At 69.2% G+C, this 57,671-nt stretch carries 46 protein-coding genes and 3 rRNA genes (2 of these 49 running past the window's edge); 15 read left to right on the top strand and 34 right to left on the bottom strand.

The window, feature by feature from the left end; all coding sequences use genetic code 11:
- From ACSMXX_RS26900 to ACSMXX_RS26880, 5 genes are all read right to left on the bottom strand, one after another.
- Positions 1–1,082, bottom strand: the 5' portion of a protein-coding gene (locus ACSMXX_RS26900; RefSeq protein WP_473181257.1) for a ParA family protein. The gene continues 112 nt to the left of window position 1, outside the view; only the first 1,082 of its 1,194 coding nucleotides appear in the window; the start codon lies at positions 1,080–1,082; its stop codon lies off the left edge, out of view.
- A gap of 397 nt (positions 1,083–1,479) precedes the next feature.
- Positions 1,480–2,595 (bottom strand): alanine dehydrogenase, encoded by a 1,116-nt coding sequence (gene ald, locus ACSMXX_RS26895; protein ID WP_473184993.1) that lies wholly within the window; start codon positions 2,593–2,595, stop codon positions 1,480–1,482.
- 226 nt (positions 2,596–2,821) lie between these two features.
- Positions 2,822–4,891, bottom strand: a complete 2,070-nt coding sequence (locus tag ACSMXX_RS26890; protein WP_473184992.1) for an AAA family ATPase — start codon at positions 4,889–4,891, stop codon at positions 2,822–2,824.
- Between the two features lie 338 nt (positions 4,892–5,229).
- Complete coding sequence (locus tag ACSMXX_RS26885) at positions 5,230–5,904, bottom strand: NUDIX domain-containing protein (protein ID WP_473181256.1); 675 nt, start codon at positions 5,902–5,904, stop codon at positions 5,230–5,232.
- Positions 5,905–5,907: 3 nt separating this feature from the next.
- Positions 5,908–7,545, bottom strand: coding sequence for a CTP synthase (locus ACSMXX_RS26880; protein WP_107374257.1), 1,638 nt, complete (start codon positions 7,543–7,545; stop codon positions 5,908–5,910).
- A gap of 487 nt (positions 7,546–8,032) precedes the next feature.
- On the opposite strand from ACSMXX_RS26880, the gene ACSMXX_RS26875 reads away from it, so the two are divergent.
- Positions 8,033–9,847 (top strand): glycoside hydrolase family 15 protein, encoded by a 1,815-nt coding sequence (locus ACSMXX_RS26875; protein ID WP_473184991.1) that lies wholly within the window; start codon positions 8,033–8,035, stop codon positions 9,845–9,847.
- A 228-nt stretch (positions 9,848–10,075) separates the two neighbouring features.
- Here the strand turns inward: ACSMXX_RS26875 and ACSMXX_RS26870 are convergent, their stop codons facing one another.
- A complete protein-coding gene (locus tag ACSMXX_RS26870) occupies positions 10,076–11,248 on the bottom strand; it encodes a beta-1,3-glucanase family protein (protein ID WP_473181255.1) in 1,173 nt (390 codons plus the stop codon).
- Complete coding sequence (locus ACSMXX_RS26865) at positions 11,245–12,204, bottom strand: glycoside hydrolase family 16 protein (protein WP_473181254.1); 960 nt, start codon at positions 12,202–12,204, stop codon at positions 11,245–11,247. The genes ACSMXX_RS26870 and ACSMXX_RS26865 overlap by 4 nt, the downstream gene beginning before the upstream one ends.
- Before the next feature lie 109 nt (positions 12,205–12,313).
- On the opposite strand from ACSMXX_RS26865, the gene ACSMXX_RS26860 reads away from it, so the two are divergent.
- On the top strand, positions 12,314–13,366 hold the full coding sequence (locus tag ACSMXX_RS26860; protein ID WP_473181253.1) for a LacI family DNA-binding transcriptional regulator: 1,053 nt from the start codon (positions 12,314–12,316) through the stop codon (positions 13,364–13,366).
- A gap of 125 nt (positions 13,367–13,491) precedes the next feature.
- Here ACSMXX_RS26860 and ACSMXX_RS26855 read toward each other — a convergent pair whose 3' ends face one another.
- The 8 genes from ACSMXX_RS26855 to ACSMXX_RS26820 form a co-directional block, all read right to left on the bottom strand.
- The gene (locus tag ACSMXX_RS26855) at positions 13,492–14,661 is read right to left on the bottom strand and encodes a glycosyltransferase family 4 protein (protein ID WP_473181252.1); all 1,170 of its coding nucleotides are present in this window, start codon (positions 14,659–14,661) and stop codon (positions 13,492–13,494) included.
- Positions 14,662–15,069: 408 nt separating this feature from the next.
- The gene (gene recN, locus ACSMXX_RS26850) at positions 15,070–16,830 is read right to left on the bottom strand and encodes a DNA repair protein RecN (RefSeq protein WP_473181251.1); all 1,761 of its coding nucleotides are present in this window, start codon (positions 16,828–16,830) and stop codon (positions 15,070–15,072) included.
- A 189-nt stretch (positions 16,831–17,019) separates the two neighbouring features.
- Complete coding sequence (locus ACSMXX_RS26845; RefSeq protein WP_473181250.1) at positions 17,020–17,925, bottom strand: NAD kinase; 906 nt, start codon at positions 17,923–17,925, stop codon at positions 17,020–17,022.
- Entirely contained in the window at positions 17,922–18,728 is an 807-nt protein-coding gene (locus ACSMXX_RS26840; protein ID WP_473181249.1) for a TlyA family RNA methyltransferase, read from the bottom strand. Before ACSMXX_RS26840 ends, ACSMXX_RS26845 begins: the two co-directional genes overlap by 4 nt.
- Before the next feature lie 3 nt (positions 18,729–18,731).
- Entirely contained in the window at positions 18,732–19,331 is a 600-nt protein-coding gene (locus tag ACSMXX_RS26835; RefSeq protein ID WP_473181248.1) for a hypothetical protein, read from the bottom strand.
- Between the two features lie 55 nt (positions 19,332–19,386).
- Entirely contained in the window at positions 19,387–20,334 is a 948-nt protein-coding gene (locus ACSMXX_RS26830) for an ABC transporter ATP-binding protein (protein ID WP_473181247.1), read from the bottom strand.
- Positions 20,335–20,408: 74 nt separating this feature from the next.
- On the bottom strand, positions 20,409–21,440 hold the full coding sequence (locus ACSMXX_RS26825) for a FecCD family ABC transporter permease (RefSeq protein WP_473181246.1): 1,032 nt from the start codon (positions 21,438–21,440) through the stop codon (positions 20,409–20,411).
- Positions 21,437–22,417, bottom strand: a complete 981-nt coding sequence (locus ACSMXX_RS26820; protein WP_473184990.1) for a FecCD family ABC transporter permease — start codon at positions 22,415–22,417, stop codon at positions 21,437–21,439. The genes ACSMXX_RS26825 and ACSMXX_RS26820 overlap by 4 nt, the downstream gene beginning before the upstream one ends.
- Positions 22,418–22,720: 303 nt before the next feature.
- On the opposite strand from ACSMXX_RS26820, the gene ACSMXX_RS26815 reads away from it, so the two are divergent.
- Complete coding sequence (locus ACSMXX_RS26815; protein WP_473181245.1) at positions 22,721–23,752, top strand: ABC transporter substrate-binding protein; 1,032 nt, start codon at positions 22,721–22,723, stop codon at positions 23,750–23,752.
- Positions 23,753–23,996: 244 nt separating this feature from the next.
- A complete protein-coding gene (locus ACSMXX_RS26810) occupies positions 23,997–24,926 on the top strand; it encodes a siderophore-interacting protein (RefSeq protein ID WP_473181244.1) in 930 nt (309 codons plus the stop codon).
- Positions 24,927–25,123: 197 nt separating this feature from the next.
- Here ACSMXX_RS26810 and ACSMXX_RS26805 read toward each other — a convergent pair whose 3' ends face one another.
- Positions 25,124–26,170 carry an HAD hydrolase-like protein gene (locus ACSMXX_RS26805; protein WP_473181243.1) on the bottom strand — a complete coding sequence of 349 codons (1,047 nt, stop codon included), beginning with the start codon at positions 26,168–26,170 and terminating at the stop codon, positions 25,124–25,126.
- A 125-nt stretch (positions 26,171–26,295) separates the two neighbouring features.
- Here ACSMXX_RS26805 and ACSMXX_RS26800 point away from each other — a divergent pair, with 125 nt between their 5' ends.
- The 5 genes from ACSMXX_RS26800 to ACSMXX_RS26780 all read left to right on the top strand — a co-directional run bounded on the left by ACSMXX_RS26800 (position 26,296) and on the right by ACSMXX_RS26780 (position 33,162).
- The gene (locus ACSMXX_RS26800; protein WP_473181242.1) at positions 26,296–27,582 is read left to right on the top strand and encodes a DUF1015 family protein; all 1,287 of its coding nucleotides are present in this window, start codon (positions 26,296–26,298) and stop codon (positions 27,580–27,582) included.
- Between the two features lie 171 nt (positions 27,583–27,753).
- A complete protein-coding gene (locus tag ACSMXX_RS26795) occupies positions 27,754–29,280 on the top strand; it encodes a pyridoxal phosphate-dependent decarboxylase family protein (RefSeq protein WP_473181241.1) in 1,527 nt (508 codons plus the stop codon).
- Positions 29,277–30,689, top strand: a complete 1,413-nt coding sequence (locus ACSMXX_RS26790) for a lysine N(6)-hydroxylase/L-ornithine N(5)-oxygenase family protein (protein ID WP_473184989.1) — start codon at positions 29,277–29,279, stop codon at positions 30,687–30,689. The genes ACSMXX_RS26795 and ACSMXX_RS26790 overlap by 4 nt, the downstream gene beginning before the upstream one ends.
- Entirely contained in the window at positions 30,686–31,348 is a 663-nt protein-coding gene (locus tag ACSMXX_RS26785) for a GNAT family N-acetyltransferase (RefSeq protein WP_473181240.1), read from the top strand. Before ACSMXX_RS26790 ends, ACSMXX_RS26785 begins: the two co-directional genes overlap by 4 nt.
- The gene (locus ACSMXX_RS26780; protein WP_473181239.1) at positions 31,345–33,162 is read left to right on the top strand and encodes an IucA/IucC family protein; all 1,818 of its coding nucleotides are present in this window, start codon (positions 31,345–31,347) and stop codon (positions 33,160–33,162) included. Before ACSMXX_RS26785 ends, ACSMXX_RS26780 begins: the two co-directional genes overlap by 4 nt.
- Positions 33,163–33,237: 75 nt before the next feature.
- Here ACSMXX_RS26780 and ACSMXX_RS26775 read toward each other — a convergent pair whose 3' ends face one another.
- The 6 genes from ACSMXX_RS26775 to ACSMXX_RS26750 form a co-directional block, all read right to left on the bottom strand.
- Positions 33,238–33,972 carry a tetratricopeptide repeat protein gene (locus tag ACSMXX_RS26775; RefSeq protein WP_473184988.1) on the bottom strand — a complete coding sequence of 245 codons (735 nt, stop codon included), beginning with the start codon at positions 33,970–33,972 and terminating at the stop codon, positions 33,238–33,240.
- Entirely contained in the window at positions 33,951–34,460 is a 510-nt protein-coding gene (locus ACSMXX_RS26770; RefSeq protein ID WP_473185054.1) for a hypothetical protein, read from the bottom strand. The genes ACSMXX_RS26775 and ACSMXX_RS26770 overlap by 22 nt, the downstream gene beginning before the upstream one ends.
- Positions 34,461–34,652: 192 nt before the next feature.
- A 5S ribosomal RNA gene (rrf, locus tag ACSMXX_RS26765) occupies positions 34,653–34,769 on the bottom strand.
- A 144-nt stretch (positions 34,770–34,913) separates the two neighbouring features.
- Positions 34,914–38,038: ribosomal RNA gene (locus ACSMXX_RS26760) — 23S ribosomal RNA — on the bottom strand.
- A gap of 341 nt (positions 38,039–38,379) precedes the next feature.
- A 16S ribosomal RNA gene (locus ACSMXX_RS26755) occupies positions 38,380–39,907 on the bottom strand.
- Together the 16S, 23S and 5S rRNA genes form the textbook arrangement of a ribosomal RNA operon.
- 405 nt (positions 39,908–40,312) lie before the next feature.
- Positions 40,313–41,008, bottom strand: coding sequence for a DNA-3-methyladenine glycosylase (locus ACSMXX_RS26750; RefSeq protein ID WP_473181238.1), 696 nt, complete (start codon positions 41,006–41,008; stop codon positions 40,313–40,315).
- A gap of 173 nt (positions 41,009–41,181) precedes the next feature.
- Here ACSMXX_RS26750 and ACSMXX_RS26745 point away from each other — a divergent pair, with 173 nt between their 5' ends.
- Positions 41,182–41,964 carry a sporulation protein gene (locus tag ACSMXX_RS26745; protein WP_070012277.1) on the top strand — a complete coding sequence of 261 codons (783 nt, stop codon included), beginning with the start codon at positions 41,182–41,184 and terminating at the stop codon, positions 41,962–41,964.
- Positions 41,965–42,026: 62 nt separating this feature from the next.
- Here ACSMXX_RS26745 and ACSMXX_RS26740 read toward each other — a convergent pair whose 3' ends face one another.
- The gene (locus ACSMXX_RS26740; protein ID WP_070012276.1) at positions 42,027–42,467 is read right to left on the bottom strand and encodes a barstar family protein; all 441 of its coding nucleotides are present in this window, start codon (positions 42,465–42,467) and stop codon (positions 42,027–42,029) included.
- Between the two features lie 112 nt (positions 42,468–42,579).
- On the opposite strand from ACSMXX_RS26740, the gene ACSMXX_RS26735 reads away from it, so the two are divergent.
- Positions 42,580–43,119 (top strand): YbhB/YbcL family Raf kinase inhibitor-like protein, encoded by a 540-nt coding sequence (locus tag ACSMXX_RS26735; protein ID WP_473181237.1) that lies wholly within the window; start codon positions 42,580–42,582, stop codon positions 43,117–43,119.
- A 407-nt stretch (positions 43,120–43,526) separates the two neighbouring features.
- Positions 43,527–44,066, top strand: coding sequence for an HNH endonuclease (locus ACSMXX_RS26730; RefSeq protein WP_473181236.1), 540 nt, complete (start codon positions 43,527–43,529; stop codon positions 44,064–44,066).
- Between the two features lie 39 nt (positions 44,067–44,105).
- Here ACSMXX_RS26730 and ACSMXX_RS26725 read toward each other — a convergent pair whose 3' ends face one another.
- The 4 genes from ACSMXX_RS26725 to ACSMXX_RS26710 form a co-directional block, all read right to left on the bottom strand.
- Entirely contained in the window at positions 44,106–44,873 is a 768-nt protein-coding gene (locus ACSMXX_RS26725; RefSeq protein ID WP_473181235.1) for a sulfite exporter TauE/SafE family protein, read from the bottom strand.
- A 74-nt stretch (positions 44,874–44,947) separates the two neighbouring features.
- A complete protein-coding gene (locus tag ACSMXX_RS26720; protein WP_473181234.1) occupies positions 44,948–45,901 on the bottom strand; it encodes an SPFH domain-containing protein in 954 nt (317 codons plus the stop codon).
- A gap of 112 nt (positions 45,902–46,013) precedes the next feature.
- Complete coding sequence (locus tag ACSMXX_RS26715; protein WP_473181233.1) at positions 46,014–46,439, bottom strand: NfeD family protein; 426 nt, start codon at positions 46,437–46,439, stop codon at positions 46,014–46,016.
- 21 nt (positions 46,440–46,460) lie between these two features.
- Positions 46,461–47,252 (bottom strand): ABC transporter ATP-binding protein, encoded by a 792-nt coding sequence (locus ACSMXX_RS26710; RefSeq protein ID WP_473181232.1) that lies wholly within the window; start codon positions 47,250–47,252, stop codon positions 46,461–46,463.
- A 106-nt stretch (positions 47,253–47,358) separates the two neighbouring features.
- On the opposite strand from ACSMXX_RS26710, the gene ACSMXX_RS26705 reads away from it, so the two are divergent.
- Positions 47,359–48,240 (top strand): hypothetical protein, encoded by an 882-nt coding sequence (locus ACSMXX_RS26705; RefSeq protein ID WP_473181231.1) that lies wholly within the window; start codon positions 47,359–47,361, stop codon positions 48,238–48,240.
- A gap of 114 nt (positions 48,241–48,354) precedes the next feature.
- Here ACSMXX_RS26705 and ACSMXX_RS26700 read toward each other — a convergent pair whose 3' ends face one another.
- Positions 48,355–48,999, bottom strand: a complete 645-nt coding sequence (locus ACSMXX_RS26700; protein WP_473181230.1) for a response regulator — start codon at positions 48,997–48,999, stop codon at positions 48,355–48,357.
- A complete protein-coding gene (locus tag ACSMXX_RS26695; protein WP_473181229.1) occupies positions 48,992–50,200 on the bottom strand; it encodes a GAF domain-containing sensor histidine kinase in 1,209 nt (402 codons plus the stop codon). Before ACSMXX_RS26695 ends, ACSMXX_RS26700 begins: the two co-directional genes overlap by 8 nt.
- A 372-nt stretch (positions 50,201–50,572) precedes the next feature.
- On the opposite strand from ACSMXX_RS26695, the gene ACSMXX_RS26690 reads away from it, so the two are divergent.
- Positions 50,573–51,259: an aggregation-promoting factor C-terminal-like domain-containing protein gene (locus ACSMXX_RS26690; protein WP_473181228.1), complete on the top strand. Its 687-nt coding sequence runs from the start codon at positions 50,573–50,575 to the stop codon at positions 51,257–51,259.
- 119 nt (positions 51,260–51,378) lie between these two features.
- Here ACSMXX_RS26690 and ACSMXX_RS26685 read toward each other — a convergent pair whose 3' ends face one another.
- On the bottom strand, positions 51,379–54,045 hold the full coding sequence (locus tag ACSMXX_RS26685) for an ABC transporter ATP-binding protein/permease (RefSeq protein WP_473184987.1): 2,667 nt from the start codon (positions 54,043–54,045) through the stop codon (positions 51,379–51,381).
- Positions 54,046–54,325: 280 nt separating this feature from the next.
- On the opposite strand from ACSMXX_RS26685, the gene serB reads away from it, so the two are divergent.
- Entirely contained in the window at positions 54,326–55,594 is a 1,269-nt protein-coding gene (serB, locus tag ACSMXX_RS26680; RefSeq protein ID WP_473181227.1) for a phosphoserine phosphatase SerB, read from the top strand.
- Positions 55,595–55,763: 169 nt separating this feature from the next.
- Here the strand turns inward: serB and ACSMXX_RS26675 are convergent, their stop codons facing one another.
- From ACSMXX_RS26675 to ACSMXX_RS26660, 4 genes are all read right to left on the bottom strand, one after another.
- Positions 55,764–56,291 carry a SixA phosphatase family protein gene (locus tag ACSMXX_RS26675; protein ID WP_473181226.1) on the bottom strand — a complete coding sequence of 176 codons (528 nt, stop codon included), beginning with the start codon at positions 56,289–56,291 and terminating at the stop codon, positions 55,764–55,766.
- An 87-nt stretch (positions 56,292–56,378) separates the two neighbouring features.
- Positions 56,379–56,630 (bottom strand): hypothetical protein, encoded by a 252-nt coding sequence (locus ACSMXX_RS26670; RefSeq protein ID WP_473181225.1) that lies wholly within the window; start codon positions 56,628–56,630, stop codon positions 56,379–56,381.
- A gap of 255 nt (positions 56,631–56,885) precedes the next feature.
- Positions 56,886–57,002, bottom strand: coding sequence for an SGM_5486 family transporter-associated protein (locus ACSMXX_RS26665; RefSeq protein WP_473181224.1), 117 nt, complete (start codon positions 57,000–57,002; stop codon positions 56,886–56,888).
- Between the two features lie 16 nt (positions 57,003–57,018).
- Positions 57,019–57,671, bottom strand: partial view of a CynX/NimT family MFS transporter gene (locus ACSMXX_RS26660; protein ID WP_473181223.1) — the 3' end only. Its footprint extends 697 nt past the window's final position; only the last 653 of its 1,350 coding nucleotides appear in the window; the start codon falls outside the window, past its right edge; the stop codon is at positions 57,019–57,021.

The following is a 57,671-nucleotide window of genomic DNA, read 5'->3' as shown; positions in this document are numbered from 1 at the left end:
GGGAAGCGGACGGTGCGGCCGATGACCGTGTGGTAGACGTTGTCGTCGAACGCCTCGACGACACGTGCCAGAACCTCGCGGCTGTGCACCGTGCGCGAGTCGTACATCGTCGCCAGGATGCCGTCGAGCTCCAGTTCCGGGTTGAGCCGCTCCTGGACCTTCTCGATCGTCTCGGTGAGCAGGGCGACGCCGCGCAGCGCGAAGAACTCGCATTCCAGCGGCACGATCACCTTGTGCGCGGCTGTGAGCGCATTCACGGTGAGCAGCCCGAGCGAGGGCTGGCAGTCGATGACGATGAAGTCGTAGTCACTCATGAGGGGTTGGAGCGCGCGCTGCAGCGTCGACTCGCGCGCGACCTCGCTCACCAGCTGGACTTCGGCCGCCGACAGGTCGATGTTGCTCGGCAGCAGGTCCATTCCCGCCACAGCGGTCTTCAGGAGCACCTCGTCCGGCGCGAGGCCGCGCTCCATCAGGAGGTTGTAGACCGTGAGTTCGAGCTCCATCGGATTCACACCCAGGCCCACCGACAGCGCGCCCTGCGGGTCGAAGTCGACGAGCAGCACGCGCCGTCCGTACTCCGCGAGCGCCGCGCCCAGGTTGATGGCGGAGGTCGTCTTGCCGACGCCGCCCTTCTGGTTGCACATCGCGATGATCTTCGCCGGGCCCGGTTCGCTGACCGGTCCGGGAATCGGGAAGTACGGGAGCGGACGCCCGGTCGGGCCGATCCGCTCGCGGCGCTGCCGTGCGGCGTCGGGCGCGAGGGTGGCCGCGTACTCGGGGTCGGGTTCGTAATCCGCATCCGGGTCGTAGAAGTGCCCTTCGGGCAGCTCGCCGTAGGGGACGCGGTGCTGGTCACTGTAGTCGGCGAGCTCGGCGGACTCGTCGCCCGCGGAGTTGCCGGCCATGGCGTTCACTTGGCGGCCGTCCATGCTCTGTTGGGCTGTCGTGGTCGGTGATGCGTTCTGGCGGGTGGCGAAGGTGCGGACAGCGACGGAGCCGACATCCTCGGACCCCGAGGATTCCTGGCCCCGCACAGGTGCTCCTGGTTGACCACCCCCGGGAGAAAATGTCGACTCATTCACAAGTCGTCCTACCTCCTTGGTGACCAGGAAACTTCTAGACAGGTCAGCGTGACACCATGCCGACGATTGGCGACTCTATGGCGTGTCGGCCGTCCTCAGCAACACAATCCACCGGAGACGGCACGATGTGTCGAGGCGCGAACACTCCGCTGTCAAGGGGCAATGTGGGTCACGGCACCCCTGCGGGCAGCACCGCGAGGCGGCCGGGAGACGCGTGAACACGGCGCTGTGGCCCCGTGGTTGAGCCTCTGTGACCACCCGGAAAGCGTCCTGGAACCGTCCCCTGAACCGCGTCACCGGCCCCGCGCCGCGGCGGCGGACGCAGGGCCGGTGACATCCCGTGACATGCCTTCAGCGGCAGTTCAGCGGCATTGACTTGCGCGGTTGACGTGCCGAATCAGCCCAGCAGCGTGCCGAGTTCGCGGCTGCCGAGGCCGTGCGCCGCGGCGACGGGTCCGTAGAAGACCTCTCCGTCGTGGACGTTGAGCCCCTTCGCGAGGGTCGCGTCCCGCCGAAGGGCGTTCCGCCAGCCGCAGTCGGCCAGTTCCACGATGTAGGGAAGCGTGGCGTTGGTCAGGGCGTACGTCGACGTGCTCGGCACGGCGCCGGGCATGTTGGCGACGCAGTAGAAGACCGACTCGTGGACCTGGAAGGTCGGTTCGGCGTGCGTCGTGGGGCGTGCGTCCTCGAAGCAGCCGCCCTGGTCGATGGCGATGTCGACAAGAACACTTCCCGGCTTCATGCGGGAGACCAGCTCGTTGCTCACCAGCTTCGGCGCCTTCGCACCGGGGATCAGCACGGCGCCGACGACCAGGTCCGCCTCCAGTACCGCACGCTCCAGCTCGTATGCGTTGGAGGCGACTGTGCGCACCTTGGTGCCGAAGATCTTGTCCGCCTCGCGGAGCTTGTTGACGTCCTTGTCGAGCAGCGTGACGTGGAAGCCGAGACCGATGGCGATCTGCGTGGCGTTCCAGCCGGAGACGCCACCGCCGATGACGACGGCGCGCCCCGCCTGCACACCCGGCACACCGCCCGGCAGCACACCGCGCCCGCCGGCGGAGCGCATCAGGTGGTACGCACCGACCTGGGGAGCGATCCGGCCGGCGACCTCGGACATCGGGGCGAGCAACGGCAGGCTGCGGCTGCCGGTCTCGACCGTCTCGTAGGCGATGGCCGTCGTGCCCGACTCCAGGAGCGCGTCGGTGCACTCCTTGGACGCGGCGAGATGGAGATAGGTGAAGAGGGTCTGGTCCTTGCGCAGCCGCCCGTACTCCTCGGCGACCGGCTCCTTCACCTTCAGCAGCATGTCGGCTGTGCCCCAGACCTCGTCGGCGGAGCCGAGGATGGTGGCTCCGGCTGCGACGTACTCCTCGTCCGGGATGGAGGAGCCGACTCCGGCTCCGCGCTCCAGGATGACCTGGTGCCCGTTGCGTACGAGTTCGTGCGCCCCGGCCGGGGTGATGGCCACGCGGAACTCGTTGTTCTTGACCTCGCGGGGGATGCCGACCTTCACGTCGATCACGGTCCTTGACTTCGGGTTGTTTCGGAAGCGCCCGCACCTGTGGGCGCGGGAGGCATCCGTGGCGCACATCCCGATACGGCAGCCCATGAGGTACATGGGAGATATATGCCGGTTGTCGCCTGGACGGCCACGGCTCAGCCAGTCTAATGAAGGATCGCGCGCTGTCCAGCCTTACAAACAAGCAATTTTTTCTGCCTTGGCTGATGATTTCTTAGGCCTACTCCACATGGTCCGTCAGGTTGTGCGAGTTCAGCAGCTCCTCGGCGGCCTGCCGGTGCCTTCTGCCTGCCCGTACGTCGCCCGTCCGGTCGCAGGCGTCGGCCAGCCTGAGCAGCAGCGCAGCCCGCAGCCGCTCGTCCTCCGCCGCCTGCGCGGCCTGGAGGGCCTGCCCGCACACGCGCACCGCCTCCTGGGGACGCCCGGACCGCTCGTGCACCCTCGCGATCTCGGCCAGCGCACGGGCATGCGCCCCCGAGTCGCCCAGCCTGCGGAAGTTCGCCGCCGCCGCGCGCCACTCGCGCAGCGCGTCGCCGAAGCACCCAGCGCCGGTGTGCACGGCGCCCAGCCGACCGTGCAGCCGGGCCGCCGCCGCACGGTCGTCCCGGGTCTGGTGGTGGGCGAGGGCACGGCCGTACCAGTCGGCGGCGCGTTCCAGGTCGCCCATGTCCTCGTACGTGGATCCGATGGATTCCAGGGCCCGGGCGGCGGCCGGGTGGTCCTGCGTGACGCGTGCGTCCCGGCCGGTGCCCCCGTCGCTCCCCCTGCTTCCCTCCCGGGCGGCGCTCCCCTCGCGGGCGGTGCGCTCCCGCGCGCTCCCCTCCCCCTCACGGGCGGCGTCCAGGGCGGCCCGGTAGCGCGTGAGAGCCCGCGCGTGCCTGCCCGTACGAGCGTCCAGGTCGCCGAGGTTGAGCAGCGCCGCGGCGCGCTCCCGCTGCAGGGCGGCGCGTTCGGCGACGTCCAGAACGAGTTCGTGCAGCCGGTACAGCTCCGGGGCGGCCTCCTCGGGCGAGCGGTGCGCGTCGAAGGCGCGGGCCAGCGCGGAGATCAGGCGCCGCGCGAGACCGTCGAGCCTGCCGCCGCCCTCTGCGACGGCGAGCCGGGCGGCGGCGAGTATCGCGGGACGCCGGGCCTCCAGCCACTCGCGGGCCTCTCGGCGCGTGCCGAAGCGGACCGTACGCGGCAGGAACGCCAGCCGCTTGCGGGCCTCGGAGCCCTCCGGCTCGGTGACCGCGTGGCACGCCCTCAGCTGCCGTACGGTCCGCTCCAGCATCCGCGCACGCGCGAGCACCGTCTCCTCTGGTCCCTCGTGCTCGGCGAGTTCGGCGCGCAGCAGCGGGTCCAGGCAGCGCGGCACGGCGTAACAGCCGGGGGTGTGGCTGCTGGTGCGCAGCAGCCCGAGCCGGAGGAACTCCTCCAGGATCTGCCGGGCGGCGGCCACCGAACAGCCGGCCAGCGACGAGGCGGTGTGTGCGTCGACGAGGCCTTCCGGGGCGAGGGCGAGCATCCGCAGCACGCGGGCGGGCGGCTTCGTCAGGGAACGGGCGACCAGATGGAAGGCGCGCTCCAGCGGGTCGGTCTCCGGCAGTTCGCCGAGCCGCTTGGCGGCGTCGGCCACGGAGAGCTTCGGGCGCGCGGCGAGCCATCCGCCAGCCAGCACCAGGGCGGCGGGCAGATATCCGCAGGCGTCGGCGACGAGTTCGGCACTGCGCGGGTCGACGGTCGTACGGTGCGGGGCGCCGGCACGCGCGGCGAGCAGCGACACGGCGGCGTCGCGCCCGAGTCCTCCGACGGTGCAGGGCCGAACGTCCGGCACTCCGGTCAGCGGCCCGGCGGAGACGGCGACGACGAGGCAGTCCCGGGTATCCGGCAGCAGGTCGAGCACCTGCTCGGGCAGGGTCACGTCGTCCAGGAGCAGCAGCACCCGGCGCCGTCCCAGCTCGGCACGGAGGGTCTCGGTGAGTTCGTCCTCGTCGGCGCCGGCGGGGACCGGGTCGGGGCCGAGGGCCGCGAGCAGATCGCGCGCGGTGCGCTCGGTGGGTACGGGTGTGCCGCCGGGCTCAGTGAGCCGTGCCCGCAGGAGGCCGTCGCCGTACCGGTCGGCCGCCTGGTGTGCGAACGCCTCGGCCAGCGCCGTGCGTCCGGACCCGGGCCTGCCGGCGACGAGGAGCACCCGGCTGTGCGGCGAGGGACGTCCGGAGAGCGTGTGCAGACCGGCCTTCTCCATGTCGGCCCGCATCTCGGCGAGTTCCCTCTCGCGGCCGGTGAAGTGACCGCCGGGCGCGGGGATCCGGGCGGTGCCGGACGAACGGGAGGTGCCGGATGTGCCGGTGCCGTCGGTGCCGCCGCTGCTCCCGGACTCCCCTGTGTGCCCCGCGCTCCCGGTGCTCCCTGCGTTTCCGGCTCTCCCCGCGGGCTGCACCGCTTGATCCGTCACGGGCCACGCTCCCGTCCACCTGCGTCTGCGCGTACGAGCCCCGCCGCAGCCGCGACCGGGAACGCACAGAGCGTAGTTCACCCCAGGCAGCCGGACGCGGTGCGCGCGCCGCACGCACAGGGCTGCGGACAACTCATCGGTTCAGCGCCCGCCCGGGCCCCGGCAGGCCGTCAACCCGCCCCCGCCGGAAGCTAATTCTCGAACGGACGGGCAGGCCACGGGGCGTCGGCCGGGCGCAGCGACTCCAGACCCTGCCCAGAACGGGCGGCCACGAGGGTCAGAACGCCCACCACTAGGCAGTTGTTGTGCAGCTCCCCCGCCAGTACGCCCCGCACCAGATCCGGCACGGGCACGCGCGCCAGCTCCATCTCGGCCTCTTCCTCGGAGACTTCGTAGCGTTCGCCGTCGGCGGCGCCGATCTCGCGCGCGAGGAAGATCCGTACGGCCTCGTCGGAGCCGCCGGGGGTGGTGTAGACGTCGGCGAGCACGCGCCAGTCCTCGGCCTTGACGTGGGCCTCCTCGTACAGCTCTCGCTGTGCCGCGTGCAGCGGGTTCTCACCGGGGACGTCGAGGAGCCCGGCCGGGATCTCCCAGAGCTTCTCCCGCACGGGATGCCTGTACTGGCTCAGCACCAGCACCCGGTCCTCCTCGTCGAGGGCGAGCACGGCGACCGAGCCGGGGTGCACCTGGTAGTCGCGGCGGACCACCGAGCCGTCCGGCATGACGACGTCGTCGGTGCGCACACCGGTCTTGTTGCCCTGGAAGGGCGTTTCGGTCGCCGTGACCTCCCACGCCTCGGGGGCGTCGGCGATGTGCTTTCCGGGACGCCCCGGCAGCCCGGTTTCGGCCATGTCCGTCTCCGCCATGCCTCAGCCCTCGCCCTGCTGCCGTGCGACCGCGGCGGCGACCAGCCCGGCGAAGAGGGGGTGCGGGCGCGTGGGGCGCGAGCGCAGCTCGGGGTGGGCCTGGGTGGCGACCAGGTACGGGTGCACCTCGCGCGGGTATTCCAGGTACTCCACCAGCTTGTTGTCGGGCGAGGTGCCGGAGAAGAGCAGGCCGGCCTTCTTCTCCAGCTCGCCGCGGTAGGCGTTGTTGACCTCGTAGCGGTGCCGGTGGCGTTCCTCCACGTACGGCTCGCCGCCGTACACCTCTCGCACGATGGATCCCTCGGCGAGCTTCGCGGGATAGAGGCCGAGCCGCATGGTGCCGCCCATGTCGCCGTCGCCCGCGACGATGTCGAGCTGCTCGGCCATGGTGGAGACGACCGGGTGTGCCGTCCCCTGCTCGAACTCGGTGGAGTTGGCGTCCTCGATGCCGGCCAGGTTCCGCGCGGCCTCGACGACGATGCACTGCAGACCGAGACAGAGACCGAGGAGCGGGATCTTGTTCTCGCGGGCGTAGGTGATGGAGGAGAGCTTGCCCTCGACGCCGCGCTCGCCGAAGCCGCCGGGGATGCAGATCGCGTCGCAGTCGCCCAGCTGCCTGCGGGCGCCCTCCGGGGTACGGCAGTCGTCAGAGGTGACCCATTTGACCTTCACGCGGGCGTTGTTGGCGAAGCCGCCGGCGCGCAGCGCCTCCGTGACGGACAGGTAGGCGTCGGGCAGGTCGATGTACTTGCCGACGAGCGCGACCGTCACCTCGTGGTCGGGGTCGTGCACTCGCCGCAGCAGGTCGTCCCACTGCGTCCAGTCCACATCGCGGAAGGGCAGGTCCAGCTTGCGTACGACGTAGGCGTCCAGGCCTTCCGCGTGCACGACCTTCGGGATGTCGTAGATCGACGGGGCGTCCTTGCACGCGATGACGGCGGAGTCGTCCACGTCGCACATCAGCGAGATCTTGCGCTTGATCGAACGCGGTACGTCCCGGTCGGCGCGGAGCACGATTCCGTCCGGCTGGATGCCGATGCTGCGCAACGCGGCCACCGAGTGCTGGGTCGGCTTCGTCTTCAGCTCACCGGAGGGGCCGATGTAGGGCAGCAGCGAGATGTGCACCACGAACACGTTGTCCCTGCCGACCTCGTGGCGGACCTGGCGTACGGCCTCCAGGAAGGGCAGGGACTCGATGTCGCCGACGGTGCCGCCGACCTCGGTGATGACGACGTCCACGTCGTCGGTGGCCATGCGCCGGATGCGGTTCTTGATCTCGTTGGTGATGTGCGGGATGACCTGCACGGTGTCGCCCAGGTAGTCCCCACGCCGCTCCTTGGCGATCACGGAGGAGTAGATCTGCCCGGTGGTGACGTTCGCCGAGCCGTCGAGGTCGACGTCGAGGAAGCGCTCGTAGTGCCCGATGTCGAGATCGGTCTCGGCTCCGTCGTTGGTGACGAACACCTCGCCGTGCTGGAAGGGGTTCATGGTGCCCGGATCGACGTTCAGATACGGGTCCAGCTTCTGCATGGTGACGCGCAGGCCCCTCGCCTTGAGCAGCGCGCCCAGGCTGGAGGCGGTGAGCCCCTTGCCGAGCGAGGAGGCCACACCCCCGGTGACGAAGAGGTGCTTGGTCGTCATGGACGTGGGCGGCAAAGCCAAGAGGTGCTCCCGTGGTAGCGAGGTGGGTGCGCACCGGCACCCCGACCTCGATACGCAGAGGTGCGCAGCGGATGTTCAGGGGTACCGTCGCTGCGGCTCGGGGGGCATTCCGTGCCGGGAGATTCGAGGACGAATCCGGGAACTCTCGCCCACCGGTCCACGGGCCACCAGGGTATCAGCGACCCTCCGGGGGCGTGTCCCGCCGTGTGCGCGACTGCGTTCGGCATCACAGCCGGACGGCTTCGCCGGGGGCCGCGGCCTCCCCTACCGTGAGGGAATGGTCGCACCTGGTGAGCGGCTCCACGCAAGCTCACCGCGTCGGCTCATCCGTACTGGCTAGAGCGCGGGCGGGACGCCTTCGCTCCGTCGTATCCTGCTCGGACGCTCGATCGGACACCTGATTGAGATGGACGGAAATCCGCAGGTCATCGCACGTCCCACGGGGCGAGCCACAGTTCGACTGGAGATATACGTGGCTGGGCGCATCGAAGATTACGCACTTATCGGGGACATGCAGACCGCAGCCCTGATCGGCCGGGACGGCTCGGTGGACTGGCTGTGCCTGCCCCGCTTCGACTCCCATGCTGTCTTCGCGAGTCTCCTGGGTACGGGAGAGCACGGCTGCTGGCGGGTGGGGCCCGCCACCACGGGCGGTGCTGAACCGCCGAGGGCGGACCGCCGGCGTTACCGCGGCGACTCGCTCGTCCTGGAATCGGAGTGGGACACCCCGCGCGGCACCGTCCGCGTCATCGACTTCATGCCTCCCCGCGAGCAGCACGCGCCCCAGCTGGTGCGGATCGTCGAGGGCGTCAGCGGACGGGTGCCGATGCGTTCGGCGCTGCGCATGCGCTTCTCCTACGGCTGGGTCGTGCCGTGGGTGCAGCAGATCGACGGCCGTACGGTCGCGGTCGCGGGCCCCGACTCGGTGTGGCTCGACACCGAGGCCGAGACCTACGGCGAGGACCTGACCACCTACTCGGACTTCACCGTCGCTCCTGGCGAACGGATCGCGTTCACCATCAGCTGGCAGGCGTCGCACAAGAGCCCACCGGCCGAGCCGGACCCGGAGGCGGCGCTGGAGGCGACGCAGGACTTCTGGAACGAGTGGGTCGACCACTGCACCTACCACGGCCCGTACCGCGAAGCGGTCGTACGGTCGCTGATCACGCTGAAGGCGCTGACGTACGGGCCTACTGGCGGGATCGTCGCCGCGCCCACCACCTCGCTGCCGGAGTGCATCGGCGGCATGCGCAACTGGGACTACCGCTACACCTGGCTGCGCGACGCCGCGATCACGCTGTCGTCGCTGCTGCGCACCGGCTACCACCAGGAGGCGCTGGCCTGGCGGGAGTGGCTGCTGCGCGCGGTCGCCGGCGACCCGGAGAACCTGCAGATCATGTACGGCATCGCCGGTGAGCGGGAGTTGAGCGAGGCGGAGCTGAACTGGCTGCCGGGATACGAGAATTCGACCCCGGTACGGATCGGGAACGGAGCCGCGGGCCAGCTCCAGCTCGACGTGTACGGCGAGGTCACCGAGGCCCTGCACCTGGCGCACATGACGGGCCTGTCGCGCAACGACTACGCCTCGCTGCTCCAGCTGAAGCTCATCGGCTACCTGGAGGACCACTGGGACGAGCCGGACGAGGGCATCTGGGAAGTGCGCGGCCCGCGGCGGCACTTCGTGCACTCCAAGGTCATGGCGTGGGTCGCGGTCGACCGTACGGTCAAGCTGATCGAGTCCGGTGATGTGGACGGCCCGCTGGACCGGTGGCGCGATCTGCGTGACGAGATCCACCGCGACGTGTGCGAGAAGGGTTACGACAAGGAGCGCAACACCTTCACGCAGTCCTACGGCTCGAAGGAGCTGGACGCGTCGCTGCTGCTGATCCCGCAGATGGGCTTCCTGCCGCCGGACGACAAGCGCGTCATCGGGACCATCGAGGCGATCCAGCGGGAGCTGTCCACCGAGGACGGCTTCGTGATGCGCTACCCGACCTCCCAGGTCGAGGCCGAAAACGTCGACGGACTCCACGGCGAGGAGGGGGCGTTCCTCGCGTGTTCCTTCTGGCTGGCCGACGACCTGGCGATGATCGGCAGGGTGGAGGAGGCGCGGAAGCTCTTCGAGCGACTGCTCTCGCTCCGTAACGATCTGGGGCTGCTCGCCGAGGAGTGGGACCCGCATCTGCAGCGCCAAGTGGGCAACTTCCCGCAGGCGTTCAGCCATGTGCCGCTGATCGACACGGCGCTGCGGCTGACCGCGTCCGGCGCGTACAGCGGCTGACGGACCGCCCCCCGGGGGGGCTGCGTCGGCACCGCCCGGCGGCACCGGCCGTTCGCCATGGCGGGGGCGGGCCCGCGCCTGCGGCAGACGCAACCACGCCCGCTGCCCGGCGACAACCGGCAGCGGGCGTGGAGGTGAGGGACGGGACACCCCCGCCCGGACCCGACGGCCCGGCGGGGGACCCACCGCTGGCGGGGTTGCGGAGGGTGTTCCCGTTGGCAGATTCCCTCAGAACGGGGTCAGCGTGAGCGTCAATTCGCTGGCCCCGCCGTCTTCGATGTAGGAGGCGAAGCTTGCGACGTCGTCGAATGCGAAGCCGTAAGCCTTGCCGTCCTCGGTGGCCGCGTGCATGGCCTTGACGTACTCGTGGACGACGTCGCCCTTGTAGAACTCAGCGGGGTCGGTGGTCGGCTGCTCGGCGATCGAGGCGAGCGTGGACCGGTTGAACGCGGCGCCCACGATGGCGGCCACCGGGCCGGTGGTGCCGTCGTTCGGGGCGGCGAGTTCGCCGTCGCAGAAGAGGATGTCCTTCGTGCTGGGCTTGTTGAAGGACACCTCGCCGGGACCGGTGAAGGACAGCTTGTCGCCGCTGACCTTGCCGGTGAACTTGCCCGCGTTGGTGGTGACGACCAGTTCCTTGGAGGAGTAGGTCTCCCACACCTTGTCGGTGTACGCGTCGAAGAAGCTCTCCGAGAACTTGCCCTCGCCGAGGCCGTGACCGGGGGCGATGACGCGCTTGTCGTCGATCACCAGGTCGCCGAAGCCCTTGGCCTCCTTGACGGCCTTGAAGATCTGGTCGCGGCCGCCCTCCTTCAGGAAGCCGGTCTTCTGGTCCTTGTCGCCCTTGAGCTGGATGCCCAGTGGCACGCTGAACATGTCGACCATGGTGGTGTTGCAGTACATCGCGCCGTTCTTGAAGGTGAACTCGGCGCAGTCGTGCATCACGTCGAAGTTGGGGTCGCCCGCCACCCAGCCGGCCGGGTAGGCCAGCGCGGCAGAGCCGTCGCCGCCCTCGACCGCCTTGATCTTGAGCTTCCCGCCGCAGGCGACGTAGATACGGCCGGACATCTCGGGGAGCTTGAGCGTCGTCTCCTCGCCCGCGAGCGGGATGGCGTAGTCGGTGAAGCCGTCACCGCCGTTGTCGCCCATGGAGACCGGCTTCAGTTCGCCCTCGGGGGTGACGCGGACCTGGTTCTTGCCGTCGTTGCCGACGATGTAGACGTGGACCGACTTGCTGTCGAACTCACCGCTCTTGTTGACGATCTTCAACGACAGGGGCGCGGCGGCCTTGCCCGCCTTCTTCCGTGTGACGCCGCCGGCCTGGGTCACCAGGAGTCCGGCCGCCGGTGCGGCGATGGCGGTCGCGGCGGCACCGCGGATGAGGGACCTGCGGCTGATCACTTGGAGGCACCTCCGGTGCTTTCGACGGACACGTAGTCCACGGTCAGGGAGTGGCCGGGCTCGGTGGCGGCCGTGGGGGTCTTCGAGCCCGCGACGCCGTCGGGGAAGGCGCCGCCCATGGCGAGGTTCAGCAGGATGAAGTGGCCGTGGTTCGTGGCGTCGGTCCAGGTCTTGGCGTCGATGTCCGACTCCTTGACGGAGTGGAACTGCTCACCGTCGACGTACCAGCGCAGCTCTTCGGTCTCGCCGCTGCGGTCCAGTTCGATCGCGTACTCGTGGAATTCGGCCTTGCAGTCGCCGGAGCACTCGTGCGCCTTGCCGATGCCGGTGGTCTCGTTGCACGGACCGCCCGGGTTGACGCCGCAGTGCAGCACACCGTGCGTGGTGTTCTGGCCGTTGACGTTCTCCATGATGTCGAACTCGCCCACGCCGGGCCAATTGTGGTAATTGCCCCGGTACGCGTCGCCCAGGGTCCAGAAGGCCGGCCAGTAGCCGAGCGCCTTGTCGCCTGAGACGTCCGGGAGTTTGAGGCTCGCCTCGATGCGCATCTTCCCGCCCTCGGGGGCGGCGAAGTCGGTGCGCTGGGTCTCGATGCGTGCGGAGGTCCAGTTCTCACCGTCCTTCAGGGCGGTGATCTTCAAGTGTCCGTCGCCGTCGAGCTGAATGTTCTCGGTGCTGTCGGTGTACTCCTGGATCTCGCCGGTGCCCCAGTTGTCCGGGCCGCCCGGGTAGCTGTGCCCCTTGTCGATGATCCAGTCGTCGCCGGAGGGGAGGGACCCGGCGTCGCCGTCGAAGTCCGTGCGCCAGACCTCCTCGAGGGCTGCCGCCTTCTTCTGCGCCTTCGCTGCCGTGCCGCCCTCATCGGCCTGCGCGTACGGGGCCACACAGGTCCCGATGACGGCAGCGGCCGCGATGCCGGCAAGTGCCCAGCGCCGTCTGTCGCTCTTCAAGAGCATGACTTACGCTCCTCGTTGGTGGGGGGTGAGAGCGCTCTCACGTCATGGGCAGCACAGTACTTCAGAACGCCCATTGGTCAAGACCTAGATAAAGAAAGAGGAGTTGTCTGTGCACACTTTCCGCGGATCCCGCCCGACCCTGGAGGCCGTGGCCGCCCATGCCGGGGTTTCGAGGGCGACGGTGTCGCGGGTGGTCAACGGGGGTCCAGGCGTCCGCGAGGAGGTCCGCGAGAAGGTGCGGCACTCCGTCGAGGAGTTGGGGTACGTGCCCAACAACGCGGCCCGCACCCTCGTCACCCGGCGCACCGGCGCCGTCGCCGTCGTCATCGCGGAGCCCGAGAGCCGCGTCTTCGCCGACCCGTTCTTCGCACAGCAGTTGCGCGGTATCAGCCGCGAACTGTCCGATCACGACACGCAGTTGCTCCTGATGATGCTGGAAGGGCAGAAGGACTACGCACGCATCGGACGGTATCTGTCGGCCGGGCACGTCGACGGAGCGCTGATGTTCTCCCTGCACGGCGACGACCCCCTGCCCGCGATGGCACTGCAGACCGGGCTGCCGGCGGTCTTCGGCGGCAGGCCCGGCTGGCCCGGCGCGGAGGACGACCCGGATCTGCTGTACGTCGACACCGACAACAGGGGCGGGGCACGGCAGGCCGTTGCTCATTTGCAGGCGCGAGGGCGCAGCACCATCGCCGTGATCAACGGCCCTCTCGACCAGACCTCTGCCCTGGACCGGCTCCACGGCTACTGCGACGCCCTGGGCATCGGAGCGCACGAGGCCGATCCGTCACTCGTCGCACAGGGGGACTTCACCGCCGAGGGCGGCGAGCGTGCCATGGCCCGGCTGCTCGACGTCTCCCCCGGTCTCGACGCCGTCTTCGCCGGGAACGACCTGATGGCCTCGGGAGCGCTGCGTACGCTGCGGGCGCGGGGACGCAGAGTGCCGGAGGACGTCGCCGTGGTCGGCTACGACGACCTGGAACCCGCTGCATGGGCCGAGCCGCCACTGACGACGGTGCGGCAGGACGTGGAGGGCATGGGCGGGATGATGGCGGAGCTGTTGCTGCGCCGTATCGGACTGGCCGAGGAGAGCGTGGAGGCGGCGCCGCCCCAGCCCGTCGTCACGCCGGCGACGCTGGTCGTCCGCGACTCCAGCTGAGGGGTACGGGACAAGGGGAACGGCTGGAGGGCTGGACGACTGGGCGGCTGGAGGGCCGGACCGCCCGGGACGGTCCGGCGGGGGCCGGTGGGGGCGGTCCCGGTCCTGCGGCCGGTCCCGGGCTCTCAGGGTTGGCGTCCCTCGGAGGCCAACTCGTCGTAGACGCTGAGGACATGAGCCACTGTGGCCTCCTCGCTCGGCCACTCCGCGGCCCGGGCCCAGCCCTCGGCGACGAACCGCACACGACGCACGGGGTCGGCCAGCAGACCGGTCACGGCGGCGGCCAGGGCGTCCGGATCGCCGAAGGGGATCAACTCGGCGGCTCGGCCGACGAGTTCGGGCACCCCGCCGACCGCGGTGGCGACCAGCGGGACCCCTTCGTGCAGTGCCTCCTGTGCCAGCAGCGGCCGGCCCTCCCAGCGCGAGCTGAGGAGCGCCACGTCCGCACCGGCCAGCAGTTCGAAGGCGTCCTCGCGCCGGCCCAGCAGACGAACGGGCAGTCCTTCGTCGTCGATGCGCCGCTGCAACTCCGTACGCTGCGGCCCCTCGCCCGCCACGGCCAGCAGCGGAGGCGGATCGAGATGCCGCCAGGCACGGGCGGCGGTCAGTGCCGTCCCGTATCCGTGACGGTCGTCGAGGCGGCCGACGGAGAGGACCAGCGGGCGCCCCACCGCGCCCACTTCGGCGCGCGTCTTGTGCCGCCCGCGGCTCTCGACCGCGGCCCGCGGCTCCAGCGGGGTCTCGTCGCGGCCCGGTCCGGGAAGGACGACGGGTGCGAGCCGCGCGTCGCGTGCACCGCGCCGCCGGGCCCGGTCCACGAGGTCGGTGGTGACGGCGAGAACGACCGACGCGCTCCGCGCGACGCGCCGCTCCATCAGCCGCCGAAGCTGCGCCCGCGCGCCCGACGCGTGCCCGCGGTGGTGCCAGGTGACCACGAGCGGCACCCGGCGGGCCCGGCCCGAGAGGGCCAGCGTGGTGAGGGCCAGCAGCCCGGCGCGCACCCCGTGTGCGTGCACGAGGTCGGCGTCCGCGCACAGGCGCCGGAGCACGGCCGCGGCCTCCGGCTCGCTGTGTGCGGGGAGCGGCGCGAAGTGGGCCCCGGCGCCCCTGAATCCGTACACCGCGTCCGCGCCGGACGGTGCGCAGACCGTCACCCGCAGCCCGCGTGCCACGAGCCCCTCGGCGAGCGAACGCACATGCGCACCGGTGCCGGCACTCGCGCCGTCCACGACCTGGAGGGCGTGCTGCGGCCTGCCGACGGCGGACGGCGGGGGCGGTGTGGGGGGAAGGCTCACAGCCGGTCGAGCTCCAAAGCGGTGTCGGGGTCGCGGTCGGTGTCGGGGTCGCGGTCGGGGTCGCGGTCGGGGTCGGTGCAGGTCTCGGTGCCGGACGAGGCCGGACGAGGCGGTTGGCGGGCTCGGACCGGGCGGGTGGTCCGGGTGGACCGGATGGTGCGGGACGGCCCGCAGGGCATGGGCACGGTACGGTCACGGGCCGCGCCCAGCATGCCAGCCGGTACGGGTCTCACGGCACCGCGCCCGAGCCGCGGGTGCGGCACGTCGCGCCCGTACGGTACCGCTATCACTCACCCGGGTGATTTCGCCGGGCTTCAGGGCGGCCGGGACAGCCGGGCGCGTTCCGGGCCCCGGCCACGGCCGGTCCCTGCCACGAGCGCCTCTTCGCCCGTTCGCCCCTGCTCCTCCTCAGGAGCCCGTACGGGCCGCTTCCAGCAGTTCCTCCGCGTGGGCACGGGCCAGTTCGGAGTCCTCCTGCCCCGCGAGCATCCGGGACAGCTCCCGCACCCGGGCCTCGCCCTCCATCGCCTGTACGCCGCTGTGTGTGACGGAACCGTCATCGGTCTTCTCCACGACCAGATGACGGTCGGCGAACGCCGCGACCTGCGGAAGGTGCGTGACGACGACGACCTGCGCGGAACGGGCCAGCCGCGCCAGCCGCCGCCCCACCTCGACGGCGGCCTTGCCGCCGACTCCCGCGTCGACCTCGTCGAAGAGGTACGTCGGCACTGGGTCCGCACCCGCGAAGACGACCTCGACGGCCAGCATCACGCGGGACAGCTCACCCCCGGAGGCGCCCTTGGCGACAGGACGCGGCTGCGCCCCGGGGTGTGGTGCGAGCAGCAGCTCCACCTCGTCGGTGCCGTGCGGCCCGAACGCGACGCTGCGGCCGTCCAGTTCGAGACCGGGGGCGCCCGCTGCCGCGTCGCTGCGCCTGAGCGAGAAGGAGACCCTGGCGTGCGGCATGGCCAGTTCGGACAGCTCCTCGGTGACGGCGTCGGCGAAGCGCTTCGCCGCGTCCTTGCGGGCGTCGGTCAACTGCTGTGCGACACCGGTCAGTTCGGTGACGAGGGCGTCGCGCTCGGCGGTGAGTTCGCCGATGCGCTCGTCGTCGCCCTCGAGTTCGGCGAGGCGTGCGGCGCTCTCCTCGGACCAGCTGAGTACGGAGGCGATGTCCTCGCCGTACTTCCGGGTGAGCTGGGCGAGGGCCGCGCGGCGCTCCTCGACGGCGGCGAGGCGCAGCGGGTCGGCGTCCAGATCGCCGGCGTATCCGGCGAGTTCGCCCGCCACGTCACCCATCAGGATGGAGACCTCGCCGAGCCGGTCGGCGAGCGAGGCGAGCGCCGGGTCGTGGGCGCGCTGGGCCTCCAGGGCGCGGTGCGCGGCCGATACGAGCGCCGCCGCGTCGGAGTTCTCGGGGCGCCCGGAGTCTTCGGGGTCGCCCGCGAGGGCGGCGTGTGCGGTGCTGGCTGCGGACGCCAGGGCTTCGGCGTGGCCGAGGCGTTCGGCCTCGGCGGCGAGTTCGGTGTCCTCGCCCGGACGTGGCTCCGCCGCTGCGATCTCCTCCAGGCCGAAGCGGAGCATGTCGGCCTCCTGCGCGCGCTCCCGCGCGAGGGTGGTGATCTCGTCGAGTTCGCCGCTCACACGGCGCAGCCGCTGGTACGCGGTGGACCACTGCGCGAGCGGTACGGAGACGGCCTCCCCGGCGAACCGGTCGAGTGCCTGCCGCTGGCGTGCCGGGCGCAACAGGCCCTGCTGGTCGGTCTGTCCGTGCACGGCCACGAGGTCGTCGCTCAGCTCGGCCAGCAGCCCCACGGGCACGGACCGGCCGCCGACGTGCGCACGCGAGCGGCCTTCGGCGGAGAGCGTGCGGCTGACGAGCAGCGCCCCGTCGTCGAGTTCGGCGCCGGCTTCGCGCGCCCGGATCGCCGCGGACGCCTCCGGCGGCACGACTATCCGCCCCTCGACCACGGCGGCGCTCTCCCCTGCCCGTACGAGGGCGGCGTCGGCCCGTCCGCCGAGCAGCAGCCCGAGGCTGGTGACGACCATGGTCTTGCCCGCTCCGGTCTCACCGGTCACCGCCGTGAAGCCCGGGGACAGTTCGACGACAGCGTCGTCGATGACGCCCAGGGACCTGATCCGCATCTCCTCCAACACGGGTACGACCATACGCAGTCCACGGAGGTACCCCCACCCTCCCCCAGAGACTTCGACCTGGGTGGGGGTCCCCACCAGCGGAGCGAGGGGGAGTACCCCCAGCCCCGGGCGGCCCCGGTCGTCCGGGCGCGGAAGGCGGCGCGAAGACGGGTCCGGAACCGGCGCGCACACGGCACGGAAAGCGCGCAGGTACGGTGCGCTTCAGTTCGGCGCGCCGCGCCAACCGGCCACCGGCAGCGCGAACTTGGCGACGAGCCGGTCCGTGAACGACGCGTGGTGCAGCCGGGCCAGCCGCACCGGCACGGAGCCCCGGCGCACCTCCACGCGGGCGCCCGCGGGCAGTTCGACGCTGCGCCGTCCGTCGCACCACATCACACCGTGCGGCGTCTGCGGCTGCACCTCCACCGCGAGCACCGACTCCGGCGCCGTCACCAGCGGCTTGGCGAAGAGCGCGTGCGCGCTGATCGGCACCATCAGCAGCGCCTCCACCTCCGGCCAGACGACGGGGCCGCCGGCGGAGAAGGCGTACGCCGTCGAGCCCGTGGGTGTGGCGCACACCACTCCGTCGCCGCCGAAGCGGGAGACGGGACGGTTGTCGACCTCGGTGACGACCTCCAGCATCCGCTCGCGGGAGGCCTTCTCCACGGACGCCTCGTTGATGGCCCAGTCGCGGTGCACGATCCGCCCGTCGGTGCGTACGAGGACATCGAGCGTCATCCGTTCCTCGACCTCGTAGCCGCGGGTCACGACCCGGTGGACGACCCTTTCGAGGTCGTCGCGCTCGGCCTCCGCGAGGAACCCGACCCGCCCGAGGTTGACGCCGAGCATCGGCACGCCGGAGGCGCGGGCGAACTCGGCTCCGCGCAGCAGGGTTCCGTCGCCGCCGAGCACCACGATCAGCTCGCAGCCCTCCACCGCGTCCTCGGTGGAGGGGACCCTGCGCACCGGTTCCGGCAGCGGCAGGTCCGTGGCCTCCTCCTCCAGCACCCGCACGCCGATGCCCTTGCGCTGCAGTGCCTGTACGACCAGTTCGGCGCTGCGTACGGCGGCGGGGCGTCCGGTGTGGGCGAGCAGGAAGACCGTACGGGCGTCACTGGCTGTCGTCATTTCGGGCCCTCCGCCACAGCTCGCTCGACATCGGCCGCGTCGATCCCGGGTGCACCGGCGCGCAGCCACAGAAAGTACTCGACATTTCCGGACGGCCCGGGCAGCGGGCTCGCAGTCACCCCGAGCGCGCCGAGGCCGTGCCCGGCGGCCTGGCCTGCCACCGCGAGGACCGCCTCCGCGCGCAGTGCCGCGCTGCGCACCACGCCTCCGCTTCCCAGCCGTTCCCTGCCGACCTCGAACTGCGGCTTGACCATGAGTACGAGGTCGGCTTCGGGTGCGGAGCACCGGACGAGGGCCGGGAGCACGAGACCCAGCGGGATGAAGGACAGGTCGCCCACAACGAGATCCACGGGGCGGCCGTCCACGTCCTCCGGCGTCAACTCCCGTACATTCGTACGGTCCTTGACGATGACGCGTTCGTCGCTGCGCAGCGACCACGCGAGCTGCCCGTATCCGACGTCGACGGCGACGACCTCCGCCGCGCCGGCGCGCAGCAGCACGTCGGTGAAGCCGCCCGTCGAGGCGCCCGCGTCCAGCGCGCGGCGCCCCTCGGTGCGCAGGCCCAGCGGCCCGAAAACCGCGAGGGCGCCCGCGAGTTTGTGCCCTCCGCGGGAGACGTATCCGGGGTCGGTGCCGTCGTCCCGTACGACCACGGCGGCGCTGGTCTCCACCTGGGTTGCGGACTTCGCGGCGACGTTGCCGCCGACGGTGACCCGTCCGGCCGCGATCAGTTGACTGGCGTGCTCGCGCGAGCGGGCCAGCCTGCGGCGCACCAGCTCCGCGTCGAGTCGGCGTCGGGGCAAGAGTCAGCTCCGGGGGTACGGAGGCCCGGGCACGGGGCGGCCGTGGCCGTGACCGTGAGAGGAGACGGGCACGGAACCGGGGGCAGGGGCGGGACCCGGGGCAGGGGTCTGCCGGTCGAGGCCTGCCAGCGCCTCGCGAAGCCCGCGGTGCACGTCCTCGTACACCTCGAGGTGGCCGGAGACCGCGAGATGGTCGGCGTCCTCCAGGCGTCTCAACTCGGCGTCCACGGGGGCGTGTCCCGTCGGCTCGACGTGCAGGCCCAGGGGGCGCGGCCCGTCGTCCTCCTCCTGGTGCTGCTCCGGCTCCGCATGCGGCGCGGGCTCGTCCGCCTCTCCGGGTGCCGGCTCCGTCTGCGGCGCGCGCTCCGCGGGCTCACCGGACACCGGCTCCGCGTGTTCCTCCGGCTCTGCCGGTTCCGCCGGTTCCGCCGCGTCCGCCGCCCCGAAGGGCTCCGCGTGCGGCGCGGGCTCCCCGGACTCGCCGGGCTCCGGTTCCGCGGGCTCCTCCGGGGGCCCGGCTTCCACCGGTTCCGCGGTGCCCGCCGGTCCGGCGGGCTCTCCGTACTGCTGTGCCGGCAGTGCTCCCGGCATCGGCTCGCTCATGCCCCCGACGCTACCGCTTCCGACCTGCTGCCCGGCTCCCGACTGTGCGCAGTGCTCAAACTCCCCGGGCGGCGCGCGTACGCTCCCTCGCAGCCGGTACGACGAGCGGCGTGCCCGACTCCGGATCCTCGATCACCCGGCACGGCATGCCGAACACGTCCTCCACCAGCCGTGCGGTGACGACGTCGTCCGGAACGCCCTCCGCGACCACCTCGCCGCCGCACATCACGATCAGGTGCGTGGCGTAGCGCGCCGCGTGATTGAGGTCGTGCAGCACCGCGACGAGCGTGCGGCCCTCCTCCTCGTGCAGCCGCGCGCACAGGTCCAGGACCTCTATCTGGTGGGCGATGTCGAGGTACGTGGTCGGCTCGTCCAGCAGCAGCAGCGGCGTCTGCTGCGCCAGCGCCATGGCGATCCACACGCGTTGCCGCTGGCCGCCGGAGAGTTCGTCGACGAAGCGGCTCTCCAGGTCCTCTACTCCGGTCGCCTCCATCGACTCCCGCACCACACGCTCGTCCTCGCGCGACCACTGCCGCAGCAGACTCTGGTGCGGATAGCGGCCGCGTGCCACCAGGTCTGCGACCGTGATCCCGTCCGGGGCGACCGAGGACTGCGGCAGCAGCCCGAGCGTGCGTGCCAGCTTCTTCGCCGGCATGCCGCCGATGTCGGCGCCGTCCAGCAGTACCGAACCCGCGGTGGGACGGAGCATCCGCGAAAAGGCGCGCAGCAGCGTGGACTTGCCGCACGCGTTGGGGCCGACGACCACCGTGAAGGACTTGTCGGGGACGGCGACGCTGAGCTGCTCGGAGACGGTGCGCTGGTCGTAGGCGAGAGTGAGGCCCTCGCCGGTGAGCCGGCTGGCGCTCCCGTCCGCAGCTCCTCCGGGCCCGGCCCGGCCGGATACGGCTCGGCCGGATACGGCCCCGGCCTGTTCAGGCCCGGCCTGTACGGACTCCGGTGCCGTCCGCGCGGTTTCCTCCTGCGTGGTGTGCTGCCTCGTCACGGTCGCCGTCCTCGCAGTCCTGCCCGTACTCGAACTCGTATTCGTACCCGCACTCGAACTCGCATTCCCGGTGCTCATATCCGTCCCGCCCTGCGCTCCGTCGCCAGCAGCCACACCAGATAACCGCCTCCCAGCACACCCGTGACCACGCCCACCGGCAACTCGTGTGCGCCGAAGGCCCGTTGGGCCGCGAAGTCGGCGGAGACCAGCAGCGCGGCACCCATGCACATCGAAGGCAGCAGATTCGGGCCCGGCGCCTTCGTCAGACGCCTCGCCAGCTGCGGTGCCGTCAGCGCCACGAAGGCGACAGGACCCGCCGCGGCCGCCGCGAGGGCCACCAGCAGCACCGCCGAGCCGAGCAGCACCAGCCGCACCCGCTCCACGCGTACGCCCAGAGCGCCCGCCGCGTCGTCGCCCATCTCCATCATGCTCAGCCCGCGTCCGCAGCCGAGCAGTACGACCGGCACCAGCACCGCCATGGCGGCGAGCAGCGGCGCCGCGTCCCCCCAGCCGCGCCCGTCCAGGCTGCCGGTCATCCACAGCACCGCGCGCCCGGCTTCGACTATGTGGGCCTTGGTGAGGAGGTATCCGTTGACCCCGGTGAGCATCGCGGCTACGCCGATGCCGACGAGCACCAGTCGGTAACCGTGCACGCCTCCGCGCCATGCCAGTCCGTACACGGCGATCCCGGTGACGACGCCGCCGATCAGCGCACCGCCCGCGAGCGCGGCGCTGCCTCCGCCGACGATCACGATCGCGGTCAGCGCCCCTGTCGCGGCTCCGTACGTGAAGCCGAGCACGTCGGGGCTGCCAAGCGGATTGCGCACCACCGCCTGGAAGACGGCGCCCGCCAGCGCGAGCGCGGCACCCACCGCGAGCGCCGTGACCGTACGGGGCAACCGCAGCTCGCCCACGATGAAGGCGTCCGCGGGGGCGCCCTGCCCGGCGAGCGTACGGATCACGTCCGCGGGTGCCATCGGGTACTCGCCGCTGCCGATGGCGAGGACGCCGACGACGAGCGCCAGCACCACGCACGCCGCCCCCGCGAGGGCCGCGCGCGGCCGGAAGGTGACGGAGTATCCGCCCGCCGTACGTATCACGCTCATGCCTGAGCCACCCTCCGGCGCCGCACGAAGTACAGGAAGAACGGCCCGCCCAGCACGACGGTCACGATGCCCACCTGAAGCTCGGCCGGCCGCCCGAGCACACGGCCCAGCACGTCCGCGCCGAGCATCAGCACCGGCGCGAGCAGCACGCAGTACGGCAGCATCCAGCGCAGGTCGGGACCGGTCAGGGAGCGCACCATGTGCGGCACCATCAGGCCGACGAAGACGATGGGTCCGCACGCGGCGGTCGCCGCCCCGCACAGCAGCGTGACCGCCAGGATGGCGAGGCCGCGGGTGAGTTCGGGACGTGAGCCCAGAGCGCGCGCAGCGTCGTCCCCGAGCGCGAGTGCGTTCAGCGGACGGGCCAGGGCGAGGGCCAGCAGGACACCGGCGAGCACGAACGGCAGCGCCTTGATGTTGATGTCGTCCTGCGCACGCGCGAGCGAGCCGACCGTCCAGAAGCGCATGCGGTCGAGCGACGCCGTGTCCAGCAACTGCACCGCGTTCACATAGGAGATGAGCGCCGCGTTCAGCGCCGTACCGGCGAGGGCGAGCCGTGCCGGGGTCGCCCCCCGGCCGCCGCCCACCGCGTACACGGCCACCGAGACGGCGGCGGCACCGGCGAAGGCGAAGCCGATGTAGCCCGTGTAGCCGGAGACCCCGAGGAAGGAGATCGCGGTGACGACGGCCGCGGCGGCACCGGCGTTGATGCCCAGCAGGCCGGGATCCGCGAGCGGGTTGCGGGTCAGCGCCTGCATCACTCCGCCCGCGAGGCCGAGCGCGGCACCCGCGAGCAGTCCCAGGACGGTGCGCGGCAGACGCATCTCGTGCACGACCGAGTACGACGGCGAGGCGGGATCGGTCAGGCCCTGCAGCACCTCGGGCATCGAGAGCTGTTTCGCGCCGACGGCGATGCTGAGCGCGAGCACGAGCAGCAACAGGCCTGCGGCGCCCAGGAGTCCGGCGGTGCGCAGCATGAAGCCGGTACGGCCGCCGCCCGCGGCGGACCGGCCGCTCCGAGCCGTGCGTTCCGCCGCGCCGGCCTTGCCCGGCCCGCCCGTCTGCCCTGCCTTCGGGGACGGTTCGGAATCCGCGGGATCAGGGGGCGGCGAACTTCCCGGCGTCTGGCGGGACTTGATGAGAGTCACGTACCGGCTCCGGTCGGGGGACGGAGGCGTGGGACCCCCGGCCACTGGACAACAACGACTTTGGTTAGGTTAACCTAACTCGACATCCGGCCCACAGCCGGCCGCAAGACACCGAGAAGAGAAGGCTCTGTTATGCCCCATTCGTCCGCACTCCCCAGTCTCTCCCGCCGTGGTCTGCTGGCCGCAGGCGGCGCCGCGGGTCTCGGTGCTCTGCTCACCGCCTGCGGAAGCGACGGCGGTTCGAAGTCCGGCTCGGACAAGGGCGGGGGCGCCTGGTCCTTCACCGACGACCGGAAGAAGAAGATCAGCCTCGACGCCACGCCTGAGCGCATCGTCGCCTACGTCGGCACCGCCGCCGCCCTGCACGACTTCGGCGCCGGCGACGCGGTCGTGGGCGTGTTCGGCCCGACGAAGAAGAAGAACGGCGAACCGGACGTCCTGGCCGGGGATCTGAACGTGAAGAAGCTGGAGATCATCGGCAACGCCTTCGGCGAGTTCGACATCGAGAAGTACGCGAAGGTCCGCCCCGACCTGCTCGTGACGAACATGTACGTAAAGGACGCTCTCTGGTACGTGCCCGAGGAGAGCAAGGCGAAGATCCTCAAGCTCGCCCCGTCCCTTGCGCTGAAGACGGCCGAGACGTCGATGCTGGACGCGATCAAGCGCTTCGCCGAACTCGCTGAATCCCTCGGCGCCGACCTGAAGGCGAAGCCCGTCACCGACGCCAAGGACCGCTTCGAGAAGGCGTCCGAGACGCTGCGCAAGGCCGCGAAGGCGAGCGGCGGTCTGAAGGTGATGGCCGCCTCCGGCGCCCCCGACCTCATGTACGTCTCCGATCCCTCCGCCAACGCCGACCTGCGGTACTTCAAGGAGCTCGGCGTCGACATCGTCGTCCCGAAGAAGATCAGCAAGCAGGGCTTCTTCGAGGAGCTGAGCTGGGAGAACGCCGACAAGTACAAGGCCGACGTGATCATGCTCGACAACCGTACGCAGGCGCTCCAGCCCGCGGCACTGAAGTCCAAGCCGACCTGGTCGGACCTGCCCGCGGTCAAGGCGGACCAGGTCACGACCTGGGACGCCGAGCCCCGCTTCTCCTACGCGGGCGCCGCACCGCTGCTGGAGCAGCTCGCCAAGGCGGTCGAGGACGCGAAGAAGGTCAGCTGAGCGGCCGCGGGACGGCGGGTGCCCGCCGTCCCGCACCCGCCTGGCACCACGTACGCGCACAGCGACACCGCACTGCGGACCAGCACACAGGCACCGGCACACAGGCACCGGCGTCCGCCCCGAACACCCCGCACGCCCGCCGCACATCCGGCGGCAGGAGCGGCCACCTGACCATCGAGCAAGCACCTCACCATCGAGCAAGCACCGCGCACGGCACGGCCCACCCGGGAGGAGAGCCCGCAGCATGAGCACCGCAGCCCCCGAAGCCCCAGCCCGCACCGTCCCGTTCGAGTTCTTCGACACGCACGTCGTACGGACCCGCAGGCTCGGTCCGACGATGCTGCGCATCACCTTCGGCGGCGAGGCGCTGCGGCACTTCACCTCGGGCGGACGCGATCAGCGCTTCAAACTCTTCCTGCCGCAACCGGGGCAGGACGCGCCGGTCGTACCGACGGACGCCGGCGACGCGTGGTTCACGGTCTGGCGGTCGATGGACCCGTCCGTGCGCGGAATCATGCGCTCGTACACGGTCCGGGAGCAGCGCCGTTTCCCGCAGGACGAACTGGACATCGACTTCGCCCTGCACGGCGTCGGCGACCCGACCGACGCCGCCGCCGCGGGTTTCGTACCGGCCGGCCCGGCATCCCGGTGGGCCGCCACGGCACGCCCGGGCGACCGCGTCACCATCCTGGGCCCCACCGTGGACGACAACGGCGGTGTCGACTTCCGCCCCGCGGCCGGCACCGACTGGGTGCTGATCAGCGGTGACGAGACGGCTTTGCCCGCCGTCGCGGGCATTCTCGACTGGCTGCCGCCGGGCACCCCCGCCAAGGTGTGGCTCGAAGTGCCGCACGCCGAGGACATCCAGGCCCTGCCGACGGCCGCGGACGCCGACATCACATGGCTCGTCAGGGACAACACCACCGACCACCGCACGGACTTCCACCTCGCCTCGGTCGCCGCGGCCTGCCTGCCGGAAGGCACGCCCTACGCGTGGATCGCGGGCGAGGCCGGAACCGTCAAGGCGCTCCGCCGTCATCTGGTCCGCGAGCGCGGATTCGACCGCAAGCGGGTCAAGTTCACGGGCTACTGGCGGATGGACGCGACGGAGGAGCAGCTCGTCGAGGAGGCCGTGTCGGCCGCCTCGGGCACCTCGGGCGCCGCAAGCGAATGACGTGACACCGGTCCCGGGGGGGCGGAGGACCGCCGGGCCGGGGACCCGCATCGGACCCCGGTCCGGCCGGCCCCTCAGGTCCCGGCCCCTCAAGATGCCGCCTCTCAAAGTCCCGGCCCCTCAAGATCCCGCCTCTCAAAATCCTGGCCCTTCAAGATCTCGCTCCTCAAGATCCCGCTTCGCAAAGTCCCCGCTCCTCAAAGCCCCAGCCGCGCAAGGACCTTGTCCGGCTCCAGCCCGCAACCGCCGTCCCCCGCCGCCGTCCACGCCGCGCCGCACAACGCCCGCAACCCGTCCAGCACTTCGCCCTCGCCGTCCAGCACGAGCTCACCCTCGCCCGCCCTGGCGTGCCAGCCCCGGCATCCGAAGCCGGCTGCCGCGTCGCCGGTCAACTCCGGCTGCTCCCGCGCCAGTTCACGCAGGTCGCGCGCCACGTACGCGGGACGGTGCTCGGGCGGTGCGGCCAGCAGCTGAGCCGCGTCCGTCACCCCGGTCAGTACGAGCAGCGAGTCGACGCCGCCCACGTGCGCGCCCTCGATGTCGGTGTCCAGGCGGTCACCGACGACCAGAGGCCGCTTCGCTCCCGTACGCAGAATCGTCTCCCGGTGCATCGGCGGCCGCGGCTTCCCCGCGATCTGCGGCTCAGGAGCCGCACGCATCCACCGGGTCGCGATCCGTACGACCTCGACCGCCGCACCGTTGCCGGGCAGGATGCCGCGGGCACCCGGAATCGTCCTGTCCGCGTTCGAGGCGAACCACGCGGCCCCGCGGCCGACCGCGACCGCCGCCTCGCCGAGCCGTCCCCACTGCAGCTGCGGGCCGCCGTAACCCTGCGCCACGGCAGCCGGTTCGTCGTCGGCCGAGTCGACGACGTTCATCCCCTGCTCGCGCAGCGCCTCCCGCAGCCCGTCGCCGCCGATGACGAGGACGCGCGAGCCCGCCGGATGCTGCTCGGCGATGAGGCGTGCCACGGCCTGGGCCGAGGTGATCACGTCACCGGCTTCCGCGGGGACGCCCAGATCGCTGAGGTGCGCGGCGACGACCGCGGGGGTGCGTGCCGCGTTGTTCGTCACGTACGCCAGCCGCATGCCGGCCTCCCGGGCCTCCTCCAGCGACCGCACCGCGTACGGGACGGCGTCGCCCGAGACATACACCACACCGTCCAGGTCCAGCAGCGCCGTGTCGTACTCCTCCCGGAGCGCCCGGCGGCTCCCGGAAGGCCTCGTACGCGCAGTGCCCGCCATGGTCTCTCGCTCTCCTCGCAACGGATTCTCTTTCGCGACCGGTTCACGACCGGCTCCCCGATCATCCCGCGCTGCGCCGGGGAGCGGCCTCCGCCCCCGGACGGACTCCGGCATAGCATGCGGTAATGACCGATGACGGCCTCCGGCTCACGCCCTTCCGCGGGCTGCGTTACGTGCCCGGGAAGGTCGGCTCCCTCGCCGCTGTGACCTCACCGCCGTACGACGTCGTGGTCCGCCCGGACGAGCTGCGGCAGCTGGAGACGGCGGACCCGTACAACATCGTCCGGCTCATCCTGCCGCAGGCCGCCGACGCCGTCGGCAGACAGGCCAAGGCCGCCTCGACCCTGCGCAGCTGGCTCGCCGAGGGCGTGCTGGCACCCGATCCCCGGCCGGCGCTGTACGTCTACGAGCAGCGGCGGGGCGACCTGCTGCAGCGCGGCCTCATCGGCGCTCTGCGGCTCTCGCCGCCCGAGGAGGGCGTCGTACTGCCCCACGAGGGCGTGATGACCGAGGTCGTGGAGGACCGTGCCGCACTGATGCGCGCCACGGGAGCCAATCCGGAGCCGCTGCTGCTCTCCTACCGCGGCGACGGCACCGTGACGGGGGCAGCCGCCGTCATCGAACGGACCACGCTCCGGCCGCCGTTGCTCTCCACCACGACCGAGGACGGCTTCTCGCACCGCCTGTGGTCGCTGACCGACCCGGCCGAACTCGCCGAGGTCGACGCCGACTTGTTTCTCCGCCGCGCTCTGATCGCGGACGGGCACCACCGCTGGGCCACGTATCTGCGGCTGCGCCGGGAACACGGCGGAGACCTCACGGGGCCCGACTCCCCGTGGGACCACGGCCTCGTCCTGCTCGTCGACACGGTCCGGCATCCCCTGCGCGTGCAGGCCATCCACCGTGTGCTCACCAGGCTCCCGCTCCAACAGGCCCTGCGCGCCGTGGAGTCCGAGGGCGCGTTCCGCGTACGCGACCTGGGTACGCCGCCGCTGCCGCAGGCCCTTCGGTCGCTGGACGAGGCGTCCGGCAACGCCTTCCTCCTTACCGACGGCGGCGGCGCCTTCCATCTGCTCCATGATCCCTCGCCCGGCCTCCTGGAACGGCGCCTCGACGCCGGCCGTCCCGCAACCTGGCGGCGACTGGACGCCACGGTGCTGCATTCCGTGCTTCTCGACGAGGTGTGGCGCGTGCCGGACCGTCCGGAGGAGATCGGCTACATCCACGACGCGGCGGCCGCCGTCAACAAGGCGGCCCAAGTGGGCGGCACAGCCGTGCTGATGAGACCGGTACGGGAAGAGCTCGTACGCGAACTCGCCGAACAGGGCGTGATGATGCCCCGCAAGTCCACGTCCTTCGGCCCGAAGCCGGCGACCGGACTCGTGCTGCGCGTCCTGGACGAGGACTTCTGAAGGCTCCGGAGTACTCCCGGAACTCAACGGCGGCTCTGCGTAAGGCTCGTGGAAGGACTGTCTCTCCCGACCCCACCCCGCCCTGCTCCCATCACGACATAGTTAGGGTAGCCTTACCTCACCGCACCCACCGTGCGGTGCAGCCGATGCCTGCGTCAGGGAGGACAGTTCATGAGCAGCAGGTCACACCTGCTCAACGACAGGACGGTGGAGCACTACAGGCGCTCCGTCACAGAAGGGGTCGGCCGCGTCGCGGAGAAGATCGCCGGCGCCGACCGCCCGTTCACCGGAGTCACACCGTCCCAACTCGCCCCCGCCGTCTCCGGCATCGACCTGGAAGCCCCCCTGGGCGACCCGGCGGCCGCCCTCGACGAGTTGGAGAACGTCTATCTCCGTGACGCCGTCTACTTCCACCACCCGCGCTACCTCGCCCACCTCAACTGCCCGGTCGTCATCCCGGCGGTGCTCGGCGAGGCCGTGATCTCCGCCGTCAACTCCTCGCTCGACACCTGGGACCAGAGCGCGGGCGGCACGCTGATCGAGCGCCACCTCATCAAGTGGACGGCGGAACGGATCGGCCTGGGCACCGCGGCGGACGGCATCTTCACCAGCGGCGGTACGCAGTCCAATCTGCAGGCCCTGCTCCTCGCCCGAGACGAGGCGTGCCGCCTGGTCGAGAAGAACTCCGCGACACCGCTGCGCAAGCCCGAGATCCTTCCGCGGCTGCGCGTACTCACCTCCGAGTGCAGTCACTTCAGCATCGAGAAGTCCGCGACGCTGCTCGGCCTGGGACCGGAGGCCGTCATCCCGGTGCCGTGCGACGAAGACCGGAAGATGCGCACCTCCGCGCTCGCCGCCGAACTCGAACGGTGCGAGCGCGAGGGCCTCGTGGTGATGGCGGTCGTCGCCACCGCGGGCACCACGGACTTCGGAAGCATCGACCCGCTGCCCGGTATAGCGGACCTGTGCGAGCGCGCAGGCACGTGGCTGCACGTGGACGCGGCCTACGGCTGCGGACTGCTGGTCTCCCGGCGGCGGAATCTACTGGACGGCATCGAGCGTGCCGACTCGGTGACCGTGGACTACCACAAGTCCTTCTTCCAGCCGGTCTCTTCGAGCGCCGTGCTCGTACGCGACCAGGCCGCCCTGCGCCATGTCACCTACCACGCGGACTACCTCAACCCGGCGCGGATGGCCGAGAACAACATCCCGAACCAGGTCGACAAGTCCATCCAGACCACACGCCGCTTCGACGCGCTCAAGCTGTGGCTGACGCTGCGCATCATGGGCGCCGCGGGCGTCGGCGAACTCTTCGACGAGGTGGTGGACCGCGCTGCGGACGCCTGGCGACTGCTGCGCGAGGACCCGCGCTTCGAGGTCGTCACCCGCCCCCAGCTGAGCACGCTCGTCTTCCGCTACCTGCCGCCCGCACCCGCGGGCCGCTCCCTGACGGACGAGGTCAACCTGCACGCGCGGCAGGCCCTTTCAGCCTCGGGTGAGGCCGTCGTGGCCTCGACGGTCGTCGACGGGCGGCACTACCTGAAGTTCACTCTGCTCAACCCCGAAACCTCACTCGGCGACATCGCCACCGTCCTCGACCTCATCGCCGAGCACGCGGGGCGCCACCTCGCCGAACGCCCGGGCGCACCCGGCACCCGGCACCCGGACCCGGAACCGGTCCACCCCCGCGCCAGCTGACCGCCTGCCCCCGGAATCCGGAGACTTACGTGTCCACCCCACAAGACACCGCCCACGTCCACGACTTCACCGCCATCGGACTGGGCCCCTTCAACCTCGGCCTGGCCTGTCTGTCAGAACCCGTCGGAGAACTCGACGGCCTGTTCCTGGACGACAAGCCGGAGTTCGACTGGCACTCGGGAATGCTGCTCGAAGACAGCACCCTGCAGACGCCGTTCATGTCCGACCTGGTCACGCTGGCCGACCCCACTTCGCCCTACTCCTTCCTCAACTACCTCAAGGAGACGGGCCGCCTCTACGCGTTCTACATCCGCGAGAGCTTCTATCCGCTGCGCGCCGAGTACAACGACTACTGCCGCTGGGCCGCCGGAAAGCTGAAGTCCGTGCGCTTCAACAACCGTGTCACGAGCGTCGAATACGACGAGAGCGAGGAGCTGTACCTCGTCCGCGCCGACGACCTCGCCGCCGGTGAGCAGCGCACGTACCGCAGCAGGAAGCTCGTGCTCGGCACCGGCACGCCGGCCCACATACCCGACTCCTGCCGCGGTCTCGGCGGCGACTTCATACACAACTCCCGCTATCTGGACCACAAGCAGGAGCTCCAGAAGAAGAAGTCCGTCACGGTCGTCGGCAGCGGCCAGAGCGCCGCGGAGATCTACTACGACCTGCTCCAGGAAATCGGCGGCCACGACTACCACCTGACCTGGGTCACCCGCTCCCCGCGCTTCTTCCCGCTCGAATACACGAAACTGACGCTGGAGATGACCTCCCCGGAGTACGTGGACTACTTCTACGGCCTCCCGCAGGCCACCCGGGACGAACTCGTCGCCTCGCAGAAGAACCTCTACAAAGGCATCAACACCGAGCTGATCGACGCCATCTTCGACCTGCTCTACCAGAAGAGCCTCCACGGCCCCTGCCCCACACGGCTGATGACCAACACCGCCCTGACGGACGCCTCTTACGACGACGCCTCAGGCGCGTACACCCTCGGCCTTCGCCAGGAGGAGCAGAAGCAGGACTTCACCCTCACCACCGAGGGCCTGATCCTGGCCACCGGCTACCGCTACCGCACACCGGACTTCCTCTCCCCCGTCGCGGACCGCATCGACTGGGACGAGCAGGGCCGCTTCGCCGTCCGGCGCAACTACCGTGTCGACAGCGGGTACAGCGGAGAAACAGCCGGCCGGGAGATCTACGTGCAGAACGCCGAACTGCACACCCATGGCTTCGTCACACCCGACCTGGGCATGGCCGCCTACCGCAACTCGTGCATCATCCGCGAACTGCTCGGCCGCGAGTACTACCACGTGGAACGCTCCATCGCCTTCCAGGACTTCACCGCACCAGTACCCGACCCCGCCACGGCAGCGGCCCGGAACACAGGGACGGAGGCTCCGCACTCATGAGCAGCAACCCCCGCACGAACGACGCCGGGACCGGCGCCACCGTGCACACGCGCACCGACGCCCGGCTGGGCCGCTTCGACCTGCGGCCCGTCGACCCGGCGGGCGACGCCGAACTGCTGCACAGCTGGGTCACCCACCCCAAGTCGGCGTTCTGGCTGATGCAGGAGGCCACACTCACGGACGTGGAGCGGGAGTTCATGGGCATAGGCGCCTCCGAGCACCACGACGCCTATCTCGGCTTCCACGAGGGCGAGCCGCGCTTCCTCATGGAGCGCTACGACCCGGCACACGTCGAGCTGAAGGGGCTTTACGAGGCGCAGCCGGGCGACGCCGGTATGCACTTCCTGTGCGCGCCCACCGACTCCCCGCTGCACGGCTTCACCCTCGCCGTGATCACCACCGTGATGGACATGCTCTTCGCAGACCCGCACACCCGCCGCGTCGTCGTCGAACCGGACGTACGCAACTCAGCCGTGCACGCACTCAACGAAGCGGTCGGCTTCCGTATCGAGCGCACCATAGCCAAACCCGAGAAGGACGCCTACCTCAGCATGTGCACCCGTGAGCAGTTCGAGGCCGCCCGCCAAGCCGGCACGACCGGTGAGACCGGCCAGACCCACGAGACCCGCGAGGACGCAGGAGGGACGAAGAGCCGATGACCAGCCCCACCGCCCTCTCCCCCCGCGATGCCGTCGCCCATCTCACGCCCGAGCGCTGGGACTTGGCGAACCGGCTGCTGATACGCAAGGCACTCGCCGAGTTCACCCACGAACGGCTCCTCACCCCCGCGCCGTTGACGACGCAGGGGCCCCGGCCCGGCAGCCGGTACTCGGTCCGCAGCGACGACGGGACCACCGAATACCGCTTCACGGCACGGCAGTTCGCCCTGGACCACTGGCAGATCGACAGCGGCAGCATCACCCGCCACCGGGACGGCGAGCAACTCCCGCTGGACGCCCTCGCGTTCATCACCGAACTGCGCGGATCCCTGCGGCTGGGCGAGGAGATCCTGCCCGTCTATCTGGAGGAGATCAGCTCCACCCTCGCCAGCACGGCCTTCAAACTGGCCCGTACGCCCGTGAGCGCCGACCGCCTGGCCCGCTCCGGCTTCCAGGCGATCGAGGCGGGCATGACCGAGGGCCACCCCTGCTTCGTCGCCAACAACGGTCGCCTCGGCTTCGACGTCGCCGAATACCGCGCGTACGCCCCCGAAGCCGGCGCCCCCGTACGGCTGATCTGGGTCGCCGCCCACCGCGACCACGCCACCTTCACCGCGTCGGCCGACCTCGGCTACGACAAGCTGCTGCTCTCGGAACTGTCCGCGCAGACGCTGCGCCGCTTCTCGGCCGCCATGCAGGAGGAGGGCCTCGATCTGGAGGACTACTTCCTGATCCCCGTCCACCCATGGCAGTGGTGGAACAAGCTGTCCGTCACCTTCGCCGCCGAGGTCGCACACCGCAATCTGGTCTGCCTCGGCCACGGCGACGACGAGCACCTCGCGCAGCAGTCCATCCGTACGTTCTTCAACGGCACCAGCCCCGGCAAGCACTACGTGAAGACAGCACTCTCCGTCCTCAACATGGGCTTCCTGCGCGGCCTCTCAGCCGAGTACATGAAGGCCACGCCCGCCATCAACGACTGGCTGGCCCGTCTCGTCGACGAGGACGAAGTGCTGCGCGAATCAGGGCTCGCGGTGCTCCGCGAATGCGCCGCCGTCGGCTACCACGCTGCCCCGTACGAGGCGGCCGCACCCAAGGGCTCCCCGTATCTGAAGATGCTCGCGGCCCTCTGGCGCGAGAGCCCGGTTCCGCTGCTCGCACCGGGCGAACGGCTGGCGACGATGGCGGCGCTGCTCCACACCGACACCGAAGGCGGCTCCCTGGCCACGTCGCTCATCGAACGCTCCGGCCTGGACCCGGTGACGTGGCTGCGCAGGTACCTGAACGCCTATCTCACACCGCTGCTGCACTGCTTCTACGAGTACGACCTGGTCTTCATGCCGCACGGCGAGAACGTCATCCTCGTACTCGACGAGGACGGCGTGCCGAAGCGGGCGGTCTTCAAGGACATCGCCGAGGAGATCGCGGTGATGAGCCCGGAGGCACAGCTCCCGCCGGAGGTCGAGCGCATCCGCGCCGAGGTCCCCGAAGAGATGAAGATCCTCTCCCTCTTCACCGACGTCTTCGACTGCTTCCTGCGCTTCCTCAACGGCATCCTCGCCGGCAACGGCACCCTGGATGAGGACTCCTTCTGGTCGGCGGTCGCCGACTGCGTCCGCGACTACCAGAAGTCCGCACCGCACCTGGCCGAGCGCTTCGAGCGCTACGACCTCTTCGCGGACACCTTCGCGCTCTCCTGCCTCAACCGCCTGCAGCTTCGCAACAACCAGCAGATGGTGGACCTGCAGGACCCGGCGGGCGCACTCCAGCTCGTCGGCGAACTCGACAACCCGCTGGCACGCTTCGCGCCGTAGTCCCCCCGGCTGCGGCCCCACGACCGCGAGGAGGCGGGAGTTCCGACAGACTCCCGCCTCCTCGCATCCCCTGCGTCACTCCGCGGAGCCGGCCCCAGGCCCTTCTGCCGCGGTCTCCTCGTCGGCCTCGGGATCGAGCGCGTCGACGAACTCCACTCCGTCCAGCTCCGCCAGCCTGTCCGACGCGTCCGTGGAGCCGCTCTGGTCGGCCTCCAACGCCTTGGCGAACCACTCCCGGGCCTCGTCCTCACGCCCGACCTCGAGAAGGGCGTCGGCGTACGCATAGCGCAGCCGGGCAGTCCACGGCTGCTGGGAACTGGACGCCAGCTCCGGGCTCTGCAGTGTCACCACGGCAGCCTCGGTCTGCCCCATGTCCCGCCGGGCTCCGGCCGCGACGAGCCGCATCTCCACCTGCCCGGCCTTGTCCAGCTTCTGCACCTCGGACTCGCCCGCCATCGCCAGCGCCTTCTCCGGCCGTCCCATACCGCGCTCGCAGTCGGCCATGACGGGCCACAGGTGCTGCAGCCCTGTCATGCGCCGCGCGGCACGGAACTCCGCCAGCGCCTCCGCGTACTTCTCCACCGCGTACGCCGCGAAACCGGCCGCCTCACGCACTGACGGAACACGGGAGGCGAGCCGCAGCGCCACCCGGGCATAGCCGTAGGCCGCCTGCGGATCCTCATCCAGATACCGCGCAACCATCACGAGGTTCTTCGCGACATCCTCCGCGAGCGTCTTCGGCAGGCTCATCAGCTCCTGCCGGACTTCCTTGTCGATCTCGGCGCCGGTCACGTCCTCGTCGATGGGCAGCCGCCTCGGCGCCTCCCGGTCACTCCGGCGGTCGTCCCGGCGCTCGTCGCGCCCCCCTCGGCGAGGAGGCCCGCCCCGGTCGTCGTCCCGCCGCCCCCGGAATCCACCGCGCCGCTCACGGCCGTCCCGTCCTCCGGAACCGCTCTGACCGTAAGGACGCCGACCGCCGCCACCGCCCCGCTCGTCATCCCGACGAGGTCCACGCGACCTGTCATCATCCCGGCGCCCCTGCCGGGGCCCATCGGAGCGGCGCGGCCCATCGGAACGGTTCCTGTCCGGCCGGGCGCCACCGTCGCGACGGTCCCCGCGGCCCTGCGGCCGGTCACCCCGGTCGCTCCCGCCGGAGTCCCCACCGCGAGGCCTGTCCCGGTCCTTCCGCTCATCACGTCGATCGCCGCGACGCCCGTCGTCCCGCCGGTATCCGCTCCGCCCGCGGCTCTCGCCGCCGCCGGCGCGGCCATCGCGCTTTCCACCACGGGGCCGGTCATCGCCACTCCGCGGGCCGGACTGACGAGGACGACGCTCAGGCCGATCGTCGGACGATTCGGTGGACATCGACATGACTCCTGTCTGCAATGCGAGGCCTTTCTTCGGCGCCCCGCACATATCGCACTCTCGAAACAAAAAAGCCCGTGGCTCACAGCGCATGCACGCTGTGAGCCACGGGCCCATCAATAATAGTTCGGCGGTGTCCTACTCTCCCACACGCTCCCGCATGCAGTACCATCGGCGCAGTAAGGCTTAGCTTCCGGGTTCGGAATGTGACCGGGCGTTTCCCTCACGCTATGACCACCGAAACACACCCCCCACACAACGGTGGGGGAAACCTGTGTATGTGTGTGTCAGCGCACTCTTCACATATCAACAACCGCCCCGGCTGCCCCTGCTTGGGGGTGTGGGGGTTGTTGTTTCAGATACCGCACAGTGGACGCGTAGCACATGTGGTCAAGCCCTCGGCTTATTAGTACCGGTCAACTCCAACCCTCACGGGTCTTCCATATCCGGCCTATCAACCCGGTCATCTCCCGGGAGCCTTAACCCCACACAGGGGGTGGGAGTCCTCATCTCGAAGCAGGCTTCCCGCTTAGATGCTTTCAGCGGTTATCCCTCCCGAACGTAGCCAACCAGCCATGCTCTTGGCAGAACAACTGGCACACCAGAGGTCCGTCCGTCCCGGTCCTCTCGTACTAGGGACAGCCCTTCTCAAGACTCCTACGCGCGCAGCGGATAGGGACCGAACTGTCTCACGACGTTCTAAACCCAGCTCGCGTACCGCTTTAATGGGCGAACAGCCCAACCCTTGGGACCGACTCCAGCCCCAGGATGCGACGAGCCGACATCGAGGTGCCAAACCATCCCGTCGATATGGACTCTTGGGGAAGATCAGCCTGTTATCCCCGGGGTACCTTTTATCCGTTGAGCGACGGCGCTTCCACAAGCCACCGCCGGATCACTAGTCCCGACTTTCGTCCCTGCTCGACCCGTCAGTCTCACAGTCAAGCTCCCTTGTGCACTTACACTCACCACCTGATGACCAACCAGGCTGAGGGAACCTTTGGGCGCCTCCGTTACATTTTAGGAGGCAACCGCCCCAGTTAAACTACCCACCAGACACTGTCCCTGATCCGGATCACGGACCCAGGTTAGACATCCAGCACGATCAGAGTGGTATTTCAACAACGACTCCACACCCGCTGGCGCGAATGCTTCACAGTCTCCCACCTATCCTACACAAACCGAACCGAACACCAATATCAAGCTATAGTAAAGGTCCCGGGGTCTTTCCGTCCTGCTGCGCGAAACGAGCATCTTTACTCGTAGTGCAATTTCACCGGGCCTATGGTTGAGACAGTCAAGAAGTCGTTACGCCATTCGTGCAGGTCGGAACTTACCCGACAAGGAATTTCGCTACCTTAGGATGGTTATAGTTACCACCGCCGTTTACTGGCGCTTAAGTTCTCAGCTTCGCCACACCGAAATGTGACTAACCGGTCCCCTTAACGTTCCAGCACCGGGCAGGCGTCAGTCCGTATACATCGCCTTACGGCTTCGCACGGACCTGTGTTTTTAGTAAACAGTCGCTTCTCGCTGGTCTCTGCGGCCACCACCAGCTCCCCCAGCACGTGGGATCACCAGCCGTGGCCCCCCTTCTCCCGAAGTTACGGGGGCATTTTGCCGAGTTCCTTAACCATAGTTCACCCGAACGCCTCGGTATTCTCTACCAGACCACCTGAGTCGGTTTAGGGTACGGGCCGCAACAGCACTCGCTAGAGGCTTTTCTCGACAGCATAGGATCATCCACTTCACCACAATCGGCTCGGCATCAGGTCTCAGGCCCATGTCATGCGGATTTACCTGCATGACGCCCTACACCCTTACCCCGGGACAACCACCGCCCGGGCTGGACTACCTTCCTGCGTCACCCCATCACTCACCTACTACAGACTCGGACCGCCGGCTCCACCACACCCACAGCATCCCGAAGGACACCGCAGGGGGCTTCACGGGCTTAGCATCACCTGATTCAGCGCTGGCGCACTGCCACGGGTACCGGAATATCAACCGGTTATCCATCGACTACGCCTGTCGGCCTCGCCTTAGGACCCGACTTACCCTGGGCAGATCAGCTTGACCCAGGAACCCTTAGTCAATCGGCGCACACGTTTCTCACGTATGTATCGCTACTCATGCCTGCATTCTCACTCGCATACCGTCCACAACTCGCTTACACGGCTGCTTCACCCGGCACACGACGCTCCCCTACCCACCCACACACCCGTTAGGGCACACATGTGAGTGACACGACGTCGGCGGTGTGCTTGAGCCCCGCTACATTGTCGGCGCGGAATCACTTGACCAGTGAGCTATTACGCACTCTTTCAAGGATGGCTGCTTCTAAGCCAACCTCCTGGTTGTCTCTGCGACTCCACATCCTTTCCCACTTAGCACACGCTTAGGGGCCTTAGTCGATGCTCTGGGCTGTTTCCCTCTCGACCATGGAGCTTATCCCCCACAGTCTCACTGCCGCGCTCTCACTTACCGGCATTCGGAGTTTGGCTAAGGTCAGTAACCCGGTAGGGCCCATCGCCTATCCAGTGCTCTACCTCCGGCAAGAAACACACGACGCTGCACCTAAATGCATTTCGGGGAGAACCAGCTATCACGGAGTTTGATTGGCCTTTCACCCCTAACCACAGGTCATCCCCCAGGTTTTCAACCCTGGTGGGTTCGGGCCTCCACGAAGTCTTACCTCCGCTTCACCCTGCCCATGGCTAGATCACTCCGCTTCGGGTCTTGAACACGCTACTAAACGCCCTCTTCGGACTCGCTTTCGCTACGGCTCCCCCACACGGGTTAACCTCGCAACATGCCGCAAACTCGCAGGCTCATTCTTCAAAAGGCACGCAGTCACGACGCACCAAGCAAGCTTGGCACGCGACGCTCCCACGGCTTGTAGGCACACGGTTTCAGGTACTCTTTCACTCCGCTCCCGCGGTACTTTTCACCATTCCCTCACGGTACTATCCGCTATCGGTCACCAGGGAATATTTAGGCTTGACGGGTGGTCCCGCCAGATTCACACAGGATTTCTCGGGCCCCATGCTACTCGGGAAAAAGACAAGTGAGCCATCACAATTTCAGCTACGGGGGTCTTACCCTCTACGCCGGGCCTTTCGCATACCCTTCGCCTATTGCAATGGTTTCTGACTCACCCAGCCGCCGGCAGACGACTGAAGCCCCATCCCACAACCCCGTACATGCAACCCCTGCCGGGTCTCACACACATACGGTTTAGCCTCATCCAGTTTCGCTCGCCACTACTCCCGGAATCACGGTTGTTTTCTCTTCCTGCGGGTACTGAGATGTTTCACTTCCCCGCGTTCCCTCCACACACCCTATACATTCAGATGCAGGTGACAGCCCATGACGACTGCCGGGTTTCCCCATTCGGACACCCCCGGATCACAGCTCGGTTGACAACTCCCCGGGGCCTATCGCGGCCTCCCACGTCCTTCATCGGTTCCTGGTGCCAAGGCATCCACCGTGCGCCCTTAAAAACTTGGCCACAGATGCTCGCGTCCACTGTCCAGTTCTCAAACAACAACCAGCCACCCACCACCCACGCCCACAGACGCAGTACACCGGGACCGGCACCAAGAGACCCACGACCACACGGCCGTACTCTCAGACACCCAACAGCGCGCCCGGCCCCCGCCACCGGCCCGTCCTCCGTTCCACACCCCGTCCGAAGACGAGGCAGTACTTGGATGACAGGCCCGCGACAGCAGACCGAATAGTCAACGTTCCACCCATGAGCAGACCACCGTCGGACATTCGCCGACGAAATGGCTCTGGACGGCAGGACCTCCGAACGGGAGGTGAACCCTGTCGCCACATGCTCCTTAGAAAGGAGGTGATCCAGCCGCACCTTCCGGTACGGCTACCTTGTTACGACTTCGTCCCAATCGCCAGTCCCACCTTCGACGGCTCCCTCCCACAAGGGGTTGGGCCACCGGCTTCGGGTGTTACCGACTTTCGTGACGTGACGGGCGGTGTGTACAAGGCCCGGGAACGTATTCACCGCAGCAATGCTGATCTGCGATTACTAGCGACTCCGACTTCATGGGGTCGAGTTGCAGACCCCAATCCGAACTGAGACCGGCTTTTTGAGATTCGCTCCACCTCACGGCATCGCCACTCATTGTACCGGCCATTGTAGCACGTGTGCAGCCCAAGACATAAGGGGCATGATGACTTGACGTCGTCCCCACCTTCCTCCGAGTTGACCCCGGCAGTCTCCCGTGAGTCCCCAGCACCACAAGGGCCTGCTGGCAACACGAGACAAGGGTTGCGCTCGTTGCGGGACTTAACCCAACATCTCACGACACGAGCTGACGACAGCCATGCACCACCTGTACACCGACCACAAGGGGGACCCTGTCTCCAGGGTTTTCCGGTGTATGTCAAGCCTTGGTAAGGTTCTTCGCGTTGCGTCGAATTAAGCCACATGCTCCGCCGCTTGTGCGGGCCCCCGTCAATTCCTTTGAGTTTTAGCCTTGCGGCCGTACTCCCCAGGCGGGGCACTTAATGCGTTAGCTGCGGCACGGACAACGTGGAATGTCGCCCACACCTAGTGCCCAACGTTTACGGCATGGACTACCAGGGTATCTAATCCTGTTCGCTCCCCATGCTTTCGCTCCTCAGCGTCAGTATCGGCCCAGAGATCCGCCTTCGCCACCGGTGTTCCTCCTGATATCTGCGCATTTCACCGCTACACCAGGAATTCCGATCTCCCCTACCGAACTCCAGCCTGCCCGTATCGAATGCAGACCCAGGGTTAAGCCCCGGGCTTTCACATCCGACGCGACAAGCCGCCTACGAGCTCTTTACGCCCAATAATTCCGGACAACGCTTGCACCCTACGTATTACCGCGGCTGCTGGCACGTAGTTAGCCGGTGCTTCTTCTGCAGGTACCGTCACTCACGCTTCTTCCCTGCTGAAAGAGGTTTACAACCCGAAGGCCGTCATCCCTCACGCGGCGTCGCTGCATCAGGCTTCCGCCCATTGTGCAATATTCCCCACTGCTGCCTCCCGTAGGAGTCTGGGCCGTGTCTCAGTCCCAGTGTGGCCGGTCGCCCTCTCAGGCCGGCTACCCGTCGTCGCCTTGGTAGGCCATCACCCCACCAACAAGCTGATAGGCCGCGGGCTCATCCTGCACCGCCGAAGCTTTCCACCACCAGAGCATGCGCCCGGCAGTCCCATACGGTATTAGACCCCGTTTCCAGGGCTTGTCCCGAAGTGCAGGGCAGATTGCCCACGTGTTACTCACCCGTTCGCCACTAATCCCCGGCCGAAACCGGTTCATCGTTCGACTTGCATGTGTTAAGCACGCCGCCAGCGTTCGTCCTGAGCCAGGATCAAACTCTCCGTGAATGCCTCAAAAAGACAGACCACAAAGAGCGGCACAACCAGGAGGAATAATCCCGGCATGCCAGCACCCTCGCTGTCATCAAAGAAATCCACACCCCTCAAAAACCCGGGATGCGGGGTATCAACATATCTGGCGTTGACTTTTAGCACGCTGTTGAGTTCTCAAAGAACGGACGCTTCCATCACAACCCTGCCACAGGCCACTCCGGGCGCTTCCCTCTCGGTGTCACTACTTTAGCGGATTTCCTCGCCAGCTCCTAACCGGAGCCCTGGGGCCGGTTTTTTGGCGCACCAAAAGCCGACCCCGTTGGGGAAAATCGTAGGTAGTGTTTGGTCGCATCCGGGGCGGCGTCTCCTCGGCGTCGAGGCCGTGGCTACCGCCAATCCGTTTCAGCGACTCGGTCAACATTAGGTCTTCGGACCTCCAGAGTCAAGCGACCTTGGACGGTGCCGCCGTTGGTGTGGCCGGTACGGGCTCACCGTGGGGTCCTGATCGACCCAGTACCGCCACGGGTGTACTGCCCCCGCTCCTCCCACACCCGTGCGAGGACCGCTGCGGAGCCGTCCGGCGTCGAAGGGCTCACCAGTCAGAACGCTCAGCGGAGCGTGCGCTTCCGTCGAGCAGACGTCTGTGCCGTTCAGGGTCCGGTCCACGTCGAGGGCGGTCGCCAGCCGAGCAGGGCCCTTGGCCAGTTCCGTATGCTTCCGCGCCTTCGGCCGTCGCTTCCGTGCGTGCTCCTCGCCCGTCAGAATCTCGCCGGCACGCAGCAGCACACCGCTCGCGTGGCCTTCGGCGCCGCAGACGAGATTGAGGCTGAACCACATGCCGTAGATGAAGTAGACGTACGCGTGCCCGGGCGGACCGAACATGGAGGCGTTGCGCTGAGTCCTCCCCTTGTACGCGTGGGACCCCGGGTCGGCCTCCCCCGCGTAGGCCTCGACCTCCGTGATGCGCAGGACGATCCGTCCGTCCGGCGCCGTACGGACGAGATATCGCCCCAGGAGCTCCGGGGCGACTTCGAGGACGGGGCGGTCGAAGAAGGACCGGGGCAGCGGTGTGTGGCTGTCGTCGTTCCCTCGCGTACGGTCTCCGCCGGTGATCATGCCGACCGAGGGTAACCGAGCCCGGGGGTTGTGCTTCGAGGCGGTGGGCCGATCATTCTGCTGGAGCCGGAACCGCCGGCCGTCGTTGCGCGTACCTCGTACCGGGAGGACGTCGAGTACGTCGCGAGTGATCAGAAGAGACGCACAGGAAGTGCCTGGGAGGGACTTGAGAGATGGGTTTCAAGAAGCTGTTCGCGAGCCTGGGGGTCGGAAGTGCGTCGGTGGACACCGTGCTCCACGAGCCGAACGTGGTGCCGGGCGGTGTCGTGCAGGGAGAGGTGCACATCGAGGCGGGCTCGGTGGATCAGCAGATCCAAGGGCTGTCGGTCGGTCTCATGGCGAAGGTCGAGGTGGAGACCAACGACGGTGAGCTGAAGCAGAACATCGAGTTCGGGCGGCAGCAGCTCGGGGGTGCGCTGGATCTCAAGGAGGGCGCCAGGCACACCGTGCCCTTCCGGCTCGAAGTGCCGTGGGAGACACCGATCACGATGTTCATGGGGCAGCAGCTGACCGGCATGAGCATCGGTGTGTCCACGGAGCTCGCCATCGCACAGGCCGTCGACTCCACGGACATCGACCCGGTGAACGTCCATGCGCTCCCCGCTCAGCAGGCAATCCTGGACTCCTTCGGGACGCTCGGCTTCCGCTTCAAGACGGCCGACATGGAGAAGGGGCGGATCCGGGGTACGCGACAGCAGCTTCCCTTCTACCAGGAGATCGAGTTCATGGCGCCCCAGCAGTACCGGGGGCTGTCGCAGGTCGAGCTGTCGTTCGTGGCCGACGGCCGTCAGATGGACGTCGTGATGGAGATGGACAAGACACCGGGCATCTTCACCGGGGGAAGCGACTCGTACAGGGCGTTCCAGGTGGATCTGACGGACTTCCACCAGACGGACTGGACGGCATTCATCAACCAGTGGCTCACGGAGGTCGGGGGACGCCGCAACTGGCTGTGAGGCCGGACGCGCTTGCCTACTCCGGTCCGGACCCCACAGAAAGCGGGAGTCGCAGACCGGGGTCAGCCCAGGAGTACCGACAGGGGTGCGTCCCGCACCGCCCAGTAGCCGACCGCCGCCGTGAAGACGTTCACGGCGGTGGCGGCGGCCTTCGGATCGGCCTGTTCGAAGCCGGGCCAGCCCGCGGTCATCAGCAGGTATCCGTCGGTCTCTCCCCACCAGGAGAGGTCGGTGAGGGAGTCGGCGAGGGCGTCCCAGTTGTGGCCGAACCAGCCGGGGAGTTCGAGTCCGGTCGCACAGCGGTTCATGAACTCGGCCTTGTCGGTGACGTCGCTGAGGTCGATCACCGCCCCGGTCCAGTTCGCGGCGTCCGCCTGCATGAGGACATCGGGGCCGACGGAGTCACAGCGGTACACCCCGGGGGGCACGGTGCCTTCGAAGAGGCCCGGCAGACCGCCGTCGGGCAGTTCGGGCAGTTCGGGCAGGTCCACGGGACTGGTCATCGTCGCACCATCGCTTTTTAGGTCTCGTCGTGCCTCCCATGGTGACAAAGACCGGGACAACGGCTCGTTAGGCTGGCCGGTGCAGCGATTCGCGCCACCAGGAGGTACTGACGTGACCGAGCAGAAGCAACCGCCGCTCCCGCACGACTTCCATCCGCCCGTCGCCTCTTTCCAGGTGGTGAGCGATGACGTCTCGGAGGGCGGACGGCTGCGGCCGGACCAGCTGTACTCGGAGGGGAACACCTCCCCTCATCTGCGCTGGGACGGTTTCCCCGCGGACACCCGCAGCTTCGCCGTCACCTGCTTCGATCCGGATGCCCCTACCGGCAGCGGCTTCTGGCACTGGTCTGTCTTCGACATTCCCGTATCCGTGACGGAACTGCCCAGGGGTGCAGCCAGCGGTGAGATGCAGGGGTTGCCCGAGGGTGCAGTGCACGTACGTAACGACTTCGGCACCCGGGACTTCGGCGGTGCCGCGCCGCCGCCCGGGGACGGCCCGCACCGTTACGTCTTCACGGTCTACGCGGTCCAGGACGAGAAGCTCGGGCCGGACGGGGACGCCTCTCCCGCCTACGTCGGTTTCAACCTGCGTTTCAAGGCGATCGGACGGGCTCAGCTGATCGGTCTGCACGAGGTGCACGCCGAGGGCTGAGCGGCGGGCGTGCGGTGCACGGTCGCACGCCGAAAAGCTTTTGCGCCCCGTCGTTCCGGGATCGCACAGTGGTGACGGGCAGTCGGCACCGCAGTGCGGGGACGGCGGGGCGCTCGTGTCTGCGCCGGCCGTCCGCCGGAGCCTGGCCGGGGGCCGGCGACCGCGCCGGCTGCCTTTTTGATTTCTGCTTGCCATACGCCGGCCTTCCCTTGCCATGCGCATTCTCCGCGTTCCGTTCTGCTTTCATTCCGTTCTTCTCTCCTCACGTTCTTCTTTTCCCTTTCACCGCGTCGACGGGCCGCCGTCGACTTCCGTACGGCGGGCGGAAATTGCGTTGTCGGGGGATTCCCGCGGCGGCAGAGTGGGGCCACCGCCGCAGGGGCGGGAGGGAACCGGGAGGTGGAGGGATGCGCGAGACCCTGATCCTGAACGCCAGCTTCGAGCCGCTGTCGACCGTGTCGCTGCGGCGGGCCGTGGTGCTGGTCATGCAGGACAAGGCCGTCGTGGAGCACGCCCACCCGGGGCTCCGTGTGCGGGCGGCGAGCATCGATCTTCCGGTGCCGCAGGTGATCAGACTCTGCAGATACGTGCGGGTTCCGTTCCGACAACGGGCGCCGTGGTCACGTCGCGGCGTCCTCGTACGCGACCGGCACCGGTGCGCGTACTGCGGGCGCCGGGCGACCACGGTCGACCATGTGGTGCCGCGTTCGCAGGGCGGTGGCGACACCTGGCTCAACACCGTCGCTGCGTGTGCGGCCGACAATCACCGCAAGGCGGACCGGACGCCGGCGCAGGCGGGAATGGCCCTGTCGGTGAAGCCGTTCGAGCCGACACCGGCCGACGCTCTGCTGCTCGCCCTGGGCCTCAAGGACGGGGAGAGCCTGCCGGATTGGCTCGCGGTTCCCGGTCCGTCCGTCTCGGCACCCGCGTTGCCCGCCTCGGCCTGACCGGCCGGCGGGGACGGGGAGCGCACCGAACTCCGGTTCTCAGCCGAGGAGTTGCTGAAGGAGCGCCGCCACGCCGATCGTGACGACGACCGCCCGCAGCGCGGCCGGCGGCAGTCTGCGTCCCACGAGGGCGCCGAACTGGCCGCCGACCGCGCTGCTTGCGGCGATGAGCAGGACGGCCGTCCAGTCGAACTCGGCGACGAAGAGGAAGAAGACGGCAGCCGTGCCGTTGACGAGTGCGCCGAGGACGTTCTTCACGGCGTTGATCCGCTGCAGGTCCTCGTCGAGGAACAGCCCCATGAGGGCGAGGTAGATGATGCCCTGGGCGGCGCCGAAGTAGCCGCCGTAGGCGCTCGAGAACAGCATGCCCGTGGACAGCATGACGCCCCCGTTGGGATGCGGCGTCGTGCCGCGCTTCTCGCGGCGGCGTTCCGCGACGCGGGCCAGCCACGGCTGGACGGCCACGAGCAGCAACGCGATCCCGATGAGCGCCGGGACGATCATGTCGAAGGCGCTGGAGGGCAGAGCCACCAGCAATGCCGCTCCCGTCAGCGCGCCGGCGAACGCCACGCCGCTCAGAAGCAGCACCCGGCGTCGCTGACCGCGCAGCTCTCGCCGGTATCCGATGGCGCCGCTGACCGAGCCGGGGACGAGGCCGAGCGCGTTCGACACATTGGCGGTGACGGGCGGGAGACCGACGGCGAGCAGCACCGGGAACGTGAGCAGCGTGCCCGAGCCGACGACGACGTTGATGGCGCCCGCGCCGACCCCCGCCGCGCAGACGGCCACCATCTCCCAGATGGTCAACGCGAAGCCCCTTCGAGATCAGTGCCGTACACACTGATCATGCCGGAGGGGCTTCTGGCGTGCGTAACCGGGTCTCAGTCGATCTTCGGGCTCTCCCTGGGCGGCTTCACCATGCCCGCGGCCCCGGCGGTGGCGCCGCCACTGCTGCCGCCGCCGGGCTTGAACCCGTCCAGTGCGCCGCCGAGGCCCTTGAGTGCGTCGCCGATCTCGCTGGGGACGATCCAGAGCTTGTTGGCGTCGCCCTCGGCGATCTTCGGAAGCATCTGCAGGTACTGGTACGAGAGCAGCTTCTGGTCCGGGTCGCCGGCGTGGATCGACTCGAAGACCGTACGGATGGCCTGCGCCTCGCCCTCGGCGCGCAGCGCGGCCGAGCGGGCCTCACCTTCCGCACGCAGGATCGAGGACTGCTTCTCGCCCTCGGCGGTGAGGATCTGCGACTGCCGTACACCCTCGGCCTGGAGGATCGCCGCGCGCTTGTCGCGGTCGGCGCGCATCTGCTTCTCCATCGAGTCCTGGATGGACGTCGGCGGCTCGATGGCCTTGAGCTCCACGCGGTTCACGCGGATGCCCCACTTGCCGGTGGCCTCGTCGAGCACACCGCGCAGTGCGGCGTTGATCTCCTCGCGGGAGGTGAGGGTCCGCTCCAGGTCCATGCCGCCGATGATGTTGCGCAGCGTGGTGACCGTCAGCTGCTCGATCGCCTGGATGTAACTGGCGACTTCGTACGTGGCGGCGCGGGCGTCGGTCACCTGGTAATAGATGACCGTGTCGATGTTGACGACCAGGTTGTCCTGGGTGATGACCGGCTGCGGAGGGAAGGGCACGACCTGTTCACGCAGGTCGACCCTGTTGCGGACGGTGTCGATGAACGGAACCACGATGTTCAGGCCCGCGTTGAGGGTGCGGGTGTAGCGGCCGAAGCGCTCGACGATTGCGGCGCTCGCCTGCGGGATGACCTGAATCGTCTTGATGAGTGCGATGAAGACCAGCACCACCAGGATGATCAGGACGATGATGATGGCGTCCATCCGCCCCCCTGCGTATTTGTCACTGTCACTGAAATGACGTCGTCGGGAACAACACAATCGTCCCACCGCAAGTAGCCTTGTACTCGCGGTTGTTGAGGTTAGCCGCTGTCTGTCATCCCATCACGACCGCCGTGGCTCCGTCGATCTCCACCACGTCGACCTGGGAGCCCGGCTCGTAGGTCACGTCCGAATCCAGGGCCCGTGCCGACCAGACCTCGCCGGCGAGTTTGATCCTTCCGCCCTGCCCGTCCACGCGCTCCAGCACCGTCGCCTGGCGGCCGCGGAGCGCGTCCACACCGCTGCTGAGCTTCGGATGCTCCCTGCGGGAGCGGCGGGCCATCGGCCGTACGACGAGGATCAGCGCCGTAGAGACCACGGCGAAGACGAGGACCTGCGCCACCTTTCCGCCGCCGAGCCCGGCCGTGACTGCTCCGGCGACGCCGCCCATGGCGAGCATGCCGAATTCGGGCATAGCGGTGAGGACGAGTGGAATTCCCAGCCCCACGGCGGCTATCAGCCACCAGATCCATGCATCCACACGACCATGTTAGGCGCGCGATCAGCTCAGTGGCAGACCCTGAGCAGTCCAGCGCTCTCCCCGGTTCTCCACCACGAGCGGCAGTCCGAAGCAGCGCGAGAGATTGCGCGAGGTCAGCTCGGTCTCCAGCGGTCCGGCCGCGAGCACCTGCCCCTGACGGATCATCAGAACATGCGTGAATCCGGGGGCGATCTCCTCGACATGGTGGGTGACCATGAGCATCGACGGTGCGTACGGGTCACGCGCGAGCCGGCCGAGTCTGCGTACCAGATCCTCGCGGCCGCCGAGGTCGAGCCCCGCAGCGGGCTCGTCCAGCAGAAGCAGCTCGGGGTCGGTCATCATGGCGCGTGCGATGAGGGTGCGCTTGCGCTCGCCCTCGGACAGGGTGCCGAACTTGCGGTCGAGGTACTCGGTCATGCCGAGCCGGTCGAGGAAGGCACGCGCGCGCTCCTCGTCCACGTCCTCGTACTCCTCCTGCCAGTGCGCCGTCATGCCGTACGCGGCGGTCAGCACGGTCCGCAGGACGCTCTGGGACCGAGGGAGCTTGTCCGCCATGGCGATGCCCGCCATGCCGATGCGCGGGCGGAGTTCGAAGACGTCGACGGCGCCGAGCCTGTCGCCGAGGACGGTGGCCGTGCCCGTGCTGGGGAAGAGGTAACTGGACGCGAGGTTGAGCAGGGTGGTCTTTCCCGCACCGTTGGGGCCGAGGATGACCCAGCGTTCGCCTTCCTTGACCGACCAGGAGACATCGTCCAGCAGAGCGTTGCCGTCGCGGACCACTGATACGTCCACCAGCTCCAGTACTTCGCTCATGAGCGCGTTGTCTCCCAATGCAGTCGCCGTTACCCGTGCCTTGTGAGCAGAGTCCCCAGGCAAACCTACGCCACGCGTTCGAGGGTCCGTTCCCTAGGCTGGGGTCATGCTCGATGAACCTCGTTCGGGACGCCTGGCCGCTTGGGGAAATGCTCTGTTCGCCGCACTCGTCTCTCCCGATGAGGCCGCGCAGCGGATCGTCGGCGAGGACGCGGTGCACCGCGTGGTGGGGCTTCCCGCTTCGGCGGGTCCGTACGCGGATTCCGAGCCGGAGCCCGTCGGTCTGACCCTGGCGCTGGGGCGGCTGCGATCGCTGGGCGCGCAGGGGCTGCGGGTCGCGCTGCCCGTCCCGGGGCATCCGCTGGGGCTGAGCGGCCCGCCTGAGTTCAACTCCGCCGCCCTGGAGGCCGGTGAGGCCGTGCTCGCGGCCGGCTCGGGTACCGGGCTGGTGCCCGAGGTCCACGAAGCGGGGCCGGAGGGCGATGTGCATGTGGAGGTCACCTGGCACTGCCTGCCCGTACGGGAGGCGCCGCCCGCCGACGTGCCCTCGCTGAGTGAGGCGGAACGCGAACTGGCCGAGGCGATGCGGGAGGCCACCGACGTGCTCACGGAGCTGGACGTCGCCGGCTCGGGCCCGGCGGCGGACGCGGCCCTGGATGCGTACCGGGCACGCATGGAAGCCGGCAGGCGACTGCTGGCGCCGGGGTATCCGCCGCGTGCGGTGCGGGTTCTGGAGCTGGCCCAGCGGGTGCGGGCGCTCGTGGCGATCGCGTACGGGGAGGAGGACGGGGCAAGGCAAGGCGGCGGGCCCGTCGGAGGTGACGCCGGCGTCGGCGTCGGTGACGGCCGTGAGCACGGGGGCGCGGTGAGCGCCTCGCAGATCGCAGCGCGTGCGGAGGCGTTGCGGCCGGTGGAGCGTACGGCGAGGCGGGCGCAGGTCGCGGCGTACAACGCCTACGCGGAGGAGCTGGAACGCAAGAGGTCATGACGGCACCTCATGACGGCAAGAGGTCCTGAGTGACGCGTAGGGCGCGAGCAGCGACGCGCGAGCAGGCGCCATGCGCCCATGCGGACGACGCCGAGCGGGCGGCGCCCGCGCCTTTCAGTTCGTCAGCCCGTGCCGCACAGCCCACAGGGCCGCCTGCGTACGGTCGGCGAGGTCGAGCTTCATCAGGATGTTCGACACATGGGTCTTGACCGTCTTCTCGGAGAGCACCAAGGTCCGGGCGATCTCCCGGTTGGAACGCCCGTCCGCGATCAGCTCCAGCACTTCGCGTTCGCGTTCGGTGAGCACCGAGCCCCGGCCGGAGCCGCCGCCTCCGCCCGCGTCGTCCGCGAGCAGAGCGCCCGCCACCTCCGGCTGGAGGAGCACGTGTCCGGCGTGTATGGAGCGGATCGCTCCGGCCAGGGCGTCGGGGTCGACGTCCTTGTAGACGTATCCGGCCGCGCCGGCGCGCAGGGCGGGTACGACGGTGCGCTGCTCGGTGAAGCTGGTGACGACGAGGATCCGTGCCGGGTTCTGCAGCCGGCGCAGCTCACGCAGTGCCTCGATGCCGTCGGTGCCGGGCATCTTCACGTCCATGAGGACGATGTCGGGGCGCAACTCCTCGGCGCGCGCGACGCCTTCGGCCCCGTCCGCGGCCTCGCCGACGACCTCGATGTCGTCCTGGATCTCCAGGAAGGTGCGCAGGCCGCGCCGTACGACCTGGTGATCGTCCACGATCAGGACCCGGATCGGATCAGCCACCTGGCACCTCCAGTTCGATGACCGCTCCCTTGCCCGGCCCGGATTCGACGGTCAGGGTGCCGCCGACGCCGCCCGCCCTGTCCCGCATCGAGACCAGGCCGAGGTGGCGTCCCGCCTTGCGTACGGCCTTGGGGTCGAAGCCACGGCCGTCGTCGGTGACGCGCAGCCGGGCCCCTGAGCTGACATAGGCGAGGGTCACCCCTACGTGTGAGGCCGCCGCATGGCGCAGTGCGTTGTGCAGCGCTTCCTGAGCGACGCGCAGCAGAGCCTCTTCCTGTGCGGCGGGCAGGGCACGCAGGGCACCCTCGCTGACGAACGTGACCTCCGCGGAGTGCGCCCGGTCGAGCACCTGGGTCTGGGTGCGGAGTGTGGCCACGAGCCCGTCCTCGTCGAGTGCCGCGGGACGAAGTTCGACCACGGCGGCGCGGAGCTCTTCGGAGGCGTCGGCGGCGAGGCGGCCGATCTCGTGGAGCTCCTCCTTCGCCCGTACCGGGTCGCGGTCTACCAGCGCGGTGGCGGCCTGGGCCGTGAGGCGCAGCGAGAAGAGCTTCTGGGCGACCGCGTCGTGCAGGTCGTGGCCGATACGGGCGCGCTCGCCCGCGATGGTCAACTCGCGGCTGCGCTCGTAGAGACGGGCGTTGGTGAGGGCGATGGCGGCGTGCTGGGCGAGGAGCCGCAGCAACCGCTCGTCCTCTTCGGTGAAGGCGCACCGCCGGCCCTGTTCCGATCCCCCCGCGGCCGTACCGCTCTTGGCACGTTCCGCAGCATCGTGGGGCTCCTGCGGTGCGGGTGCGCATCGCTTGTTCGCGAGGAAGAGGGCGCCCAGAACCTCCTCGCCGTCCGCGATGGGCATCCCGAGGAAATCCGCGAGTTCCGGGTGTGCACGGGGCCAGCCCCCGAAGCGCGGATCCGTTCGTACGTCGGCGAGCCGCTGGGGCGTCGCATCGTGGAGCATCGCGGCGAGGATGCCGTGCTGACGGGGCAGCGGGCCGATGGACCTCCACTGTTCGTCCGTCACTCCGTCAACCACGAACTGGGCGAAGCCACCGTGGTCGTCGGGCACGCCGAGGGCCGCATAGCGGGCGTCGAGCAGGTCACGGGCCGAGGCGACGATCGTCTGCAGGACGTCGCGCACTTCGAGCTGCCTGTTCATGGAGAGGATCGCGGCGCTGACCGCTGCGAGCCCTGAGCTGCGGAGCATGCCGTCACGGTACCGGCGGGACGGACCCTCCGGATCGGGCCCGGGGAGGGGCGCCGACGGGGGTCCGGAGTCCTAGGACCAGGGACCAGCAGTGTGACCCTGAGTTTATCGCTTCTACACACTGCGTAAATGTAACCGGGTGTGTGGTGTGAGTCGCCGCATAGGACTCAGATCACGTACGAGCGTACTTAGTAGATGTTGTCCACTGACCGGACGTGCAGCGCAGGCACGTCAAGGCATCCGCTCTGCTCCAAATCCACTACCAAGGTTAGTAATGGTGATTTTTGCCCGGTGACTGACGGCAGCTGAGAATGACTGCCGCCGCAGCGGCCACCGTCGCTGCGGTCCGCGAACTGGAAGAGGTTTCCTCCCATGAGCGTTCCCAATCCCGAACGCCACGGCAGGCTGTCCCGTCTGCACAAGATCTCTGCGGCGACCGGAGCCGCAGCCGTCGGTGTCACCGCAATCGCGTTCACCGTCGTGCCAGGTCAGAAGAGCAGCGGAAGCGTGACTGCCGGATCGGAGATGGCGGCCGAGTCCGTCGCCCTGCAGACTGCCGCGGACAGCCCGGCCCAGCAGAAGGCGAGCATCGACGCTCAGACCTCTGCCGCGGACGACCGCGCACGCGCCCACGCCAAGGCCGAAGCCCGCAAGAAGGCCGAAGCCAGGGCGGAGGCACGGCAGGAGGCAGCGGCCAAGGCCGAACGGGACCGTGAGCGCAAGCTGGCAGCGAGCCGCTCGGCGGAACGGAGCAAGGCCAAGGCGTCGCCCTCGGGTTCGCCGAAGCAGATCGCACGGCAGATCATCGGCGACGAGAGCCAGTTCCAGTGCTTCTCGAACATCGTCGAGAAGGAGAGCGGCTGGGACGTACACGCACAGAACCCCAGCGGTGCGTACGGGCTGGTGCAGGCGCTGCCCGGCTCCAAGATGGCCTCGGCCGGCCCTGACTGGCGCAACAGCGCCGCCACCCAGGTCAAGTGGGGTGTGGGTTACATGAAGGACCGTTACGGCAGCCCCTGCGGCGCGTGGTCCTTCTGGCAGTCCAACAACTGGTACTGAGCAGCGGCCGACGGGCCCGGGTCACGGCTCGGGCCCGTCGGCGTGAGCGCCGGAGGCGGCGGCATCCCCGTTCGGGGTGCCGCCGCCTCCGTGTGCGGTGCCGTCTTCCAGCCTGTCCGCTACTTGCGCATGACCTCCGGCTCGTGGCGGCGCAGCAGCCGTGCCACGACGAAGACGAGAGCGACACCGAGGCCCAGCAGGACGGTCATGTCCAGGATGTACGTACCGGCCGTGTGCTCCCAGAGCGGGTCCGGGTTGCCTTTCTCCCACGGCAGCAGCGCGTTCATGTCTGCGGTCGCGCCCATCGCGGCGACGGCCCAGCGGGAGGGCATCAGCCAGGAGATCTGGCCGACTCCCGGGGTGTCGAACAGCTGGAAGAGCACGCCGGTGAAGACGACCTGGACGATGGCGAACATGACCAGCAGCGGCATGGTCTTCTCGGCCGTCTTCACCAGCGAGGAGATGATCAGGCCGAACATCATCGAGGTGAACCCGAGGACGATCACTGCGACGGTCATCTCGACGGCGGGAAGGTTCTCGCCGATGACGCCCTCGTCGGGCATCTCGCGCGGGAGGAAGCCGATGGCGGAGATGATCACGCCCTGCAGGGCCGTGACGAGTCCGAGCACGAGCACCTTGGACATCAGATAGGCCGAGCGTGAGAGGCCGGTGGCCCGTTCGCGCTCGTAGATGACCCGTTCCTTGATCAGCTCCCGTACGGAGTTGGCCGCGCCGGAGAAGCACATTCCGACGGCGATGATGAGCATGATCGTGCTGGCGTCGCGGTTCGTCCTGCCGTTCTTGAGCGGGCCGTAGCCCAGCCCGTAATCGCTGGGGATGAGCGTGCTGACCCCGCCGAGCACGACGGGCAGGATCACCGTGAGCGCGAGGAAGCCCTTGTCGGAGGCGATGACCGACACATAGCGGCGCACCAGGGTCCAGAACTGGGAGCCCCAGCTCTGCGGTTTCTGCGTACGGGCCGGCGGCGCATGCACCTGCTGGGCCTGCTGGGGGGTGACGGAGTCGAGGTCGGCGGCGTACATCTGGTAGTGCTGCGAGCCGTGCCAGCGGCCCATCCAGTCGTAGTCGCGGTAGTTCTCGAACGCGGAGAAGACGTCCGCCCAGGTGGCGTAGCCGAAGAAGTTCAGAGCCTCCTCGGGCGGCCCGAAGTAGGCGACGCCGCCGCCGGGCGCCATCACCAGCAGCTTGTCGCACAGGCCGAGTTCGGCCACGGAGTGGGTGACGACGAGCACCGTGCGGCCGTCGTCGGCCAGGCCGCGCAGCAGCTGCATGACATCGCGGTCCATGCCCGGGTCGAGGCCGGAGGTGGGCTCGTCGAGGAAGATCAGCGAGGGCTTGGTCAGCAGCTCCAGAGCGACGGAGACGCGCTTGCGCTGGCCGCCGGAGAGGGAGGTGACCTTCTTGTCGGCGTGCACGTCCAGCTTGAGCTCGGCGAGCACCTCCTCCACGCGGGCGTTGCGCTCGGCCTCCGCGACGTCGCCGGGGAAGCGGAGCCGGGCGGCGTAGCGCAGCGCGGTGCGGACCCTCAGCTCCTTGTGGAGGATGTCGTCCTGCGGGACCAGGCCGATGCGCTGCCGGAGTTCGGCGAAGTGCTGGTAGAGGTTCCTGTTGTCGTAGAGGACCTCGCCGACGTCGGCGGGGCGGTAGCCGGTCAGCGCGCGCAGCAGCGTCGACTTGCCGGAGCCGGACGGGCCGATGACGCCGATGAGCGACTTCTCCGGGACACCGAAGGTGACGTCGTCGAGAATCACCTTCCCGTTGTCGACCTTCACCGTGAGGTGGCGGGCCGAGAAGGTGACCTCGCCGGTGTCGACGAACTCTTCGAGCCGGTCGCCGACCAGCCGGAAGGTGGAGTGGCCGACGCCGACGGTGTCCTGCGGAGTGATCACCGTGGAGCCGGACTTGGGCAGCGGCTGTCCGTTGACGTACGTCCCGTTGTGCGAGCCCAGGTCGTGGAGCTCGAAGCGGCCGTCGGGCGATGCGCGGAATTCGGCGTGGTGCCGGGAGACCTGGAGGTCGGAGACGACCAGCTCGTTCTCCAGGGCGCGGCCGATGCGCATCACCCTGCCGAGGGCGAGCTGGTGGAAGGTGGTCGGGCTGCGGTCGCCGCCCTGCTGCGGTATCCGTCCCTGCTGGGGCCCGGGCCCGGGGTGCGGCCGGGAGTGCTGCTGGGGCTGCACGGCCTGCTGTCCCGGGTGGCCCTGCTGCTGGGGCACGCCGGGTTGCTGTTGCCGGTGCTGCGGTTGCTGGGGCTGCTGGTGGGGTGCCTGCTGCTGGGGCTGCTGGGCCGGCTGGTGCTGCGGCTGCTGCCAGCCCGGGTGCTGCTGGGGCTGCTGCTGCCAGCCCTGGGGCTGCTGAGGTGGCGCCTGTGTGGCCCCCGCCTGCGGCGCCCGGGGGTGCCCGCCCCCCTGCTGTTGCTCCGGCAGCGCCGTCTGCGCGCCGTGCACGTCCGCGCGGGGGGCCTCATCCGCGCCGCTTCCCGAGAGGTCCAGCCTCGGTCCGTCCGTGGCGTTCCCCAAGTGCACGCTCATGCCGGGGCGGAGCTCCGTCTGCTGGACGCGCTGCCCTTGTACGTACGAGCCGTTGGTGCTGCCCTGGTCCTCGATGAGCCAGCCGTTCCCGCCCCATCTGATCGTGGCGTGCCGCCAGGAGACCCTGGCGTCGTCGATCACCACATCCCCCTGCGGATCGCGTCCCACGCGATACGGCCTGGACGGTTCGAGAGTCCAGGTCTTTCCGTTCAATTCCAGTACGAGTTCCGGCACTCCATGCCCCACAAAGTTGTCCCCCGAGTGACTCCCTGCGCGGGGAGCCTAGGGATGGTGAACATCGTGAGGAACTATTTCAGGCCCGGGCCCCGGACAGGAAGTCGGCCCATGTCACAACCCCACGTCAGCTGTGACGGGCCGGGAACAGCACCCTCCTGAGGGGGAAAGACGGCTGCTCACGGGGCCCGGGGAGGCCGATGGGCATTGGGGAGAGCTTCCGCTGAGCGGGAGCCCCCGGAAGGTGTCCCGCTCCCCCCAGCGATACCGTTGGAACACCATGACCACATCGCCGGCCACCCCGCCCTCGTACGCCGACACCCCCACTCTCCTGGTGAAGATCTTCGGAAGGGACCGGCCCGGCATCACGGCCGGACTCTTCGAGACCCTCGCAGCCTTCGCCGTCGAGGTCGTCGACATCGAACAGCTCGTGACCCGAGGCCGCATAACGCTGTGCGCCCTGGTCACCGCCCCCGGCCATGCAGCGGGCAAGGCCGCCGCGCCCGCCACCGCGAGCGAGGGCGAGCTGAGGGCCACCGTGCACGGCTGGGCCGAGTCGATGGGCCTCGAGGCCGAGATCATCTCCGGCACCGGCGACAACGAGCCGCGCGGCACCGGCCGTTCGCACGTGACGGTGCTCGGGCAGCCGCTCACCGCCGGTTCGACCGCGACCATCGCCGCCAGCATCACCGCCACCGGCGGGAACATCGACCGCATCTTCCGGCTCGCCAAGTACCCGGTCACGGCCGTGGAGTTCGACGTCTCCGGTGCCGAGACCCCCACCCTGCGCACGGCCCTCGCGCTGGAGGCCGCCAAGCACGGCGTCGACATCGCCGTGGTCGCCTCGGGGCTGCAGCGCAGGGCGCAGCGGCTTGTCGTGATGGACGTCGACTCCACGCTCATCCAGGACGAGGTGATCGAACTCTTCGCGGCGCACGCCGGCTGTGAGGACGAGGTCGCCGGGATCACCGCCCGCGCGATGCGCGGCGACCTGGACTTCGAGCAGTCGCTGCACGCACGCGTGGCGCTGCTGGAGGGCCTCGACGTCTCGGTCGTGGACAAGGTGCGCAAGGACGTACGGCTCACGCCGGGAGCGCGCACGCTCGTACGCACCCTCAAGCGGCTCGGATACCAAGTGGGCATCGTCTCCGGCGGGTTCACCCAGGTCACCGACGCGCTCCAGGAGGAGCTGGGCCTCGACTTCGCCGCCGCCAACACCCTTGAGGTCGTGGACGGAAAGTTCACGGGCCGGGTCACGGGTGACGTCGTGGACCGGGAGGGCAAGGCGCGGCTGCTGCACCGCTTCGCCTCCGAGGCGGGCGTACCGCTGGTGCAGACGGTCGCGATCGGCGACGGCGCGAACGACCTAGGCATGCTCAACGCGGCAGGTCTCGGCGTGGCCTTCAACGCCAAGCCCGTGGTCCGGGAGGCCGCGCACACCGCCGTCAACGTGCCCTTCCTGGACACCGTCCTGTATCTGCTCGGCGTGACGCGGGAAGAGGTCGAGGCCGCGGACTGCACCGGCGAGGACGACGAGCAGGACGCCTGAGGCGACGGCAGCCCGGGCAGCGGCGCGGCCGGCGTGCGCCCCTCCGGCGGGCGCTGATCACACGGGAAGACCGCGGCGGACGGGCCCGCAACAAGGGACCCAGAGACGCCGGTGACCCCGGGCCTCAAGGCCAGGGGTCACCGGATCGCCTGCGGTGCGGATGCGGGACTCACTCGGGGGGCTCGTGCGGCTCCCAGTATTCGGTGAGCGTGGCGACGCCGGGCTCGACCGACTTCCACGAGCCGTCGAAGCGGAGAACCGCGACGGTCGAGGTCGGGAAGCCGTTGCGCGACATGCGCTCCAGGGCGTCACCCTTGGCGTCGCCGGTGAGGGTCTCGGCGACGCCCTGGATTCCGGGGTTGTGCCCGATGACGAGCACATCCCGGACTTCCTCGGACACGTCGTTCAGCACGGCGATGATCTCGCCGGGCGAGGCTTCGTACAGACGCTCCTCGTAGACGGTCTTGGGGCGCTGCGGCAGGTGGTGGACGGCCAGTTTCCAGGTCTCACGGGTGCGGACGGCTGTAGAGCAGAGGGTCAGTCCGGGGGTGATGCCGTGCGTGGCGAGCCACTCACCGACGGCCGGGGCGTCCTTACGGCCGCGGTCCGCGAGGGGACGCTCATGGTCTGCCACGTCAGGCCAGTCGGCCTTGGCGTGCCGGACAAGGACGATACTGCGGGGCACATCGACGCTCATGTTTCCCAGCTTCGCACGAAACGCGGCCCCGGGCGGAGGGTGTTGACAGTGCACAGACGGGTGCGGAGTGCTGACGTCTCCCGTTCGTCAGCCCAGCAACGCATGCGCCACGCGCTCCAGGACGGCCGCGATCATCTCTCCCCCCGGACTCTCTGCCTGCTGTGCCGCGCCGGCCTCCGATCCGCCGAGCAGCAGGGCCAGCAGCAGCGCGAAGGCGAGTACGGGCAGCACCGCGCCCCACCACGGAAGCCGGGTCCGGCACGCCCCGGGCGGCGAGTGCTGCCGCACCGGCGGCGCCGGGGCCGCGGGGCGGTGGCTGCGGGGTGGGGCCGTGGTCATGGGCTCGCCTCCCTGGTTCCTGTATCGCCGACGTTGTGATCCGACGCTACGGAAGCCGGGACTGAAGCCCCATCCGGTGATCCACCCACTTCCCCCTGACCCAGGCCCCCTAGGGGTGGTGGGGCCAGCACCACCCCGCCCCGAGCGCTGCCTCGGGGACCGGGGGCTCAGAGGCCCGACGGATCAGGCCCGGAGGATCAAGGGCCCGAGGGAGTCCGAGAGATCAGGGACCCCGGAGAAACAGCGGCTCAAGGGTCACGGTGCCGCGATGGTGGCGATGACACCGATGAGGATCATGATGCCGAAGATCAGGGCGAAGATCTGGAGCAGCTTCTTCTGCCCGTTCTGCGGATCGGGTTCGAGCACTGGCATGGGGCAAGTCTCGCACCTACCGCCCGTCCTCGATCACGCGGTCCCGTCCCGCCAGTACGCCCGTCACCGTCTGCGCGAGCAGCAGCCCCGCCATCAGCAGCAGCGGTATGTGCCAGCCGCCGGAGGCGTCGCGCAGGACCCCGACGAGCAAGGGCCCGGGGATGGAGAGCAGATATCCGGTGCTCTGCGCGAATGCGGAGAGCTTGACCACGCCAGCACTGGAGCGCGACCGGAGGCTGATCATCGTAAGGGCAACGGGGAAGGCGCAGTTGGCGATCCCCAGCAGCAGTGCCCACAGCCACGCGCCGCCGGCCGGAGCGAGCCACAGCCCGGCGTAGCCGGTGAACCCGCAGAGGCCGAGAGCGATCACGAGCGGCCCCTGGTGCCGCATGCGGGCCGCCAGGCGCGGCACGACGAAGGCCAGCGGTACGCCCATACCCATCGTGACGGCGAGCATCAAACCGGCGGACGAGGCGGAGACGCCCGCGTCTCGGAAGATCTGGGGCAGCCAGCCCAGGATGATGTACGCGGCGGACGCCTGCAGCCCGAAGAAGACGGCGAGCGCCCAGGCCGTGGACGAGGCGCCGATGCGTATGCGCCCGGCCTCCCCTTCCCCGGTGGACCCTGCTGCGGAATCGCCGTCCGCCGGAGCCTCCGTACGACGGCTGC

Source organism: Streptomyces sp. DSM 116795 (assembly GCF_055792905.1).
This window is presented reverse-complemented; position numbering and strand designations above follow the sequence as displayed.

What these genes read in the sequence shown, in the direction of transcription:
- ACSMXX_RS26885 (WP_473181256.1), bottom strand. Translation starts at nt 5,904, where the DNA reads ATGGCGGAGACGGACATGGCCGAAACCGGGCTGCCGGGGCGTCCCGGA.
- ACSMXX_RS26880 (WP_107374257.1), bottom strand. Translation starts at nt 7,545, where the DNA reads ATGACGACCAAGCACCTCTTCGTCACCGGGGGTGTGGCCTCCTCGCTC.
- ACSMXX_RS26865 (WP_473181254.1), bottom strand. Translation starts at nt 12,204, where the DNA reads ATGCTCTTGAAGAGCGACAGACGGCGCTGGGCACTTGCCGGCATCGCG.
- recN (WP_473181251.1), bottom strand. Translation starts at nt 16,830, where the DNA reads ATGGTCGTACCCGTGTTGGAGGAGATGCGGATCAGGTCCCTGGGCGTC.
- ACSMXX_RS26845 (WP_473181250.1), bottom strand. Translation starts at nt 17,925, where the DNA reads ATGACGACAGCCAGTGACGCCCGTACGGTCTTCCTGCTCGCCCACACC.
- ACSMXX_RS26835 (WP_473181248.1), bottom strand. Translation starts at nt 19,331, where the DNA reads ATGAGCGAGCCGATGCCGGGAGCACTGCCGGCACAGCAGTACGGAGAG.
- ACSMXX_RS26825 (WP_473181246.1), bottom strand. Translation starts at nt 21,440, where the DNA reads ATGAGCGTGATACGTACGGCGGGCGGATACTCCGTCACCTTCCGGCCG.
- ACSMXX_RS26820 (WP_473184990.1), bottom strand. Translation starts at nt 22,417, where the DNA reads ATGCTGCGCACCGCCGGACTCCTGGGCGCCGCAGGCCTGTTGCTGCTC.
- ACSMXX_RS26815 (WP_473181245.1), top strand. Translation starts at nt 22,721, where the DNA reads ATGCCCCATTCGTCCGCACTCCCCAGTCTCTCCCGCCGTGGTCTGCTG.
- ACSMXX_RS26810 (WP_473181244.1), top strand. Translation starts at nt 23,997, where the DNA reads ATGAGCACCGCAGCCCCCGAAGCCCCAGCCCGCACCGTCCCGTTCGAG.
- ACSMXX_RS26805 (WP_473181243.1), bottom strand. Translation starts at nt 26,170, where the DNA reads ATGGCGGGCACTGCGCGTACGAGGCCTTCCGGGAGCCGCCGGGCGCTC.
- ACSMXX_RS26800 (WP_473181242.1), top strand. Translation starts at nt 26,296, where the DNA reads ATGACCGATGACGGCCTCCGGCTCACGCCCTTCCGCGGGCTGCGTTAC.
- ACSMXX_RS26795 (WP_473181241.1), top strand. Translation starts at nt 27,754, where the DNA reads ATGAGCAGCAGGTCACACCTGCTCAACGACAGGACGGTGGAGCACTAC.
- ACSMXX_RS26785 (WP_473181240.1), top strand. Translation starts at nt 30,686, where the DNA reads ATGAGCAGCAACCCCCGCACGAACGACGCCGGGACCGGCGCCACCGTG.
- ACSMXX_RS26780 (WP_473181239.1), top strand. Translation starts at nt 31,345, where the DNA reads ATGACCAGCCCCACCGCCCTCTCCCCCCGCGATGCCGTCGCCCATCTC.
- ACSMXX_RS26770 (WP_473185054.1), bottom strand. Translation starts at nt 34,460, where the DNA reads ATGACCGGCCCCGTGGTGGAAAGCGCGATGGCCGCGCCGGCGGCGGCG.
- ACSMXX_RS26750 (WP_473181238.1), bottom strand. Translation starts at nt 41,008, where the DNA reads ATGATCACCGGCGGAGACCGTACGCGAGGGAACGACGACAGCCACACA.
- ACSMXX_RS26745 (WP_070012277.1), top strand. Translation starts at nt 41,182, where the DNA reads ATGGGTTTCAAGAAGCTGTTCGCGAGCCTGGGGGTCGGAAGTGCGTCG.
- ACSMXX_RS26740 (WP_070012276.1), bottom strand. Translation starts at nt 42,467, where the DNA reads ATGACCAGTCCCGTGGACCTGCCCGAACTGCCCGAACTGCCCGACGGC.
- ACSMXX_RS26730 (WP_473181236.1), top strand. Translation starts at nt 43,527, where the DNA reads ATGCGCGAGACCCTGATCCTGAACGCCAGCTTCGAGCCGCTGTCGACC.
- ACSMXX_RS26720 (WP_473181234.1), bottom strand. Translation starts at nt 45,901, where the DNA reads ATGGACGCCATCATCATCGTCCTGATCATCCTGGTGGTGCTGGTCTTC.
- ACSMXX_RS26710 (WP_473181232.1), bottom strand. Translation starts at nt 47,252, where the DNA reads ATGAGCGAAGTACTGGAGCTGGTGGACGTATCAGTGGTCCGCGACGGC.
- ACSMXX_RS26705 (WP_473181231.1), top strand. Translation starts at nt 47,359, where the DNA reads ATGCTCGATGAACCTCGTTCGGGACGCCTGGCCGCTTGGGGAAATGCT.
- ACSMXX_RS26695 (WP_473181229.1), bottom strand. Translation starts at nt 50,200, where the DNA reads ATGCTCCGCAGCTCAGGGCTCGCAGCGGTCAGCGCCGCGATCCTCTCC.
- ACSMXX_RS26690 (WP_473181228.1), top strand. Translation starts at nt 50,573, where the DNA reads ATGAGCGTTCCCAATCCCGAACGCCACGGCAGGCTGTCCCGTCTGCAC.
- serB (WP_473181227.1), top strand. Translation starts at nt 54,326, where the DNA reads ATGACCACATCGCCGGCCACCCCGCCCTCGTACGCCGACACCCCCACT.
- ACSMXX_RS26675 (WP_473181226.1), bottom strand. Translation starts at nt 56,291, where the DNA reads ATGAGCGTCGATGTGCCCCGCAGTATCGTCCTTGTCCGGCACGCCAAG.
- ACSMXX_RS26670 (WP_473181225.1), bottom strand. Translation starts at nt 56,630, where the DNA reads ATGACCACGGCCCCACCCCGCAGCCACCGCCCCGCGGCCCCGGCGCCG.
- ACSMXX_RS26665 (WP_473181224.1), bottom strand. Translation starts at nt 57,002, where the DNA reads ATGCCAGTGCTCGAACCCGATCCGCAGAACGGGCAGAAGAAGCTGCTC.